This is a genomic window from Nocardia sp. MH4, assembly GCF_019266065.1.
Classification (GTDB): Bacteria; Actinomycetota; Actinomycetes; order Mycobacteriales; family Mycobacteriaceae; genus Nocardia; species Nocardia canadensis.
Genome location: NZ_LPNR01000101.1, coordinates 1 through 57,671 on the forward strand (window position 1 = coordinate 1; position 57,671 = coordinate 57,671).

General features: G+C 65.3%; 51 protein-coding genes and 1 pseudogene (1 of these 52 running past the window's edge). 27 read left to right on the top strand and 25 right to left on the bottom strand.

Features of this window, described 5'->3' with window-relative positions; translation table 11 throughout:
- From ATM97_RS15810 to ATM97_RS15835, 6 genes and pseudogenes are all read right to left on the bottom strand, one after another.
- Positions 1-346, bottom strand: a pseudogene (locus ATM97_RS15810) (MarR family transcriptional regulator); the annotation flags it as partial.
- A gap of 725 nt (positions 347-1,071) precedes the next feature.
- A complete protein-coding gene (locus tag ATM97_RS15815; RefSeq protein ID WP_218718782.1) occupies positions 1,072-2,901 on the bottom strand; it encodes a BTAD domain-containing putative transcriptional regulator in 1,830 nt (609 codons plus the stop codon).
- Between the two features lie 2 nt (positions 2,902-2,903).
- Positions 2,904-3,650 (bottom strand): hypothetical protein, encoded by a 747-nt coding sequence (locus tag ATM97_RS15820; protein ID WP_218718783.1) that lies wholly within the window; start codon positions 3,648-3,650, stop codon positions 2,904-2,906.
- A 90-nt stretch (positions 3,651-3,740) separates the two neighbouring features.
- On the bottom strand, positions 3,741-4,907 hold the full coding sequence (locus ATM97_RS15825) for a lipase family protein (protein ID WP_218718784.1): 1,167 nt from the start codon (positions 4,905-4,907) through the stop codon (positions 3,741-3,743).
- Complete coding sequence (locus ATM97_RS15830; RefSeq protein WP_218718785.1) at positions 4,904-6,148, bottom strand: cutinase family protein; 1,245 nt, start codon at positions 6,146-6,148, stop codon at positions 4,904-4,906. Before ATM97_RS15830 ends, ATM97_RS15825 begins: the two co-directional genes overlap by 4 nt.
- Positions 6,145-6,957: a hypothetical protein gene (locus ATM97_RS15835; RefSeq protein WP_218718786.1), complete on the bottom strand. Its 813-nt coding sequence runs from the start codon at positions 6,955-6,957 to the stop codon at positions 6,145-6,147. Before ATM97_RS15835 ends, ATM97_RS15830 begins: the two co-directional genes overlap by 4 nt.
- A 744-nt stretch (positions 6,958-7,701) precedes the next feature.
- Between ATM97_RS15835 and ATM97_RS15840 the strand changes: the two genes are divergently transcribed.
- From ATM97_RS15840 to cutA, 3 genes are all read left to right on the top strand, one after another.
- A complete protein-coding gene (locus ATM97_RS15840; RefSeq protein ID WP_255587861.1) occupies positions 7,702-8,544 on the top strand; it encodes a helix-turn-helix domain-containing protein in 843 nt (280 codons plus the stop codon).
- A gap of 182 nt (positions 8,545-8,726) precedes the next feature.
- The gene (locus tag ATM97_RS15845) at positions 8,727-9,515 is read left to right on the top strand and encodes a helix-turn-helix domain-containing protein (protein ID WP_218718788.1); all 789 of its coding nucleotides are present in this window, start codon (positions 8,727-8,729) and stop codon (positions 9,513-9,515) included.
- Positions 9,516-9,598: 83 nt separating this feature from the next.
- On the top strand, positions 9,599-9,904 hold the full coding sequence (cutA, locus tag ATM97_RS15850; RefSeq protein ID WP_218718789.1) for a divalent-cation tolerance protein CutA: 306 nt from the start codon (positions 9,599-9,601) through the stop codon (positions 9,902-9,904).
- Here cutA and ATM97_RS15855 read toward each other — a convergent pair.
- Positions 9,885-10,907 carry a hypothetical protein gene (locus ATM97_RS15855; protein WP_218718790.1) on the bottom strand — a complete coding sequence of 341 codons (1,023 nt, stop codon included), beginning with the start codon at positions 10,905-10,907 and terminating at the stop codon, positions 9,885-9,887. The two genes, cutA and ATM97_RS15855, sit on opposite strands and share 20 nt — an antisense overlap.
- Positions 10,908-11,906: 999 nt before the next feature.
- Between ATM97_RS15855 and ATM97_RS15860 the strand changes: the two genes are divergently transcribed.
- The 9 genes from ATM97_RS15860 (at position 11,907) to ATM97_RS15900 (ending at position 21,866) form a co-directional block, all read left to right on the top strand.
- The gene (locus ATM97_RS15860; RefSeq protein ID WP_218718791.1) at positions 11,907-12,386 is read left to right on the top strand and encodes a DNA-directed RNA polymerase subunit beta; all 480 of its coding nucleotides are present in this window, start codon (positions 11,907-11,909) and stop codon (positions 12,384-12,386) included.
- A 530-nt stretch (positions 12,387-12,916) separates the two neighbouring features.
- A complete protein-coding gene (locus ATM97_RS15865; RefSeq protein ID WP_218718792.1) occupies positions 12,917-13,339 on the top strand; it encodes a hypothetical protein in 423 nt (140 codons plus the stop codon).
- Positions 13,340-13,537: 198 nt separating this feature from the next.
- Positions 13,538-14,146, top strand: a complete 609-nt coding sequence (locus ATM97_RS15870; protein ID WP_218718793.1) for a DUF5753 domain-containing protein — start codon at positions 13,538-13,540, stop codon at positions 14,144-14,146.
- 106 nt (positions 14,147-14,252) lie between these two features.
- Positions 14,253-15,047 carry an SAM-dependent methyltransferase gene (locus ATM97_RS15875; RefSeq protein WP_218718794.1) on the top strand — a complete coding sequence of 265 codons (795 nt, stop codon included), beginning with the start codon at positions 14,253-14,255 and terminating at the stop codon, positions 15,045-15,047.
- Positions 15,048-15,355: 308 nt separating this feature from the next.
- A complete protein-coding gene (locus ATM97_RS15880) occupies positions 15,356-16,711 on the top strand; it encodes a hypothetical protein (protein ID WP_218718795.1) in 1,356 nt (451 codons plus the stop codon).
- 9 nt (positions 16,712-16,720) lie between these two features.
- Positions 16,721-17,410, top strand: a complete 690-nt coding sequence (locus ATM97_RS15885) for a bifunctional 2-polyprenyl-6-hydroxyphenol methylase/3-demethylubiquinol 3-O-methyltransferase UbiG (RefSeq protein ID WP_218718796.1) — start codon at positions 16,721-16,723, stop codon at positions 17,408-17,410.
- Positions 17,407-18,330: a glycosyltransferase family 2 protein gene (locus ATM97_RS15890; RefSeq protein ID WP_218718797.1), complete on the top strand. Its 924-nt coding sequence runs from the start codon at positions 17,407-17,409 to the stop codon at positions 18,328-18,330. The genes ATM97_RS15885 and ATM97_RS15890 overlap by 4 nt, the downstream gene beginning before the upstream one ends.
- A gap of 74 nt (positions 18,331-18,404) precedes the next feature.
- Positions 18,405-21,011, top strand: a complete 2,607-nt coding sequence (locus ATM97_RS15895; RefSeq protein ID WP_308248499.1) for a valine--tRNA ligase — start codon at positions 18,405-18,407, stop codon at positions 21,009-21,011.
- 159 nt (positions 21,012-21,170) lie between these two features.
- Complete coding sequence (locus tag ATM97_RS15900; protein WP_218718798.1) at positions 21,171-21,866, top strand: 2'-5' RNA ligase family protein; 696 nt, start codon at positions 21,171-21,173, stop codon at positions 21,864-21,866.
- On the opposite strand, the gene ATM97_RS15905 is transcribed toward ATM97_RS15900, so the two are convergent.
- The 3 genes from ATM97_RS15905 to ATM97_RS15915 all read right to left on the bottom strand — a co-directional run bounded on the left by ATM97_RS15905 (position 21,850) and on the right by ATM97_RS15915 (position 25,372).
- A complete protein-coding gene (locus tag ATM97_RS15905) occupies positions 21,850-23,208 on the bottom strand; it encodes a hypothetical protein (protein ID WP_218718799.1) in 1,359 nt (452 codons plus the stop codon). The genes ATM97_RS15900 and ATM97_RS15905 overlap by 17 nt on opposite strands.
- A gap of 230 nt (positions 23,209-23,438) precedes the next feature.
- Positions 23,439-24,086, bottom strand: a complete 648-nt coding sequence (locus ATM97_RS15910; protein WP_218718800.1) for a GDSL-type esterase/lipase family protein — start codon at positions 24,084-24,086, stop codon at positions 23,439-23,441.
- Positions 24,083-25,372: a hypothetical protein gene (locus ATM97_RS15915; RefSeq protein ID WP_218718801.1), complete on the bottom strand. Its 1,290-nt coding sequence runs from the start codon at positions 25,370-25,372 to the stop codon at positions 24,083-24,085. The genes ATM97_RS15910 and ATM97_RS15915 overlap by 4 nt, the downstream gene beginning before the upstream one ends.
- A 361-nt stretch (positions 25,373-25,733) precedes the next feature.
- On the opposite strand from ATM97_RS15915, the gene ATM97_RS15920 reads away from it, so the two are divergent.
- Positions 25,734-26,378, top strand: coding sequence for an NUDIX hydrolase N-terminal domain-containing protein (locus ATM97_RS15920; protein WP_218718802.1), 645 nt, complete (start codon positions 25,734-25,736; stop codon positions 26,376-26,378).
- Positions 26,379-26,513: 135 nt separating this feature from the next.
- Here ATM97_RS15920 and ATM97_RS15925 read toward each other — a convergent pair whose 3' ends face one another.
- From ATM97_RS15925 to ATM97_RS15935, 3 genes are read right to left on the bottom strand one after another with little or no spacing between them, the layout of a single operon-like run.
- Positions 26,514-27,581 (bottom strand): NAD(P)/FAD-dependent oxidoreductase, encoded by a 1,068-nt coding sequence (locus tag ATM97_RS15925; protein WP_218718803.1) that lies wholly within the window; start codon positions 27,579-27,581, stop codon positions 26,514-26,516.
- A complete protein-coding gene (locus ATM97_RS15930) occupies positions 27,578-28,801 on the bottom strand; it encodes an MFS transporter (protein ID WP_218718804.1) in 1,224 nt (407 codons plus the stop codon). Before ATM97_RS15930 ends, ATM97_RS15925 begins: the two co-directional genes overlap by 4 nt.
- A gap of 9 nt (positions 28,802-28,810) precedes the next feature.
- Positions 28,811-30,181, bottom strand: a complete 1,371-nt coding sequence (locus tag ATM97_RS15935; RefSeq protein WP_218718805.1) for an NAD(P)-binding domain-containing protein — start codon at positions 30,179-30,181, stop codon at positions 28,811-28,813.
- A gap of 100 nt (positions 30,182-30,281) precedes the next feature.
- Here ATM97_RS15935 and ATM97_RS15940 point away from each other — a divergent pair, with 100 nt between their 5' ends.
- Positions 30,282-31,121, top strand: a complete 840-nt coding sequence (locus tag ATM97_RS15940; protein WP_255587862.1) for a GNAT family N-acetyltransferase — start codon at positions 30,282-30,284, stop codon at positions 31,119-31,121.
- A gap of 10 nt (positions 31,122-31,131) precedes the next feature.
- On the opposite strand, the gene ATM97_RS15945 is transcribed toward ATM97_RS15940, so the two are convergent.
- On the bottom strand, positions 31,132-31,959 hold the full coding sequence (locus ATM97_RS15945) for a sulfite exporter TauE/SafE family protein (protein ID WP_308248500.1): 828 nt from the start codon (positions 31,957-31,959) through the stop codon (positions 31,132-31,134).
- Positions 31,960-32,179: 220 nt separating this feature from the next.
- Between ATM97_RS15945 and ATM97_RS15950 the strand changes: the two genes are divergently transcribed.
- From ATM97_RS15950 to ATM97_RS15975, 6 genes are all read left to right on the top strand, one after another.
- Positions 32,180-32,557 (top strand): helix-turn-helix transcriptional regulator, encoded by a 378-nt coding sequence (locus ATM97_RS15950; protein ID WP_218718807.1) that lies wholly within the window; start codon positions 32,180-32,182, stop codon positions 32,555-32,557.
- A complete protein-coding gene (gene arsB / locus ATM97_RS15955; protein WP_218718808.1) occupies positions 32,554-33,657 on the top strand; it encodes an ACR3 family arsenite efflux transporter in 1,104 nt (367 codons plus the stop codon). Before ATM97_RS15950 ends, arsB begins: the two co-directional genes overlap by 4 nt.
- Positions 33,654-34,070, top strand: a complete 417-nt coding sequence (locus ATM97_RS15960; RefSeq protein WP_218718809.1) for a low molecular weight phosphatase family protein — start codon at positions 33,654-33,656, stop codon at positions 34,068-34,070. Before arsB ends, ATM97_RS15960 begins: the two co-directional genes overlap by 4 nt.
- Positions 34,071-34,084: 14 nt before the next feature.
- Entirely contained in the window at positions 34,085-34,753 is a 669-nt protein-coding gene (locus ATM97_RS15965) for an arsenate reductase ArsC (protein WP_218718810.1), read from the top strand.
- Positions 34,754-34,768: 15 nt separating this feature from the next.
- Positions 34,769-35,179, top strand: coding sequence for an arsenate reductase ArsC (locus tag ATM97_RS15970; protein WP_218718811.1), 411 nt, complete (start codon positions 34,769-34,771; stop codon positions 35,177-35,179).
- A 178-nt stretch (positions 35,180-35,357) separates the two neighbouring features.
- On the top strand, positions 35,358-35,879 hold the full coding sequence (locus ATM97_RS15975) for a hypothetical protein (RefSeq protein ID WP_218718812.1): 522 nt from the start codon (positions 35,358-35,360) through the stop codon (positions 35,877-35,879).
- A 124-nt stretch (positions 35,880-36,003) separates the two neighbouring features.
- Here the strand turns inward: ATM97_RS15975 and ATM97_RS15980 are convergent, their stop codons facing one another.
- The 4 genes from ATM97_RS15980 to ATM97_RS15995 all read right to left on the bottom strand — a co-directional run bounded on the left by ATM97_RS15980 (position 36,004) and on the right by ATM97_RS15995 (position 43,888).
- Positions 36,004-37,320: a hypothetical protein gene (locus ATM97_RS15980; RefSeq protein WP_218718813.1), complete on the bottom strand. Its 1,317-nt coding sequence runs from the start codon at positions 37,318-37,320 to the stop codon at positions 36,004-36,006.
- A complete protein-coding gene (locus ATM97_RS15985; protein WP_218718814.1) occupies positions 37,317-39,593 on the bottom strand; it encodes a Piwi domain-containing protein in 2,277 nt (758 codons plus the stop codon). The genes ATM97_RS15980 and ATM97_RS15985 overlap by 4 nt, the downstream gene beginning before the upstream one ends.
- A 525-nt stretch (positions 39,594-40,118) precedes the next feature.
- Positions 40,119-42,218, bottom strand: coding sequence for a heavy metal translocating P-type ATPase (locus ATM97_RS15990; protein ID WP_218718815.1), 2,100 nt, complete (start codon positions 42,216-42,218; stop codon positions 40,119-40,121).
- A 212-nt stretch (positions 42,219-42,430) separates the two neighbouring features.
- A complete protein-coding gene (locus ATM97_RS15995; protein WP_218718816.1) occupies positions 42,431-43,888 on the bottom strand; it encodes an MFS transporter in 1,458 nt (485 codons plus the stop codon).
- Positions 43,889-44,020: 132 nt separating this feature from the next.
- Here ATM97_RS15995 and ATM97_RS16000 point away from each other — a divergent pair, with 132 nt between their 5' ends.
- A complete protein-coding gene (locus ATM97_RS16000) occupies positions 44,021-44,743 on the top strand; it encodes a helix-turn-helix transcriptional regulator (protein WP_308248501.1) in 723 nt (240 codons plus the stop codon).
- A 225-nt stretch (positions 44,744-44,968) separates the two neighbouring features.
- Here ATM97_RS16000 and ATM97_RS34405 read toward each other — a convergent pair whose 3' ends face one another.
- Complete coding sequence (locus ATM97_RS34405; RefSeq protein ID WP_255587863.1) at positions 44,969-45,172, bottom strand: hypothetical protein; 204 nt, start codon at positions 45,170-45,172, stop codon at positions 44,969-44,971.
- A 1,239-nt stretch (positions 45,173-46,411) separates the two neighbouring features.
- On the opposite strand from ATM97_RS34405, the gene ATM97_RS16010 reads away from it, so the two are divergent.
- The 4 genes from ATM97_RS16010 to ATM97_RS16025 all read left to right on the top strand — a co-directional run bounded on the left by ATM97_RS16010 (position 46,412) and on the right by ATM97_RS16025 (position 50,272).
- On the top strand, positions 46,412-46,831 hold the full coding sequence (locus tag ATM97_RS16010) for a hypothetical protein (protein ID WP_218718818.1): 420 nt from the start codon (positions 46,412-46,414) through the stop codon (positions 46,829-46,831).
- 105 nt (positions 46,832-46,936) lie between these two features.
- Positions 46,937-48,052, top strand: a complete 1,116-nt coding sequence (locus ATM97_RS16015) for a PLP-dependent cysteine synthase family protein (RefSeq protein WP_218718819.1) — start codon at positions 46,937-46,939, stop codon at positions 48,050-48,052.
- On the top strand, positions 48,046-49,485 hold the full coding sequence (locus tag ATM97_RS16020; protein WP_374104866.1) for an MDR family MFS transporter: 1,440 nt from the start codon (positions 48,046-48,048) through the stop codon (positions 49,483-49,485). Before ATM97_RS16015 ends, ATM97_RS16020 begins: the two co-directional genes overlap by 7 nt.
- Positions 49,486-49,594: 109 nt before the next feature.
- Positions 49,595-50,272, top strand: a complete 678-nt coding sequence (locus tag ATM97_RS16025) for a YcnI family protein (protein ID WP_218718820.1) — start codon at positions 49,595-49,597, stop codon at positions 50,270-50,272.
- A gap of 82 nt (positions 50,273-50,354) precedes the next feature.
- Here the strand turns inward: ATM97_RS16025 and ATM97_RS16030 are convergent, their stop codons facing one another.
- The 6 genes from ATM97_RS16030 to ATM97_RS16055 all read right to left on the bottom strand — a co-directional run bounded on the left by ATM97_RS16030 (position 50,355) and on the right by ATM97_RS16055 (position 54,784).
- Positions 50,355-50,570 carry a heavy-metal-associated domain-containing protein gene (locus ATM97_RS16030; RefSeq protein WP_218718821.1) on the bottom strand — a complete coding sequence of 72 codons (216 nt, stop codon included), beginning with the start codon at positions 50,568-50,570 and terminating at the stop codon, positions 50,355-50,357.
- A gap of 15 nt (positions 50,571-50,585) precedes the next feature.
- Positions 50,586-51,710 carry a sulfite exporter TauE/SafE family protein gene (locus ATM97_RS16035; RefSeq protein WP_308248503.1) on the bottom strand — a complete coding sequence of 375 codons (1,125 nt, stop codon included), beginning with the start codon at positions 51,708-51,710 and terminating at the stop codon, positions 50,586-50,588.
- Between the two features lie 58 nt (positions 51,711-51,768).
- Positions 51,769-52,239: a hypothetical protein gene (locus tag ATM97_RS16040; RefSeq protein WP_218718822.1), complete on the bottom strand. Its 471-nt coding sequence runs from the start codon at positions 52,237-52,239 to the stop codon at positions 51,769-51,771.
- A gap of 56 nt (positions 52,240-52,295) precedes the next feature.
- Positions 52,296-52,775, bottom strand: a complete 480-nt coding sequence (locus ATM97_RS16045; protein WP_218718823.1) for a DUF2752 domain-containing protein — start codon at positions 52,773-52,775, stop codon at positions 52,296-52,298.
- Positions 52,776-52,868: 93 nt separating this feature from the next.
- Entirely contained in the window at positions 52,869-53,816 is a 948-nt protein-coding gene (locus tag ATM97_RS16050) for a M56 family metallopeptidase (protein ID WP_218718824.1), read from the bottom strand.
- A gap of 392 nt (positions 53,817-54,208) precedes the next feature.
- On the bottom strand, positions 54,209-54,784 hold the full coding sequence (locus ATM97_RS16055) for a M23 family metallopeptidase (protein WP_255587865.1): 576 nt from the start codon (positions 54,782-54,784) through the stop codon (positions 54,209-54,211).
- Between the two features lie 921 nt (positions 54,785-55,705).
- On the opposite strand from ATM97_RS16055, the gene ATM97_RS16060 reads away from it, so the two are divergent.
- The gene (locus ATM97_RS16060; RefSeq protein WP_255587866.1) at positions 55,706-56,761 is read left to right on the top strand and encodes an iron ABC transporter permease; all 1,056 of its coding nucleotides are present in this window, start codon (positions 55,706-55,708) and stop codon (positions 56,759-56,761) included.
- A 26-nt stretch (positions 56,762-56,787) separates the two neighbouring features.
- Positions 56,788-57,671, top strand: partial view of an iron chelate uptake ABC transporter family permease subunit gene (locus ATM97_RS16065; RefSeq protein WP_255587867.1) — the 5' portion only. Its footprint extends 106 nt past the window's final position; only the first 884 of its 990 coding nucleotides appear in the window; its start codon is at positions 56,788-56,790; its stop codon lies beyond the right edge, outside the window.

Here is a 57,671-nt window from a genome sequence, read left to right on the forward strand (position 1 = left end):
GGCGGGCCGGTTTCGGCGCTGTGCTGGCGGCAGGGGCAGGGGCGGGGGCGGGGGGCGTGGCCGGTGCGGGGGCCGGTGCGGCGGCGGTGGCAGTGGTGGCGGTGGCGCGGTAGCGGCGGGGGGTGGCCGAAGTGCGTTCGGCGTGCCCGGCGGCGGTCAACACCTCGAGGGCATTGCCGACCGCCCCGGAGGACCGGGTGAGGCTGGTGGCGATTTCACGCGGTGACATGTCACGGCCCGGGTCGGCGGCCAGCGCACCGGCGACCATGCGCCGCAATTCCCCGTTGGGCAGACGACCGGCGGCCGGTGCAGCGGTAGGGGTGGGGGTGGCGGGTGTGGTGGGCATTGCAACTCCTGAAAGTCAGTTCCGAATTCGTGCGCCTTTTCGGCACAGGTGCGGCGGGGCCGCCATTCGGATTTCTGCGAATTCCCCCGGTGAATTCCGGGAACGATTCGACGCTAGCTCGATCTCGAACGAACTCGCAACCCCAAAAGTACGCGAATTTCCAGGAATTATTCCGGACAACGGCGAGCCCGGCAGTGCAATACGAATATGCAACACACACGGCAATACTCGAGCACAACGACGAGCGGCCGACCAAATGGATGGAAAGGAATAGAAAGATATAAAAAGAATGGGACGAAAGAGGGAGAAGATGAATAGAGAAATAGGACGATAGGAGACAAACCAAAGGCGAGAATGGGCGACGACGGACGGGCGACGCATGTCTATATAGCTTTGTATATAGACAATCCTGGATGCTATCCGCGCGGATATCTGCCAGTCTACCTGCGAATATGCGGGCCGTGGGTGGGGCCATTTGAGCGCCCCACGTATTTCTCCACGTATTTCCCCACGTATTTATCCACGTATTGACCGGAATACATTCACAGAAAGTTTCGGGGAGTGCATTTCCAATGATTCCGAGGCGATCCAAAGTGACAGATCGGGGCGGATACCGTCCACTAAACCCCGATAGCAGAGCGCCGATCGGCGGCGGAATCCCCATCGAAATCGGCCATTTACGGCAATAGACTACCTGCTGCTTCCGCATTTCTGGCATGGATAGGTCATTGATGCCCGTTCGGCCGATCAGGATTCGAGCCAGAATGGCTTCGGTCTTCTCCTCGGCGGAGGGTTTCGAGGAGTTCTCGGGTTTCTCGACTCGGGGTTTCGCCGATCTCGGCGAGTTTGCGGGTCATGAGTGTGTAGGTGCGGGCGAGGGCGGCGTATTCGCCCAGGCGTGCGTGCTGGCGTAAGAGATCGCGCCAGACGGTCTCGTTGTACGGGTCTGTTTCGGCGGTCATCTCGAGCAGGCCGAGGGTGGTGCGGGGGTCGTGGTCGGCCTCATGAGTGGCCAGCCAGTTCAGTGCGTTGTGGGCGTCGCGGCGGGCGGATTCGCGTAGCGGTTCGACCCAGGAGCCGGAGATGTCGAAGGCCAGATCGGTGGTGGCGAGGGCGGTGATGGCCCGGCACGCGGCGCTGCGGTCGGTGTCGCTGCTAGCGCGGCGGCGCGCGTCGACAGCGGCGAGGAAGTCCCAGTAGTCGACACTCACCGCGGGGACCGACAGGCGGCAGTGCCCTCGGTCATCGGTGAGTAACCCGGTGATCTGCCCGCCGGTGGCGGTCGTGATCGAGGCACGCAGCCGCGCGAGAGCGTTGCTGAACGCGGCCGAACGCTCGTGTGATTGCCCGCCCCAGATCAGGTCGATCAGCCGAGATCGGCTCAACCCGTCCGGGTGTAGTGCCAGCAGGGCGACTATCTCGCGGCTGCGCGGTTGGAAGTAGCTCGTGATGTCGGTCTGTTCACCGGTGGAGGGTGCCCGCCAGAGGATTCTCGTTGCCCCGAAGACGAACACCGCGAGGGCGGACGAGTCGAACTCCGGCAGCACGCTGGCCGGGCTGGACTCGGGCCGCGCGCTGGTCGGGCTGGACTCCGGCGCCACTGCGAGGTCGTCCAGGCTCGGCTGGCCGGCATCCTCAGCCTCGGTGGCGAGGACGGGCACCGGAGCGGGTGGTCGTTCGCTGGGCACCTCGGGTTCCACGACCACGGGCTCCGACGCGCGTGGTGTCGGCGGCGGTAGGTCGATGCGGTAGATCGTCGGCCCGGTGTCGTCACGGCGGCGCGGGTGGTCCTGGCGGGCAGCGCGGGGCGGCGCGGAGCGAGTCCGGCGGGTCGCCGCACGCAGCTGCAGTTCCACAGCGGTGGTGATGAGCCGAGCGGGCGGGAGCAGCTGCGAGGACCGCCGCACGCGGCGGCCGGTGAACAGAGCTCGAGCACCGGCGCGGGTCGCGGGCAGAGAACCCACGACCGGGACACCGAGGGAGACGGCGTAGTCGCGGCTGCCGCCGATGAGGACGATGCCTCGGGGGCAGTCGCGGCGGATGAGGGCACGAATGCGCGCGAGGGCAGGCTCGGGGTCGATGTGCTCGGCGCGCAGCACGAACAGGCAGGCGTCAGCGGCAGCGATGACCGGGTGTGGGTCCGAGTCCGGCTCGGGCACACCGCAGTCGGCGAGCACACTCGCCCCGAGACCCCGCCAGTCCGCGTCCGGATCGGTGAGCAGTTCTGCGGCCAGGACGGCGCGCATCGTATAGGGCTCGGGCGGCGCGGCCAGCAACGCCTCACCACCGGGCAGGACCTGCACGTGCTGGCCCAGCAGATCCGGGGTGACGCGCTGGGCGGGGTTGGTTCGGCGGGCCAGGCTCGCCAGCCCGAGATACGGGTCCGCGCCGACCATGTCGGCGAGCTGCCCGCCTGCGGGGTCAGCTTCCACGATCAGCGCGGCCTCCGGGCCGGCCCAGGTGTGGGCGAGCGCGACGGTGGTCGTGGTGGTTCCGGCACGGGGGCTCAGTCCGACGACCGCGATCAGTAATGGCGCCTGCGAGCCCGTTGCCATGGCTATCCCTGCTTCTGGAAGTTGGAGATCAACAGCGCCCGACCGGTGTCGGCGGGGCGGGTGTTGATCAGCTGGAGGTAGTCGACGCGTTTGCGGTCCGGGTGCACTTCGGCGATGTGCACGGTCGCGGTACCCGCCGCGATCGGGGTGATCGATACGCAATGCCGGGTGCCTGGCGGGATACTCGCGATGCCCGCGGCGAGGCCCTCAACGGTGATCCCGGTCTCGGGGGCGAGTACCGCCATCGCCTCGGCGGCGTCGCGGTCGATGTAGTAGGCGGCCTCGAAGGAGGCGATCACCCCGGCCACAGTGGCAGGGTCACCGGCGCGGTCGGTGACCACCTCGCCGGAGAGCCCGGCGCACGGGCCCTGCGGCGCGGGGCTCGAGCTCGGCGGTGCGGCGGTGGAGGCGGCCTGCTGACCGACGTCGCGGTCATCGGTACCCGTCCCCACCAGGACCCCGGCCAATATCGCGATAGTGCCCGCCAGAGCAGCCCAGGCCCCGCGCGGCAACCGATCCCGCAGGCCGGGCCACCCGGGGGAAACCCGGTCGGTGTCGGCGCTGTCGTGAGCGTCAGCGTCGCGCAGCGGGGCCAACCAGTTCTCCTCTCGCGAGGACGACTGATCGGGCTCGTCGAAGGCGGGGCCGGTGCCGTTACCCACGACGTGGACTCCCTGGCCGGTCTGAGGAAGGTCGACCCACACGTGCGCGTCGTCGTCATCGAATGGATTGTGGGGATACCTCGTCATTCATCTCGCCTCGGATCGGTCGATGCTCCGGGGCCTGCCCGTACCCCGGGGGAAGGGGGTCGCGGGGTACGGGCAGGTTCCCCGGAGGGGTCAGGGGCGGCTCGTGTGCTCGGCCACCGAAGAGCTGGTCGGTTGGCGCAGAGGCGGATTGGTGACGTCCACCGTGAGCTTGGCCAGGACATCGGAGATCGCCAGATGCGCGGTGGCGCGGTGGTCGGCGTCGTACTCGCGCCAGTCGACCTGCGCGCCACGCTGCCGATACGCGATCAGAGTCCGCCGACCAGCCTGCACGGGGACAACGATGTCGAGTTCGCCGTGGTAAAGATGCAGCGGCACTTCGCATTTGACGTGGGCGAGGGATTCCAGCGCCAGGACCCGTCGCCACCAGTGGTCGTTCCACGGATCCGGCTGACGGCACCAGTGCGCGAGCGGTTGTGGGAAGCGTTGCAGCAGTTCCAGTCCGGTGAGGTGACGGGCCTCCGCGGCAGCGACGAGACCGTCCTCGTTCAACACGTGACGCAACGGGAGCTGGTCGTAAGCACGGGACAGCCCGATCAGCCCGGCCAGGCCAAGGCCCGCCAAACCCAGACCCTCCAGGCCCGCACCCAGCTCCGCGCCAGTGCCGCCGCTGATCACCGGTGCCATAGCCGCGAGGTCGGACACCACGGCCCCGGCGGCTACACCGCGCAGATCCACCTCGGGTGCGTACCAGGGGTGCAGCTCCCCCGCCGCCGCCACGACCCGCCCGCCATCGGCATAGCCCCACGCCACCACCGGCGCGATGGGAAGGTCGAGGTCGGAGGCCCGGTAGATCGCGCGAGCGAGATCGAGCACGGGCTTGGCACCGGCGGCGCGAGCGGCCAGGAAGGTATGCGGGCCGGTGCCCGCACCGAGTCCTTGCCCGTCAGGGACTGCGACCACCCAGCCTCGCGCGAGCGCTCGGTCGATGCCGGCCAACTCGTACTCGGTCCCGGTGGCCAGCAGTTGCGAGGGCGTGCACACTCCACCCAAGCCGCGAAAAGGCGGGCAATACAACAGGATCGCCATCGACCCCGGTTCGGCGACCGGCTCGGGCAGAAGCACGATCGCCGAGGCCGCGATCGGCTGGGACCGGGAATCAGTACTCACGTAGACGATCTGCCAGGCCCCGGCGGCCCCGGCCAGCTGCGGCACGAACACCGGGCGAAGGCGCACGATGTCACCCGGCCGCGCGCCTTCACGCAGGATGGGTGTCTGGAAGAAGTCGGTGATGGTCATGATTGGCTCCCGGCGAGGTCGTGGGCCAGGGCGGTCAGCCACGCGACCCCGCTGGCGAGCTGCCCGTTCGCGGCGTAGCCGGTGTGGCGGGCAGGAATGTCGCTGTAGCGCAACCACACCGAAGGATCGATGAGGTCGGCGTTGTCGGTGACCAACTGCCCCCACGCGCCCGACAAACTCCCCGCCAGAGACGGCAGGGTCGTCAGCGGGTTCGACGCGACCGTGGCGGTGATCTGCGCCCAGCGCGCCTCGGCGGCGGCCGTCTCACTGGGGCCCGGGGCCGGTGTGCGGGAGTCGGCGGCATCGGTGAGCCGCTCTGCCAGACTCGCCGCGGGCACATACGCCACCGAGCCCGATCCGATCTGGAAGTCGTTGAGCACCACCGTGGTCCAAGCATCACCGAGCGCACCCGACAACAGACCCTGGACCGAGCTGATCGCGGCGATCGGGTCGCGCAGGTCGGCCTGGGCGGCGAGCTGCGCGGCCACCCGCAGCAACGCGGCCCGGTCGGGTGCCGCGCAGCTGAGGTCGCCCTCGACACAGATATCGGCGACCCTGCCCGTCAGCGACCCGAAATCGACCCCAGCGGTCGTAGCGATCCCGCCACCGGAGGCGACAGCCGTGCTCAGCGAGATCTGAGAGACCGCCGCCCCCGCCGTGCCCGGTGCCGGGTCCGGAGTCAGCTGACCGGGACGGCCCGCGATGACCGGCGAGCCCGGAGCGCGATCGGGATCGGAGTACAACGCCACCGCGGCGACTCTCTCAGGCGCCACCGCCCCTCCCCCGCCCCCGACGATCTGGGCGAACCCCGAAGCGACCTGCGCGCCTTGGGAATACCCGACCACCGCCTGCGAGGTCGCCGGGCAATTCGCCGCGACGTCTTCGGAAGCGTCCAAAAGCGCATTGAGGCCGATGTTGGCCGAGACCGTGTAGGGGTTGGTACTGGCACCGGTACCCGGCGCTCCACCGAACGAGGCCGGATAGCCGATGTAGGTGCGTCCCACCAAATTCGGGGTAGCGGCGGCGACCGGTCCGAGAAGATGGCCGAGCATCCCGGAATCGGCGGTCTCGGAAGCACCGGGTGAGGACTCGCTGGTGCCCTGGACACCGAGGATCCACAGCGCCGGGCAACTCTGGCCGACAACCTCGGGCTGCGCGGCGGCTGAGCCCGCGCCCGTCGTGCAGAGGGCACCAGCGACCGTGGCGGCGGCGGTGATGGCGAGCAGGCGTCGACCGTTCATGGTTGCCCGACCCCCGCACCGGCACCGAACCCAGCACCGACCGTGCCACCGACCAACGCCCCCACGGCCGCAGCTGGCACACCGGCGACCAGCGCGCCCGCGACCGCCCCGGCCGCCGCGCCCAACGCGGTACCGGCCACGCCGGAGGTGATCGTGCCGATGACCGGGATCGCCACCACGGTTCCGATTGCGGCCCCGGCGATTCCGCCGATTGTGCCGCCCGCCAGCGCGCCCACGGCCGCCCCGGCCGCTGCGGCCGGGGCACCGGTCACCGTTCCGCCGATCGCGCCACCGGCCCCGGCACCAGCGACCGTGGCCCCGGCCACCCGATCCGAACGCCCGGCCGGGAGACCGACCGAGTCCAAGAACGTCGCGGCCTGAGCTTCCAGGTCGGCGGCGACGGTGTTGATCGTGTCGCCGACCTCGGGTGGCAACCACTCCGGGTCGGCGAACTGCGCCGTCCCGATCCGAATCGTGTCCGGCGGTGCCTCGATCGGCGCGACCGGTTCCACCGGCACCGGAGTGTGCAGCTCGACCACGTAGACCGGCGGTGCGGGCTCGGGTGAGGGAGCCGGACGTGGGGACGGGCCGTTGCGGATCTCGGGTGGCTGCTCGACATACACCGGCGGCTCAGGCTCGACCGGGGCCGGAGGTGGTGCGGGAGCCTGGGTTCCGGGTTGTGCGGGGGCTGTGACGCCGGGCTGGTCAGCGATCGGAGCCAGCGGTGCCATCGCGCTCGCGGGCTGGGCGGCCAGCAGCATCAGCACCGGCACAGCACCGGCGGCCACTATGCGGCCACTCCACAGCATCCGCCCTCCGTAGGGCAGACGACGACTGAGGGCTGGGTGGAAGTCCTGGACCGGACGCGCTTCGGCGACCGGCGACGTATTCCCATTTTTGGGCATGACAAATAACCCTTCGATGAAGGTGGAAAAAGACCAGGGAAAAGGAAAGGGAGAAGACTAGGAATTGCGCGAGTTTGCGACTAATTCCCGTGTCTCCCGGCTGCGGATCGCAGCCGGGAGAGCCGGGCTCTCGATTCTTCTAGTCAGCGAGAACCAGGAGGCCGATCAGAAGAACGGCAGCACCTGCACCGCGATCGCCAGCGCATTCGAGACCAGCGACGCACCAGCACTGAGCACCGACAGAACCGTGTAGAGATCCATGATTTCCCTTTCGGAGGAGGTTGAGGTACCTCACCATCACAGCCCCGAAAACCAGTGCAGCGCTACCCCTTCGACTGGTAAAGGTTTTACCGCCGATCTGGTTACCACCCAGCCGACAGGGGGTGACCTGCACCGATCGTCGAAAGTGGTAAAGAAAGTGTCAGACAGGAAATCTTCCGGGGCTGGACCTCCGCCGAAAGGGCACTAAAAATACCTCGCACGCCGGAGGCGGAGAGTGGTAGCTAATTGTCAGCGAGGTCACAGCGAATGATCGGTGGCCGGACCGGTCAGTTTCTGGTACGAATTAGTCAACTCCGGGGGGAGTTAACCCTTCAACGTAACCGACGGGGAAGGAGAAACGGAAGACTGTAGTAGGAGGGGCTTGACATGAACCGGAGGAACCCACCGACCAACGGCCCGCGGCGAGGCCGAGGCCGCGATCTCGAATCCGAGCTACCTGACCTGGGGCGATGGGTGCGCAGAGTGCGCGAGCACCGCGAACTCTCCCGGCCCGAGGCGGCCGGCCTGCTCAACATCAGCTACGAGCTGCTGCGCAAGATCGAGTACGGCACCACGCCGTGCACTCTGCCGGTGCTCGAGCAGATGATCACCACCTACGGCCTGGATACGGCACAAGCCCGCCACACCCGCGACCTCGCACTGCCTTCCGTGTCCCTGACCCCGGTCGAGGAGCTGCGCACCCATCACAGCGCTCGCGAGCGCCTCACAAAACTGAACGAGCTCGACGAGCGCGGACTCGTCGGCGCCTACATCGACCCCTTGTGGTCGTTGGTCCACGCCAACAAACGATTTCGCTCCGAGCTGCCCGGTATCGACCGCTACGACGACAACGCCGCGTTGTGGTTCTTCCACCCCGGCACCACCACACCCACCGCCGAAACCCTTGTCGTGGACTGGAAAGCCGCCGCCGCCTACCTGGTCGCGTCCCTGCGGGCCGCGTTCGGCATCCACCGCCACAACCCACAAGCACAGGAGCTGTTTCAGAAGCTCTGCGGTTCAGCCACCTTCACCGAGTTGTGGAACACCGAGCTCGAGGTTGCCTACGGCTACCCGACCGACGAACCCCTCCGGCTCCGCGATCCCGACACCGGGAACCTGTACTCCGTCCGGATCCATCTCGGTGCCAGAGTTCGTACACACCTCGATACCCCTGAGCTGCGATTCTTCATCGGCTACCGCGACCCCCGTGACTCACCGACACAGCTCTGACACACCCCGCACAACACAAACCGCCTCACCGAACACGCGGCGGGACAACCGAACACCGACACAGGAGCACGCCATGACCACCTACCCTGCCCACGCCAATCATCGCGACGCCGAACCCGGACCTCGCGCCCCGCGCGAGGTCCGTATCGTGCTCATCCCGCCGCAGATGCGAGGCCACTGACATGATCCGCCCGGACTGGTTCAACCCGCCCCTGCTACCAGGGATGCCCGACTTCCACGACTCGGTGGAATACCTACGCCTCAGCCGCAACCTATCCCGCGAAGCCACCGCCCAACAAGCTGGAATCAGCATTTCTCGCCTCAACCAGCTCATCTGGCAACGCCAGATTCCCGGCACCAAGGTGTTCGACAAACTCGTCCGGTTCCACGGTCTCAGTCCTGCGCAACGGCGACATTGGGAAGACTTGCTGCAACCCTCCCGCCCCCTCGTTTCCACCGACGAACTACGCCGCCGCCTCACCGCCCACCGGGTCCAAGACCACCTCGACGTTCTCGACCAGCATGAGATCCTCGGCGGATACCTCGACCCGCTCCAGACCGTCCTGATGGGCAACGAGGTACTCCACCGGATGATGCCCGGCCTCGACCAGGTCGATCACAACATCATTCGCTGGATGCTCACCCCCGCCGCCCACGACCGCGTCTACGGCTGGCACGGCGAACTACTCGGCCTCGCACGTAACCTGCGCACAGTGCTGGCGCGCTACCGCGACGACCCCCGAGCACAAGAACTGTTCCACACGCTGCGCAAAGACATCGCCTTCCGCAGCGCCTGGGACGGAACCCCGATGCAAGTCACCTACGACTGGCCCCGCACAACACCGATGTACCTGCGCATACCCGGTACCAGCAAACCGCTCGCGTTAAACCTCGAAATCAACGAGTTCGGGGCCTGCTCGGAAGTCCTTGTCGTCCACGGCCTCTACAGCACACCCGCGATCGCGTGCTGAGAAGACCAAACCGCGAGTCATGACAGAAGTTGACGCAGGTCGCTAGCCTCGTTGTCATGACTTCCGAATCTCGTGTGTGGGCGATGACCACGACGCTGCCGACCGAACAGGACGCGCATTCAATCGCGGAAAGCGTCGTCGGAGACCGTCTTGCCGCTGGTGCCGAGATCGTCAAGCAGGACAGCGTGTTCTGGCACCTCGGGAAGGTCGGCACCGGCCCGGAGTGGCGGTTGACCTTCCGCGTCGCCACAGCCGGTCGGGACCGTCTCGCCGAGCGCATCGCGGAGTTGCATCCGTGGAGCGGGCCCGAGATCAGCGCGACCCCGGTGCCATGGACGACCGAGAAGTACGCCCAGTGGGTCGAAAGCCCTACAGTTTCACAGGAATAGGCGCGCGCGCCGCTGTTGCGCGGGCGAGTAGTCCGGGCCCGCCGGTGACGCCCCTCCCGACGCACCGCTGAGCGACCTCGCGAATGCGGATCAACGGCCGTGCAGATGCGACGGTGGTCGCGAGATCCAAAGCGGTGTCGGCGGTGGCAATCGCGGACTCGGGATCTCCCGCGTCCAGGCACGCGTCGGCCAACCACGACAAATACAGAGCTCGGTCGCGAGCCCAGTGCGCCGGGTAGCCGTCGAGGGCTCGCACCAACGGTGGTGTGGCCTTTGCCGGTTCGCGGAGCACCGACCACACCCGGCCGGTCATGATGTCGAGTTCGTTGTGGTCGATCCATGAATACCAGCTCGGTTCCGGGTCCGAACCGGTGTCGGACTGGAGCGCAACCCTGGCCATGTCGAGGGCGCGGGACGCGCCGTCGCGGTCGCCGCTGCGTGCGCGTGACCAGGCTCGCCGCGATTCCAGTAGCGCCACCGCTTTCGGGGGTGCGCTGGCCCCGAGCGCGTCGCAGGCGGCGTCGGCGACGCCGGCAGCACCGCGATCGTTGGTTGCGTAGGCGATGTGCACGAGCGCGTTCGCTTCGAGGGCCCGGTCGCCGGCCTCTCTCGCTGCCTGCTTGCCGTAGACGAAGAGCCGGTGAGCAGCGTCGTTGAAACCGGCGTCGAACGCGGCCCACCCGGCTTGCTGTGCCTGCTGCGATGCCAGCTCCGCCAGTCCGCGAGCGACGGCTGTGCGCGGGGACATGGTCTGGAGGGCGGACTCAGTGCGTGAGAGCTCGGTGACGTAGAGCTGGTAGGTGTCACCGCCGCCGAGGTGGTTGTCCAGCTCGACCAGACGGCCGAACCTGGCCCGCATTTCGGCGATCTCAGTGCCACCGATCTCGCGACTCGTCGAGGCGCCGCTGACGGCGGTCAGTCCTACGAGGGCGAGGAAGTTTCGTCGCTTCGTGGCGTCAGCCCTTTCCGCGTCTTTCTGAGTCCGTTTCGGGTACAGACCCAAATCCGATTCCGACGTGCACCCCAGGATCGCTACGAGAGCATCCCGGGTCGCGCGCCTTGGCCAGGCGATCTCGCCGCACTCTATCCGGCTGATCGCTTGAGCGTCGACGGCCGGGCGAACCCCGACCGCTACCTCGACATGGTCGCAGACCTGTTCGGCCAGCTCGGCCTGAGTGAGACCCCGAGCCAGCCTCTGCTCTCTGAATTGTGTATTCGCGACGACCCCCTCGCGGACGTTATCTGCCTACAGTTCTGCGCTGTCGAGGCCGCCGCAAATCCGAGACGCTGGATGAACACCCACCGTCGGCCCCTGAGATCCGTTCCCTCATCGCGAATCCTAGGGCGCGAGAGCGTTGTTCGTCTCGCAGATCCCTGCGGTTGTTGCCCGGCGGTGGGTGCCGATCCGATCCAATCGTGTTTCCCGGGAGCCTGGTATGTCATCGAGCACCATCGATCTGCGGGCCAGCCACCATGGCGGCTGCTCATCCGGTCCCACCCAATTGAACGGCGAACGCGCGTCGGCCGTTCTGGTCGCTCAGGCAGGCAGTCAGCGGCACCTATGCACCCCGGATCTGGCCGGGAAATACCTCCGGTACGCCACCGGTACGCCACCGCTGTGCGGTTCCTGGCGATGCCGTTAGCAGGCAACGATTGAACACAGAACCCGATCCCGGGGCACCAGAAGCGAAGCCGCTGGCCAGGTGCCCCTTGTTGTCGGTAGCGCCACCAAGGGAGGCCCGCACATGACACATTCCGACGAGCTGAACCCGCAATCCACCGCGGCGAGACATGAGCCGTCATCCAGTGCTAGGGCGAACCCGTCAGCCGACACGCTCACCCTCATCGAGGCCACTCACGCCTTCAGCCCATCGCGTGCCGAGCTTGTCAACGCGCTCGAGGCGATGCGCCAAGCCGGTTTCCTCGCCACCGCGCCCACACAGCCAGCGGTCGACGCCACAGGGCCACACGCCCCGACGACGCCGGTGACCGAGGAGTCCCGATGACACAGACCAGCCCAGCCCCCGCGGCCTACACCGAGACACCCCGATCACGGTGCGAGTTCTACCGCCGCGAGTGCTCATTGCGCACCGTGATCGACCCCGAAACCGGGCGGATCACGATGAAAGCCGGGTTCGTCGGTGCGGTAATGATGCCCACCGAGCTGGCGCAACGGGTCAAAACCTCCCTCGATGTGCGTGGTGTCGCGCCGTTGCCGATCATCGGCCACCCCCGCGCCGGAATGTGGACATTCCTCGTGAGGTCCGACATCCGCCCGATCGGTGACCCCGCCGTCGTGGCCCAGCTCTGGCGAGCGCGGGTGGTCGTGATCCGTGAGGGCGACATCGCGTTGCCCTCACCGGTGCCGGACGCGCTGATGGCTCGCACGTGGATATCTCCGGCCATCAGCAAGTTCCGGCCCTCCGGGGCGGTTGTCCTCGAATGTGTTCGAGCGTGCTTACAGGGCCAGCACTCCCGATGACGCCCGGCGGTGGGTCCCCGCGCCCGGAGGAACCAGATGTCCACCTCACCATCCAGTTCCCCAGTGTGCGCATGGATTTCGCTGCCTGCCTGACTGCCGCCCTCGTTTTCGTACAAGACATCGCCGCCCGCAGACCCTGCACCATCGCCGTCGACTCCGGCCACTGCGCCGGGCTCCCTCGGCTCCCCAACGAACGCTTGTTTTTACTGCCCTGAACTGCGCCAACGCGGCGCAACTCCGACCAACAGAATGACCTTCACGCCCGCCCGAGTGAGGACTGAGACCCCTCGCACCGGCCCGGCCGCGCGAAGGCGGCCCCGGAATCGTTCCCAGGCGATGTCGCGATCTCCGGGGCCACCCAGCCCTTCCGAACTTCCCGAAACAACATCACTCCCAGGAAGCGAACTCGCATGTATGCCACGTTCGAACCCTCTCCACACCAACCGCTTTGGAGCCGTCACCGGTGGACCGCAGCGACGGTGCTGTGCACGTTCACCGCTGTAGCGGCGACAGTGGCAGCGGTCGCCGCAGTGACCTCCCCGCCCGCGCACGCCACGGAGTTCGCGTGCCCCGACGAGCGCAGCGCCGGGTTTGTCACCGGGTTCGGCCCCGGCGGCACCGACAGCGGCCCCAACACCATCCTGGGTTTCCAGGACGCCTACTACGTGACCCGCTCGGCCGAGCAAGCCAAGAGGTTCCTGACCCCGGAATTCGGGAGCGGCGTCATCGGTGAACGCTTGCAAGCCGGGATCGACGCCGTCGCGCCCGACACCCGCCACTGTGTCCGAATGACGTTGTTGGACATCGACATCGATACGGGCTCGGTGCGGTGGCAGGTCGACCTTACCGAGCACGTTCCCGGTGCCGATCCGGCGACGGTGGTCTTCGTCCAGACCGTGATTACCCGCACCCACGAGGGCGTGAGTTTGATCAGCGACATCGCCCCCGCCTGACCCCCGGGGTTTCCACAAACCACCTGAATACCTCGAACCGTCCCAGCGAGCCCCGATCCGGGCCGGTTCGAGGGTGGGGAACACCCCCGGAGGTCGCCCGTCCGGCCTCCGGGGCCACCCCCCAGCCCACCCGAACCACACCGGTGGACCCTCCACCGATCCGACCAACCATCAAAATATGAAGGAAAGGTTAGAACCATGGCGAACACGGCCTGGAACGACGTCACCGACGGCGGGCTGGAGACCTTGCAGCGCAGCCTGATCCCCATCGAGGCCGACACCAAGGACCAGCGCGGCTACAACCCCGACATCATTCCGGGACTGTTGCAGACCCACGACTACGCCCGCGCGATCCTCACCAAGTGCTCGGCCGTGCTGGATCTCGATGACGACAGCGAGGCGACCGCGATCGCGCGTCTGGAACGCCAGACCGTGCTCAACCTGCCCGACCATCAGTTCCACCTGCTCATCGGTGAAGCCGCGCTGCGGCTCACGGTCGGCAGTTCCGAGGTGATGGCCGCCCAGATCCGCATGCTCGGCGACATCCTGACCCTGCGTGACCACGTCAAGATCGGCATCATCCCGCTGAACGCCGAATTCGTGGCCCCGGCGATCAATTTCGTCCTCCACGACGAGACCTCCGCCGACAGCGAAGGAATCTCCGGGCCGATCGAGAACACCGAGACTTCCGAGATCGAGCTGCACACCCGCACTTTCGAGCTGCTCGCCACGACGGCGGTCTATGGCGAGGAGGCCCACGCCATCCTGGCCCGAGCACTGGCCAGTCACACCGAGTCCGGCATCTGAGCCAACCGAGCGGGAGGCCCCGCGACCAACCCGACGCCGCATCCCTCATCACGGCAGCCGAGAGGTTGGGCGGGGATTCGAGGCACCCCTCCGGCGAGGACAGGACATGACAGCCCCCAACCAGACAGTGGACACCAGCCGACCTAACGCCGCCCGCGTGTGCAACGTTCTGCTGGGCGGCAGAGACGGTTACGACCTCGATCGCGTGATCGCCGAGCCTCTTTTGGACAGCCAGTTCACCGTCGCCATGCGCGAAGCACGCCGCTTCGCCCGCCGCGCCGTTGAGCACCTGCGCAACCAGCACCAAGTGACCCAGGTGGTCGAACTCGGCTGCGGATTCCCGGCACCACCGGACATCGGCGAGATCACCGCAGCCGCCAACAGCACCGCCCGCACCCTCTACATCGACAACGATCGTCTCGCCGCTACCCACGCCCGTGCCCTGCTGACCGAACCGAACAGTGTTGTCGCCGAAGTCGACCTCACCGATGTCAGTGCTGTCCTCGCCGAGATCACCGCGGTCATGGACTCCACCGCGCCTTTAGCGGTCTGCCTGTCCGGGACCGCTGAACTCCTCGCCGACGCCCCCGCCGTTCTCCACGAGCTGACCCGCCAGCTCCGACCCGGAACCTGGATCGTGTTCAGCCATATCACCGACGACGTCGCCGGGAACGACATCGGTAGCGCCGTCGCGGCTCTGGGCGACGCGGGCATCGGCTTTCACCCGCGCGACCGCGACACGATCACCGCGATGCTGGCCCCCTACCGGCTCGCCGCTCCCGGATTGATCGCACCACACCGGTGGCGGCCCACCGATACCGAGCACAACACCCTGCGGCCTCTACACCCCGACACCTGGGACCTGGCCGCCTACGCCGCCATCGGCCAACTGCCGCCATAGCACCCAAGCCCTGGCTCCCCACGACCCGACCAGCATCGCGACCTTGCGGGCCCTGTCAGACATCCGCACCGCCGCCGACCACCCATCCAGACAGCGCAACCAACTCAGTCGAGCACGCACCGGTGAACACCGCCGCGACTCGAAGCCCGTCGTCGAATGGCCTTGGTGCACAAGCGATGTCGCCCTAACACCTTTCGTAGACGACACCTTTCGCTGGCACAGCTCCACACACGGAAGCGACGGCCAGCATCTCAGGGGCACGGAACGCGACGAACCGCGATCCGGCACGTGAAATATCGGAGGACTCGATGAGCATTCATCAGCTGGTCGTTATCGGCTACGACGAGATCGTTCGCAACAAGTACATGCCCGTCATCCGGCAGGCGATCGCCGAGGGACACCTCGATTCCTGGTCGCTGATAGACCTCGAATCCGAGCGCGAGGTCATCGAGGCACGGCTTGTCGGTGCGGACCCGCAGCCGCGCACGAAGTTCTTCGTCCAGGCCGACCGAGGCGATCCCGCACTGGCTCTGGAAACAGCGCAGACAGCGCTGCGTTTCCTGCGGTCGCCGGGCCTGCCGATGCTGGCCTACATCGCCACCGAGGTCGGCTCGCACTTGCAATACCTGCGCCGGTGCGTGGCCGAAGGCATCAACTCACTGGTCGAGAAGCCGGTTTTCGCTCCGATGCTCGATGGCACGTTCGAACCCTCCCTGATTTCCACGACCATGGACGAGCTGATCTCCGACGCCGCACGAAGGACCGCGCGGCACTCGGTGATGACTTTGAGCCGCTACCACAGCATCTACAACGACCGGCTCATCGGAGCATTGCGCGAACGGATGCTCGCGTGGAAGGCACCGTTGACCTCGTTTCATCTGCGGGCCGCAGGCGGAGTCTGGAATCTGTCGCACGAGTTCGTAACCCGCGACGACCACCCCTACCGGCACGGATACGGGATGCTGATGCACGGCAGCTACCACTACATCGACCTCGCGGTCCAGGTCCTCTCGCTCAACAAGCTGCTCTTCCGAGGCCGGCCGCTGCGGTTGCAGGTGAGCTCTTTCGGCGCGTTTCCCGCCGACCAAGACCAGCGAGTGTCTGCCCCGGCCACGAAGTTGCTCGGTGGGCACTCGAAATGTGCTGCGCTGGCGCGTGAACCGGGCCGCTACGGCGAAACCGACATCACCTCCACGTTCCGGCTGATCGACGCCGAAACCGAGTCCACGATCACCTTGGGCACGCTGTCTTTCGAGCAGACGACGCCCTCGATTCGGAGCTGGCAGGCGTTCCCTGACGGGGTGTACAACAAGAACGGCCGGACCAGCAGCGTCGATCTGGAAGCGCAGCTGTCGACGCTGTACTCGGTGCACGTGCACTGCTACGACGTGCCTCGCGGGCCCGATGCCGACAAGATCGGCGCGGTCGCAGAGATTCTCACCCGCGCCAATGCCTCGCTGCTCACCGACGATGAGTACGTTTCGCGCGAAACTTTCGACGGCCTCTTCCACAGCGATAGTAACCGCGCCCTGATGCAGAACTGGTTGCGCGGCACCGAAACCCGCAGCCGACTGCAGGACCACTACCTGCCGATGCGTGTCACCGAAGCCCTCGCGCTATCGCTGCGCATCCCCGGCCAAATCGTGGAAGTCGACGGATTCTAGGAGCCCCCCATGTACCTCACACGCTCTCAAAAAGATGTCACCGCCTTCTATCTCGCAGCATTGGCGGGCGAAGCGCCGACAGCGGAGCGACTGTCGGCACCGGTCTCAGACAGGTTCGCCGAATTCCTCAACGCCGTCGATAACAGTGCTCCCCGAACCGCGCTCGACCTCGGATACGGCAGGGGCACCTACACGGTCGCCTTGGCCCGAGCTGGTTTCGATGTCGTGGCCGTCGACCAGGTCCCGGCCCAGATCCTGCGCTCACGGCTGACGGGCCTGGCGAACCTGGCCGACCACATCGACGTGGTTCAACAGCGGATCGAAACCTTCTCCGTCCACAGACAGTTCGGTGTCGTTGTCGCCAAAGATGTTCTGCACTACCTGCGCCAGGATCAGGTCCGCGAGCTCCTGACCCGCTACATCCAGCGCGCCCCCGTCGGCACAGGACATTTCCTCGAGGTGTTCACCGATATCTCCCGCACCGACCGGCATGGACGTCGGGTGTTGATCGAGGACGAGGCCACCTACACCGCCGACACCTTCCGCACCACGATCGAACGCCTCTACACCGGATGGGCCTGCCACATGAGCTTGACCCGACACAGTGAGCGCAACACCGACTCGGAGCACAACTACTTCGAAGCCAACAGGATCACTGTCCACGCACACCGCACCACCGACCACCAGGCCCGCCGATGAGTACCGACCCGCTCGGGCTCACGGTCATCGTGCCCTGCCACAACAGCGGAAACTTCGTCCTGGAGGCAGTCGAATCCGCTGTTGGACAGCCGATGTCGTTTCGCTACGAAGTTCTCGTGGTCGATGACGGCAGCGACGACCCCGACACACTGGCCAGCCTCGATGCCTGCCAGGAGTTGCCGAACGTCCGCGTCATTCGGCGAAGCGACAACCGTGGCGCACAGGGGGCCCGCACCGCCGCGCTCTACTACGCCCGTTACCCCTACGTCCTCCCATTGGATTCAGATGACCGGCTGGCCACTGACCCCGACCTCCTCGCAGCCGGTAGCTACCCCGAACGAGCGGTCCAGCTCCTGGCCTCCTCACCGGACCTTGCTTTCGTCCACACCTACTCGCAGATGTTCGCCGGGTTCGACGGACTGACGATCTCGGCCTATCCCTGCCGCGAGGAACTGCTCGTCCGCAAGCACCACGCGCCGATGTCGATCGTCTACGGGCGCGCCGATGCCCTCGCCGCGGGCGGCTACGACGAGCGGGTCTGTAAGTGGCAGGACTGGGCCTTCGCGATCGATCTGCTCGCCGCCCGCCACCGGCGAGGCAAGCCCAACGAGATCGGCTGCATACCGGGCCCGCTCCACGAGTACCGCGTCCACAATCGGTTCGCTCGCATATCCGCCAGCCAAGTCGATGAACTGGAGTCGGTGCGATACGTGGTCAAGAAGAACCTCGGCTACTTCCAGACGATCCTCGGCAAGGATCGCCCTGCCGACGACATCGCCGCGTTCGTTCACGCTTGCAAGCCCGACCGGTTGACCGACCTTCTCCACATGGCCGCCGTCGACCTCGACCAGGCCCTGGCACTGGCTCAGGGACGCAAAGCCACCCTGGGCAGTGCTGTCGATGTATTGGGGATCCCGTGACCGAGACGAACGCGACGCCACCTCCCACCGGCGGCGGTCAGACAGCCGATGGGCAGGCAATATGCTGGGCGACTGTGACCGATACCCACCACACAGACAGCACTGACCCCACAACCCTGCCGACGACTTTCGTACCGGTAGAACTAGAGGGTGAGCTGTACGTACGGTGGGTAGCCAACGGCTACTTCAAAGCCGATGAGACCAGCGACAAGCCCGCCTACACCGTCGTTATCCCGCCCCCTAACGTCACCGGCCGCCTGCACATGGGCCATGCCTACGAGCACACCCAGATCGACGCGATTACCCGCCGCAAACGTATGCAGGGCTTCGAGACGCTGTGGCAACCCGGTATGGACCACGCGGGCATCGCCACCCAGAACGTGGTCGAACGCGAACTCGCCAAAGAGGGCCTCTCGCGACACGATCTCGGACGTGAGGCGTTTGAGGCGCGTGTGTGGCAGTGGAAGGCCGAGTCCGGTGGCGCCATCTCCGATCAGATGCGTCGCCTCGGCGACGGCGTCGACTGGGACCGCGAGCGGTTCACCATGGACGAGGGGCTCTCGCGCGCTGTCCAGACGATCTTCAAACGCCTCTACGACGACGGCCTCATCTACCGGGCCGAACGCATCATCAACTGGTGCCCGCGCTGCGCGACCGCGATCTCCGATATCGAGGTCGATCACAAGGACCTCGACGGCGAGCTGGTCTCGATCCGATACGGCGAGGGCGATGACCAGATCGTTGTCGCGACCACCCGCGCCGAAACGATGCTCGGTGACACCGCCGTGGCCGTTCACCCCGACGACCCCCGATACAGCCACCTCATCGGTCGCGAGATCGAGCTGCCGCTGACCGGTCGCCGTATCCCTGTGGTTGCCGACGAGCACGTCGATCCCGAATTCGGTTCCGGCGCTGTGAAAGTCACCCCCGCCCACGACCCCAACGACTTCGAGATCGGCCAACGCCACAGTCTGCCCTCGCTCACGGTGATGGACGACCACGCGATCATTACCGCCCCTGGCCCGTTCCAAGGGCTCGATCGTCTCGAAGCTCGCAGCGCCGTCGTCGCCGCATTGCGAGCCGACGGACGCATCGTCGCGGAGAAGCGGCCTTACACCCACGCTGTCGGGCACTGCTCGCGCTGCGGCACCGTGATCGAGCCGCGCCTGTCGATGCAGTGGTGGGTCAAGGTCGCACCACTGGCCAAGGCCGCCGGTGACGCCGTTCGTGACGGCCAGGTGGCCATCCATCCCCCCGAGTTGGCTGGCCGCTACTTCGACTGGGTTGACAACCTGCGCGACTGGAACATCTCCCGCCAGCTGTGGTGGGGCCACCGCATTCCTGTCTGGTACAGCCCCACCGGTGAGGTCAAGTGCGTCGGCGCAGGTGAGACCGCTCCGGAGGGTTGGACGCAAGACCCCGATGTCCTCGACACCTGGTTCTCTTCGGCACTGTGGCCGTTCTCGACCATGGGCTGGCCCGATCAGACTGACGGCCTCGCGAAGTTCTACCCCAACAGCGTGCTATTCACCGGGTATGACCTGCTGTTCTTCTGGATCGCCCGGATGATGATGTTCGGGATCTACGCAACCGGCCAGGCACCATTCGAGACGATCGCCTTGCACGGCATGGTGCGCGACAAGCACGGCAAGAAGATGTCCAAGTCGTTCGGCAACGTGGTCGATCCAATCGAGTGGATGGACTCCTACGGCACCGACGCCCTGCGCTTCGCCCTGGCACGCGCCGCCAACCCCGGCACCGACGCACCGATCGCGGAAGAGTCCGTCGCGGGCAGCCGCAACTTCACAACCAAACTGTGGAACGCGAGCCGATTCGCACTGCTCAACGGTGCAACGACCACCGGGCCTCTGCCGCCGGTTGAGGATCTCTCGGTCACCGACCGTTGGATTCTGTCGCGGCTCAACGCTGTGATCGCCGAAGCCGACGGCTACTACGAGGACTACCAGTTCGCGAAACTATCCGACCTGCTCTACCACTTCGCCTGGGACGAAACCTTCGACTGGTACCTCGAACTGTCCAAAGCCGTATTCGCCCACGGCGGTCCAGCCGCAGATGCGTCGCGTCGGGTCCTCGGGCATGTGCTCGACACCCTGCTGCGGCTGCTGCACCCACTCGTGCCGTTCGTCACCGAGAAGCTGTGGACCACACTCACCGGCGAAGAATCGGTCGTCATCGCCACTTGGCCACACGATTCCGGCCTCCGGGACCCGGCCGCCGAGGCCACGGTGGCTCAGTTGCAGCAACTCGTGACCGAAGTTCGACGCTTCCGCTCCGAGCAGGGTGTACGAACCAGCCAGCGGGTGCCCGCCGAACTCACCCTCACCGACGCATTGGCGGGCCACGAGGCGGCCATCCGGCAACTGCTGCGTCTCGATCCCCCTACGGCTGACTTCCACTCGACCGCGGCACTGCCGATCGGTGACTCACGTGTGAGCCTGGACTTGTCGCAAGCGATCGACGTTGATGCCGAGAAGCGTCGCCTCGAAAAGGATCTCGCCGGCGCGCTCAAGGAAATCGAGGCTGCTGCTAAGAAGCTGAGCAACGACAGCTTCCTCGCCAAAGCTCCCAACGACATCGTCGCCGGTATCCGCACCCGTCACCAGAACGCCGAGCTGGACGCCCAGCGAATCCGCGAGCAACTCGCCGTGCTGCTCGGATAGCCCTTCGACCGACCGCGAGGCCCCTGACACGGCGTGGCCGTACCCTCGTCACAACACGGGACAGCGGGCCTCGCGGCACCCAATCCGACTTTTTTCATACCGGGACCGAGTTTGGTCCGAACAACTTGACCGGCAATCTGGCAACGACGATGGAGAGTCTTGAAACGCGGGCCCTTTCCTCCCGAGCCGCCGACGTCGCTGACCGACGCCGGTGCGATCAGAAGCAATGATTGGTCGGCGTTTTCAGGGCTGACTCATATGGAGGATCATTTCACCGTCAAACCGTGGCCCGACGGGTTCTCGGCGTACTACTGGTATCTGACGTTCGAGGACGCCGAGCTGGTCTCCTTGGCTCAACATTGCCAAAAGAGCTTGAGTTCCTATGGACTGCACCCGGTCCCGCTGTCGTCGCTGCACATGACCCTGTGCCGGGTTGGTGCCGCCGATACGATCAGCGATACCGCCATCGCGGTAGTCGCCTCCAGCGCCGTCGAGGCTCTCGACCGCATCGACAGCTTCGAGATCGAGGTCGGGCCTCTGGCCGGTTCCTCGGGAGCGATCCGATTCTCGGTAACGCCCTGGTCGTCGATCTGGCAGCTCACCACGATTCTGCGTAGTCAATCTGAGAACGTCGCAGCGAGCCCAGCGTCAAAACCTCTCTCCCACTTCCGCCCCCACGTCGGGATCGCCTACAGCAATCGGCGCCAAGAGATCGCGCCCATCATCGAGCGAGTCTCACAGTTACGCAACATGGTTCCCGTCCCGGTCACGGTCAAGCAAGTCAAGCTCGTCCGCCTCTGGCGATCCCAGTATTCCTACCAATGGGACGACATCGCCACTATCGCCCTTCGATAGGGCGAGCACCCTCGGAAACCACGCTCGCCGAAGATGACCACTCCTCGAGCTCGCTCAGATACGTGCCAACGACCCGACGATCGATCGCGTCGACAACGTCGGCGAGTTCGTGGGCACGCTGCCAGACCGAGCGGATCGGCTGGCCGTGCGAGGCTGCCAGCGCTTGCCGTGCCAGCGACATCGCATGTTCGGTGTCAGGGCGCTTCTGCTTGACCAGGGCTGTTGCGACGTCCAGCCGAACGAGGGCTTGACTCCACACCGAGTCCGACGTGTCCACCAACTCGGCCACCAATTGACCGTACTCGAGAGTCTTGCTGTGATCTCCGGCAGACAAATGAGCTGTCGCGGCGTTGGCCATCAGCCGTGGCACGCTGTAAGGCTCGAACGACAATGCGGGCGTCAGCCCATGCGACGTGCCCGTGTTGTCACTGAGGTTCAGCGCCGCCTCGATCGCCGTGTGTACGCCGACGGAATCTCCGAGTTTGCCCAATGCACGGGCCAGGCCGTTGGCGTACAGGCGGATCGCTTGTCCACTCGAACCCGCAACCCGTAACCCTTCTTGCGCAGCATCGACGGCGCGTGTGTAGTCGCCCTGATAGTAGGAGCAGAAGCTCTGCGTCCCTTTGACCCACGCGATCAGCTCCAGGTCTCGCGTGAACTCCGCGAGGCCGAGAGCTTCTTCGCCGTACATCCTTGAGTGCTGGAAACGTCCTAGGTTGACCGCCATATACGCCAGCGCGCCCGACATCTGGCACGCGAACCGATACAGCCGCGCCAGATGCAGCGGTTGCCGACACTGCTCGAGCAAGACGTCAACTTGCCGACGAAGGGCGAGAACTTCTGGTGCGAGAAGTGTCGGTCCTTCTGCTTCGTATCGGATCAGGATGTCCCCGAACGCCACCTCGATCACGTCGAGCACTCCGTCGTCGACACCTTTGGCCCGCAGCAGCCGCATACGTTCGATGATCAGGGACGGTCGTTCGAAGGTGGCGTCTACCTCGCCGCGGGCGGGTCGAGTAGCAGTGGTTGCGGGAGAGCCGCTCCGCGGTGATCGTCGGAATTCCTCCCACTCGCGTTGGCCAGCCGCGACCATCGCTTCGAACCGGGCGCGGTCCTCTTCGCTGGTGTACCGCCGCAGGGTGATGTCGAGGATCTCTTGCACCTTGGACCGGGGTCTGACCGCGCTCAAACCCGCACGCCAATTGTTAACCGTGGTCGTCTCGACACCAAGCAGCGCGGCGAATTCTCGGTTCGATTTACGCATCGCCTCTTGCAGCGCAGCCGCCTCGAAGCCGGTCCATCCCCGCCCTCGTATCATCGCCGCCCCCAACAATTTCAGCATCTGAGCTGGTAGATGAACCCGGTACGCCCACGCTACCCCACCGCTATGCGGTTCCTTGCGCAGTTACGCGCAGTCCACGACGGGAATCAGAACTCGTTGCTGGGCAACCGATCACGCACCTCGACCGGTTGGTGCCCCACACATCGGACACGTCACAAGAGGCGCGGACATGACCGAGTCTCGGGGGACCACCGTGGGTTTCGGATACGGCCTGTCCTTGCCGACTGTTCTCACACTTCGATCTTTTCAGCGATCAGCCGTGAAACCTGTTCGTGTGAGTCACGGCTCAGGTGTACGCCGTCGATTCCAGGACACCCGACCGTAGCCGCGTCGGCGAACAAAACTCCGCGCTTGGAAGCGACGCGACGTATCGCACCGCCGAGTTCGCGTGATTTATGCACGGAGTCATCGTCGTACTCAGAGCTCTGCTCAGAAAACTCCGGCTGACTGGCATCGAGGTGAATCGGACTGACCAGCAATACCGCAGGAACCGCGCCGGTTCGAGTCCACGCCGTGCGCTCGACGTTGTCGATATAGCCCTCGAGCGCGGCGGCAACGGCATCTGGTTCTCGACCGAATTTGGTCTTGAGATCATTGTTTCCCAACATGACCACAACCATGTCCAAGGGCGAGTGGCTGCGCAGACAGGGTTGAAAGTATGTACGACCGTTGCGATCGTCACGATCGGGATCGTCCAAGTCAGTGGTCCGGCCGCCGAGACCTTCCTCGATAACGGCGTATCCGGCACCGAGACGTTGCTGTAGCCGCCCAGTCCAGCGCACGTCGACTGGCCAGCGACCGCGCCGTTCAGCCGGTTGGCCGAAGGTGTTCGAGTCACCGAAGCACAAGACGGTAAAGGCGTCAGGATTAACAATCAAGGTTGGATTCCTACAGGTTGGGTGGAAACTCCGAGGTAGTTGACGACATCGTCGAGCCCATCCAGCCGTTGCCGACTTCGACGGTCCAGCAGCTCATGGGTCAGTGTGTGGGCCAGCGGGATGTGACCAACGAATTCCGGTGCCAGCGCGCAAGCGTCGCGAAGGGTGTCAACGGCTCCCGCATCGTCTCGACTGTGGATCTGGGCTTGGGCAACGTTGATGAGCCTGCGACTTTGGAGGGTAGGCGGAATTCCGGGACCTCCGCTACTGACAGCAGCCGCAAGTTTCAGAGCCTCACGCGGCCGACTAGCCCCCATCTCGTTGATGACACCAAAACTAGCGGCCGAGGTGCGACCGAACACATTGGATACCTCGGGCCTATCGACATAGGCGTCTTCCAGCTGAGTCCCCGCTGCGTCGCATAAGCGGAGGAACCTCTGCGCTTCGCGGTAGTCCCCTGATCGTGAGGCCGCGAAGGCGGCGTAGCAGAGAAGTTCTCCCCAGATGGCGACATGGCGAGGTGTAGCTGTGGACAAACGAGGCTCGATTTCCGCAGCCGCTCGTTCGGCATGGGCGACCGCGTCGTCGTACATGTTGTTCTTAGCCAGGAGCCATGACTGAGATCCTTTGATCGCAGCTCGAGTCAGGTCATCTCCGCTCTCAGCCGCGAACTGATCCGCGCGGAGAAGCGCCAAGGATGCCAAGTCCGCCTGACCTGCGTAACCCAGGAGGTTAGAGGAGGCATGGAGCAACTGGGCAAGCGAAACATGTGCCTGGCACCGCGACTCGCCCCCGGTGTCCTCGATTGCGTTGTACGCGCTTGCCAGGACGCCAGGCAGTATGCGCTGCATTTCGCTGAACCGAGCCGAGAAGAATAAGTCCCAGACGTAGGGAACCGCAGCCGTGAACTCCAACTCGGTGCCAGGTGGGGTGCTCGGAATGGAGCCCATAAGGACTCGCCGCAACTGAAAAATGCCGTCCTCGGGCGAGCCACTGCTCGAGCCATTCAACGCCAGGCCGGTGCCAGGATGGGTTGTCGTGGCTGGCTGTTGCATTCGCGGTCGGTGCCGTCGCCGCCACGCCGCCTCGCCTTCGGCCACTATTTGATCGAACCGCAACCGATCTTCTGGGCTGGCGTGTTGCCGGTAGGTGGTATCGAGGATCGCTTGTGCCTTGGACCGGGGTCTGACCGCGCTCAATCCCGCACGCCAATTGTTGATCGTGGTGGTCTCAACGCCCAGCAGCGCGGCAAACTCTCGGTTCGATCTACGCATCGCCTCTTGCAACGCGGCTGCTTCGAAGCCGGTCCACCCCCGCCCTCGTATCATCGCCGCCCCCAGGGTTTCAGCATCTGAGCTGGTAAATGGACCAGAAAACCCTACGGTACCCCACCGCTATGCGGTTCCACACGCCGTTACTCGCAGCCATGATGGGCATCAGAAATGCTACCGCGCAGACGATTACGCACCTGGCCTAATCGCTCCGCGCCATCGGGCACGGCATCAGGAGGCCACCAAATGAGAAGCTCCGATGATCTCAACCGAGCCCACGACCACCGTGCGTCCTCTGGCCCTGACCTACCGCATGATTCCCTGACCAAAGTCGAACAGCCACCGCGACAACGCCGACCAGACAGAAGGACCCCGAATGGACAGCGCTCAACCGACAGCTGAGGCCCAGATCCGGCAACACGCCATCGCCCTGGCCGCCCTCGCGCACAACGGCCTCGTCTTCGCCACCGACGTCTTCGACCGGCAACGCTACGAACAGGCCAAACAGATCGCCGCGGACCTGCTCGCCCTCATCAGCAACGGCACCGTCGAGGATGTGCAGAAGAACGTGTTCCTCGAAAAGGGGTACATGACACCCAAAGTCGACGTCCGAGGCGGCGTCTTCGATGACAACGGTCGCATCCTGCTCATCCGCGACCGCAGCGACGAAAGATGGACTTTGCCCGGCGGCTGGTGTGATGTCCTGGAACCACCATCGCTCGCAGTCGAACGCGAAGTCGAGGAAGAATCCGGAATCACCGTGCGCGCCAGCAAGCTCGTGGCTCTACACGACCGTGACGTGCAAGGCCACGAGCCCGCCTTCCCCTACCACGTATACAAGCTGTTCTTCCTATGCGAGACCATCTCCCACGGCCAACCAAGCCCCGTAGAGACCATGGAAATCGGCTGGTTCGACATCGACAACCTGCCCGAACTATCGACCACCCGCGTACTCGGCACCCAAATCCGACTCCTCCACGACCACTGGAACAAGCCAGACCTACCGACGATGTTCGACTGACCACCCGTCAACACCGACTGTCGTAGGCGTTGACGCCCAAGTTTCGAGCCGTACTTGGCCGATTCCAAAGTCACTAAGGCTGCCACCCCAAACGATGACAGGCCATCCACTGTGCAGGCAATGCCCGGTGAGGATCTACAGCCCGACCTTGGCTGGTGCCCGGTTGACATGGGCGGCCAGCGCGGTGATGACGAGTTCGGCGTCGCGATGGACCCCGCGCAGGGTGTTGGAGGAGAACGACCGCTGGAACTCCAGGCCGAGGTAGACCAACCCGGGGTGTGTCGTCGAGACCCCGGCGCTGTGGAGGGGGTAGCCGTCGGCGAGTGCGCCGAGTTCGGTGAGGTAGCCGAGGTTGGGTCGGTAGCCGGTGGCGAACAGCACGGTGTCGACCGGTTCGCGGGTGCCGTCGGCCCAGACGACGGTGTCGGTGTCGAAGCTGGTGAACATGGGTCGCCGGTCCATTCGGCCGCTGGTGAGGGCGTGCTGGTAGTCGCCGGTGTCCATGACCAGGGTGCCGCCGACGTAGCGGATGAGCCATTCCGGTGGGAGCTGGTCGAATCCGGTGGAGACGAGCCAGTGGTGGATGTCGTGTCCGTCGCGGTGTTGGGGCAAGAAGTTGATCCGGTTGTGGGTGGCCAGGGTGACGGTGGCGTGGTCGGCGAGTTCGTAGGCGACCTGCACCGCGGAGTTGCCCGCACCGACCACGATGACCCGCTGGCCGGTGTAGTCCTCGGGGCGGCGGTAGTCGGCGGCGTGCAGCAGGTTGCCGCCGAACTGGTCTTGTCCGGGGAACTCGGGCAGGTGTGGGTTACCGAAAGATCCGGTGGCGGCGACGATTCCGGCGGTGTGGAATTGTTGTCCATCAGTGGTGTGGACGACGAACCCTTCCTCGGGATGGGCCTGCACCGTGGTGACAGTGGTGTTGGTGCGGATGTCGGCGTCGAGGGTTTTGGCGTAGCGGCGCAGGTAGTCCACGACTTCGTCGCGGTGGGGGTAGTGGTCGGGGTCGGCGGGAAAGTCCAGGCCCGCAAGGCTGCTGTGCTGGGCGGGTGCGAACAGGGTGAGGCTGTCGTAGTAGTGCGGCCAGGACCCGACAGGATCAGCCCCGGCTTCCAGGACAACCGGGTGGAGATGACGGTCGGTCAGGGCGCGGGCGGCGGCGAGTCCGGATTGGCCAGCGCCGATGACGAGGGCGTCGATCACGAGAGTTTTTCTTTCCGTGAGAGTTTCGGGATGGTAGTCAGCGACAGGGCCGCAGCGGCTGCGGCGGCGATGCCCAGGATCAAGAAGGTGCCCGGATAGCCACCCAGGCCCGAGGCCAGTGCGGTGGCAGCGAACGGCGCCGACGCCACGGTGATGGTCATCGGTGCCGAAAGCAGCCCGGTGAGTTGCCCGTAGTGGGTCGAGCCCCAACGGTCGGTGATCGCGGTGGCTTGGAGCAAGGTGAAGACCCCGCGTGCCATGCCCGACAGCACGGCCGCGACAGTCAGTGCTGCTGCGGTGGTGAAGATTCCGAGCAGCATCGTGGTAGCAGCGATCGCGACCAGAATCACCGCCGTGCGGGTGCGCACACTGGTGCGGGCGGCGAACGCGCTGTAGCCGATCCGGCTCACGACCTGCCCGACACCACCGAGCCCGAGGGCGATCGCGGCAGTGGTGGTGGAGATCCCGCGTTCGGTCATCAACGGCACGAGGGTCACCACGACCGCGAAGGAAGCGAACCCGGTGACACTCAACGCGAAAGCCAGTGTGAGGAACGCTCGGCTGCGCGCGATCGTGCCGGGATCACCAAGATGGATGTGCTCGGTATCAGCGTCTGGTCGGTCGGGCCAGGGAACTCGCAGGCCGAACCAGTGACCGGGAACGGTCACGACCGCGAGAATCACCGCGAGCACCAGATAGGTTGCGCGCCAGTCGAACCGGGTCGCGAGTGCTGCGGTCAACGGCGCGAACACCGTGGACGCGAGTCCGCCGGCGAGTGTCAGCACCGTCAATGCCCTCACTCGGTCGGGCCCATACCAGCGGGTCAGCGCCGCGAATGCCGGTGGATACAGCACCGCACCCATCGAGACTCCGACCAGCGCCCAGCCGAGCAGAAACGTCATCAAGGTCTGGGCGGTAGCCACGATGATCAGTGCCGCGACCGCGAGCACCGAGCCTGCGGTCATCACGGCTCGTGGTCCGTGTCGGTCCAGTCGGCGACCGACGAAGATCCCGGTGAGCGCGGTGAGCAACTGCCCGGCCGAGAACACCGCCGTCAATGCGGTGGCAGACCAGCCGGTGTCGGTGGCGATGGATCCGAGCAGGACCGGGAAGGCGTAGAACAGGATTCCCCAGCTGGTGATCTCGGTGACGCACAAGACGACCAGCACCCGCCGCAACCCGGTCGCGGCGGGTGCCGCTGTTGTCGAAACAACCTGCATCGCAGTGGATCAGCGCACGGGCGAGGAGGTCAGGGGCAGTTCCCGGATCGCGGTCGGCATGCTCAGGGTCAACTCCTGCACCGCAGCCGGAGCCGCGCAGCACCCGCCCGCAGATTCTTCGGCCGGGGCGTCGAACAGGCCCGATCCGCCGCAAACACCGGTATCGGGCAAGGTCAGCTCGACCCGTTCGGCAGCTGCGTGGTCACCAGCGAGAGCTGCGACGATCGAGCGGACCTGCTCGTAGCCGGTCATCGCCAAGAACGTCGGTGCGCGGCCGTAGCTCTTCATCCCGGCCAGGAACACGCCGGGCTCGGGGTGTGACAGTTCTTTGACTCCGTGCGGGTAGACGGTGCCACAGGAGTGGGCGTTCGGGTCGATCAGCGGTGCCAGCTGGGTCGGCGCCTGCAAGGTCGCATCGAGGTCGAGGCGGATCTCCGAGAGCCACGACAGGTCCGGGCGGAACCCGGTCAACACGATGACTTCGTCGACGCCGGTAACCGGGTCACCTTCGGCGGGAATCAGGGTGAGCTGGCCGTTGTCGTGCTGTTCGACGGTCTCGGTGCGGAATCCGGTGACCACGGAGATGTGTCCGGCTTCGACGGCGGCTTGCGCGCGCAGTCCGAGTGCGCCGCGGGCGGGCAGTTCGTCTGCTTGTCCGCCGCCGAAGGTGGATCCGATCGCCCCGCGACGCAGCAGCCAGGTGATGCGAGTGTCGGGGTGCTCGGCAGCCAGGTCGGCGAGCACGATCAGCGCGGTGAGCGCGGAGTGGCCGCTTCCGGCGACGACGACGTGGTGACCGGCGTGGCGGGCGGCGACATCGGGGTCGGTGAGGTCGGGCACGCGGTAGGAGATCTGTTGCACCGCAGCGGTTTCCCCGATCGCGGGCAGCCCGTCGCCGCCGAGCGGGTTCGGTGTGGTCCATGTACCGGAGGTCTCGATAACCGCGCGAGCGGTGATCCGCTCCTCGCGGCCGTCGGCGGTGCGGATGTGCACGGTCAGTGGTTCGGTGTCGCGTCCGGCGTCGACGACGCGGTCGCGGCCACGGCGCGCCACACCGGTCACTTCGGTGTTGAACCGGGCTGCCTCGCCGAGCGCTTCGCCGAGCGGGCGCAGGTAGTTGGCGACCCATTCCGCACCGGTCGGGTAACCCTCGAGGTCGGGTTCGGTCCAGCCCTGCGCGTCGAGCAGGGGGCGTGCAGCGGGAGCGATCAGCTCGGCCCAGCGGGAGAACACTCGCACGTGATGCCACTGCGCGACAGCGGCACCGGCGTGCTCACCGCGTTCGAGCAGCAGGAACGGCAGTTCGCGGCGGGTGAGTTCGGCGGCGGCGGCCAGACCGACCGGGCCAGCTCCGACAATGACAACGGGCAGGGCGTTCATCACGAACCTCTTTCATCGACTTGGATCGATTAACTACGGCCGAGAGTATCGACTGGGGTCGATGAATGCAACCATCGATCTACGTCGATATACTGGCGGCATGCCCCTCGCCCTGCCCCAAGCCCAGGTCCTGCCTACCGGCGAGGCCACCACCTACGCCGAATGGTTCGCCTGCCTGGCCGAACCGGTACGAGTGCGATTGCTGCATGCCGTGGCGACCACTCCGAAAGGCATCACAGTCGGCGCGCTGACCGAGATCCTGGGCACCAGTCAGTCCACGACCTCCCATCACGTCCGCAAGCTCGCCGACGTCGGATTCGTGCGCCTGCACAAGGAGGGCACCGCCACCATCGTCACGGTCAACGAAGCCTGCTGCGCCGGGCTCCCGCACGCCGCCGATGCCGTAATGGGCCTGCTCGCCCCCCGCCCGTGCTGCCCCGCCGACCTTCCCCTGGACGTCACCGTCCGCGCCCTGGAACCCGGCGATTGGGCCGAGGTGCGGCGCATCTACGGCGAGGGCATCGCCACCGGGATCGCGACGTTCGAGACCGAGGTCCCGACCCGCGCGCATCTCGACAAACACTGGCTGCCCGGACACCGTTGGGTCGCCGAGCTCGACGGACAGGTCGTGGGCTGGACCGCCGCGAGCGCGGTGTCGAGCCGTGAGTGCTACGCCGGGGTCGCTGAGACCTCGGTCTATGTCGCGGACTCCCATCGCGGTCGCGGCGTCGGCAAAGCCCTGCTGCACAAGCAGGTCCTCGCCGCCGACGACGACGGCTTGTGGACGTTGCAGACCTCGATCTTCACCGACAACCGCGCCTCACTCGCCCTGCATCACAGCGCCGGGTACCGCACTGTCGGCGTACGCGAACGCATCGCCCAACGAGACGGCCTCTGGCGCGACACGGTCTTGCTCGAACGCCGCTCATCGGTGCGGTAACAGGCACCGCCTATTGGTGCCGCCAGACCTTCACCGCTGAGAGAAGGAGCAGCACGGTCAGGATCGGGATCAGTGCCGCGCTGGGCACAATGCCGAGCAGCAGCCCTCCGACGATGGTCCCGGCGATCGATCCTGCGGCCATGACGAGCACGAATCGGGTGTTGCCACGCAGGATCTGAAAACTCTGGTCGCGGCTGTAGCGGGCGAACGCGACCAGCATCGTCGGCAGCGACACCATCAGCGACAGGCTCCCGGCGACCTTGATGTCCACTCCGAACAACAGCACGATCGTCGGAATCAGCAGCTCCCCACCGGCCACACCCATCAACGCGGCGACAATCCCGATACCGACACCGGCCGCCACCGCAGCGCAGATCCTCGCCACCGTCGGCAACTCCAAGCTGCCGACATGACCGAGATGGCTCACTGCCAGGGCGGCAGCGATCAGCACGAGCAGCAGCGCCAGGACCCGGTACAGGGTTTGCGAGGCCATCCTGGTGGCCCAGCCCGCCCCGAGCCAGGCACCGACGAGGCTGCCCGCGAGCAGGTTGACCGCGATCGTCCAGTGCTGGCTCACCTCGGAATACGGCAGAGCGATCAGCCGCGCCGGGAGTGCGGTGAGGACCACGATCAGGCTCATCGCCTTGTTCAGTATGACCGCGTGCAGAGCCGCGAATCCGAACAGCCCGATCAACAGCGGCAGCCGGAACTCCGCACCGCCGAGCCCGATCAGCCCGCCGAGCACACCGATCACCGCACCGGCGCAGAACACCAGCACCACAGCATCGCGCCGCGCTACCGCGGCAAGTCCCGGTGGGCCTTCGACTGTCTCACTCACAGACTGAGACGCTACGGGCGCACGGCAACCTCACCGCCCGCAGGAGGCGCGGTGCCAGGATCCGTCGATGCCGAATCGAGCGGGATGGGCGGCGTCAGAAACTTCCGATCGATGCCGTCGAGATCTGCCGATAGAACCGGGTAGCCCCTCGCGCGGCAGCGCGGGGAGTTCACCGGCTGTTCGTTTGCCTCGCTGTATCGATATCAGTCAATATAGGCATATGTCGAAGTCGAAGTTGGTGGTGACGCCCGTGCAGGCGTGCTCCGCCGCGCCCCTGGTGCGCGAGCCCCTGACCGAACCCCACGCCACCGAACTCGCGACCGTGTTCAAAGCACTGTCGGATCCGGTCCGGTTGCGCCTGCTGAGCGCCATCGCGTCCCGTGAGAGTCAAGAAGCGTGCGTGTGTGACCTGTCGGTCGGGATCGAGCTGACCCAACCCACGATCTCGCACCACCTCAAAGTGCTACGCGAAGCCGGACTGCTCGACAGCGAACGCCGCGCCTCCTGGGTGTACTACCGAGTCGTCCCCGCAGCCCTGCAACGACTCTCCGAAGTCCTGCTCGTCGAGAGCGGCACCACCCTGGGAGCCAACGCATGAACGCGACAACCACCGACCACCCCGCCGTCGTCGGCAAACTGTCCACCCTCGACCGATTCCTGCCCGTCTGGATCGGCATCGCGATGGCCGCCGGACTACTACTCGGACGCATGATCCCCGGCCTCGGCGACACCTTGTCCGCCGTGGAGATCGACGGCATCTCCCTGCCGATCGCGATCGGGCTGCTGATCATGATGTACCCGGTCCTGGCCAAGGTCCGCTACGACCGCCTCGACTCCGTCACCGGCGACCGCAAACTCCTGATCAGCTCCCTGGTCCTGAACTGGATCCTCGGCCCGGCCCTGATGTTCGCCCTGGCCTGGCTGTTCCTGCCCGACCTGCCCGAATACCGGACCGGGCTGATCATCGTCGGCCTCGCACGCTGCATCGCGATGGTGATCATCTGGAACGACCTGGCCTGCGGCGACCGCGAAGCCGCCGCCGTCCTCGTCGCGCTGAACTCGGTGTTCCAGGTCTTCATGTTCGCCGTGCTCGGCTGGTTCTACCTCGCGGTCCTGCCCGGCTGGCTGGGCCTGGAACAAACCACCATCGACGTCTCCCCCTGGCAGATCGCGAAATCGGTCCTGATCTTCCTCGGCATCCCGCTGCTGGCAGGGTTCTTGACCCGCCGCTTCGGCGAACGCGCCAAGGGCCGCGACTGGTACGAATCGAAGTTCCTGCCCAAGATCGGGCCGTGGGCGCTCTACGGGCTGCTGTTCACCATCGTGATCCTGTTCGCGCTGCAAGGCGACCAGATCACCTCCCATCCCCTCGACGTCGTGCGCATCGCGATCCCGCTGCTGGCCTACTTCGCGATCATGTGGGGCGGCGGCTACGCCATGGGCGCGGCCCTGGGCCTGGGCTATGAACGCACCACCACCCTCGCCTTCACCGCTGCGGGCAACAACTTCGAACTCGCCATCGCCGTAGCCATCGCCACCTACGGGGTCACCTCCGGCCAAGCGCTCGCCGGTGTCGTCGGCCCGCTCATCGAAGTCCCCGTCCTGGTCGGGCTGGTCTATGTCTCCCTCGCGCTACGCAAGCGATTCCGACCCACAACCACTGCAAACGCCGCTACCGAAGGGGTGACGCCGCGGTGAGCACAACACCGTCCGTGCTGTTCGTGTGCGTCAAGAACGGCGGCAAGTCCCAGATGGCCGCCGGTTTGATGCGCGCCGCCGCCGAGGATCGGGTCGAGATCCATTCCGCCGGAACCACACCCGGCACCTCGGTCAACGCCATGTCAGCGCAATCGTTGCTCGAACTCGGGGTCGACATCCGCGCCGAGATCCCGAAACCGATCGATCCCGCGCTTCTTCGCTCGGTCGACCTGGTCGTCACGCTCGGCAGCGAAGCCCACGTCGAACCAGTCGACGGGGTACGAATCATCAACTGGGACACCGACGAACCCTCCGAACGCGGCATCGACGGCATCGAACGCATGCGCCTGGTCCGCGACGACATCGCCGCCCGCGTCGAAACTCTGCTCACCGAACTCACCACACCCGCCTAGCAACGGACACCCACATGAGCGACAGCCCTCTCGCCCCCTTCCACACCCGTCACGACCTGACCATCGACCAGCAACTCGCCCTCAAAACCGCCGCCACCCACCTGCAACGCGAGTTCGACGGCACCTTCGGCATCGAGACCGTCGAACGGTTCCTGTACTCGTCCTATGACCAGTTCGCCGGACGCGCGACCGTGATCAACTACCTGCCGCTGCTGGCCGAACGCTTCGCCCGCCAACGTCTGCACGCACTGGCACGCGTCGAAGGCAAAGCCCACACCGGCACCCCGACCGTGTTGTTCCTGTGCACCCACAACGCCGGACGTTCCCAGATGGCACTCGGGTTCTTCACCCACCTCGCCGGTGACCGGGCCGTGGCCTGGTCCGGCGGTAGCGAACCCGGCGACGAGATCAACCCCGCCGCGATCGCGGCGATGGCTGAGGTCGGCATCGACATCACGACCGAATTCCCCAAGCCGTGGACCGAAGAGATCATCCAGGCCGCCGACGTGGTCATCACCATGGGCTGCGGTGACGCCTGTCCTCTCTACCCCGGACGCCGCTACGAGGAATGGAACCTCGACGACCCCGCCGAACTCGACATCGCTTCGATCCGCCCCATCCGCGACGAGATCGAAACCCGCGTACGCCACCTGCTCGGCGAGCTCGACCTCCCAGCCAACTGAAAGGCATTGCCCCACATGAGCACCAAGCCCAGTGTCTTATTCGTCTGCGTCCACAACGCCGGACGCTCCCAGATGGCCGCCGGATTCCTCACCCACCTCGCCGGCGACTCGATCGAGGTCCGATCCGCGGGCAGTGCACCCGCCGAGACGATCAACCCGTCCGCAGTCGCGGCGATGGCCGAACTCGGCATCGACATCGCCGACCAGACCCCGAAGATCCTGACCTACGACGCCGTGGAAACCTCCGACGTCGTGATCACCATGGGCTGCGGCGACACCTGCCCGTCGTTCCCCGGTGTCAGCTACCGCGATTGGGTCCTGGAAGACCCCGCAGGCAAGGGCGTGGACTCGGTCCGACCGATCCTCGACGAAATCAAAACACGAGTCGAGGCCCTCGTCGCTGAACTGCTGCCCACCCGGGCCTGATCTCAGCCCAGGATCAACCTCCGATTCTCCTGAGCCTGCCCTCGCTGACAAACACGTCAAGCGAGGGCGGCTCGGTGCAGTGCTTTCTCGAGAACGCAGCGAGACTGCTCGCGTGGTAGGTGTGTACGTCGGATACCAGTCGCGAACCTTCGAGCCGCTGTTCTGACAGGATCTCTACATGAAGTCTGCCTTCTCTGCCGAAGTGGCTCAGGCCGTCGGCTATGTGGTCTTGGAGGCCGCTGATGCCGAGGACTCGATCGGTGAGTTGATTGTGTTGCGGTGCGGGATGGACAAGCCGCATATGTCGTGGTGGCAGAGCGGTACTGGCCTTGCCGATGCCCTGGAGAGCATTGGCGATCCGACGCTGCAACCGATCGCGGACGAACTACGCGAACTACTTCCGTTGAGACATCAAGTCGTGCATGGCTTGTGGCTCGAAGGGAAGGGCGGCGCACATCTGACGATGCTTCGCAGCAAGTCGACGAAGAAGAACCCGAAACTGCCAGGCGCGGACGTCGGCGGATGGTCGAACAACCTTCTTGCGGTGCTGGCGGAACGATTCCGGGTTCTCGACCGCATGGCGGACGATGCGATCAGCGATGCAATGGGTCTGCCACGGTCCCCGAACTCCCTTCTACCTCCGCGAAGTGAGCCGGTGGTGCTGCCCGGCAGGACGCCTCGCGGGCAGGGTCCAGCGTAGGACCCACAGAATTCAGGTTTGATCTTGCGCATCGGACACCACCGCCTGGGACCGAACCTGACCTCGCCGAGCCGAATCCAGCGGCAATTTGCCGTATACCAAGACCATTCAGCGTGACGATCGCCTATGCGGTCGAGGATTCATCTGTGGCCGGAGCGGTCGGGTTGCGCCGCCGAGAGGTACGCGGCGCCGCTGGCACATGGCTGGGGCGGCACACGATGACGACGTCGGTAACGTGGGGCAGCTTGAGCAGCGCGTTGCGAGTGGTCCCATGTTCCTGCACGGAAGCGGATTCGTCGTAGATGAACACAGCTAGCTTCGTGTACGGCTTGTTGTCAATGAGGTAGGCGACGTAATCCTCTAGGATTTCCTTCTCGAATGCTTTGAAGTCGGCTGCCCTGCGTGCGTATTTGACCTCGATGAGTAGGCCGAGGGAGGGGATCCCGAAGTCAGCTCGGTAGGTGCTGTGTCCGACTTTGCGCAGGGTTTCCTCATCTACGAGGTCATCGAAAACGGGCCGAAGCATCAGCCAGAGGATGTTCTGAATCTCACGTTCTTCGGTGATCAACCACCGAATAGGGTGGATGAGATTATCTCCATCGTGCCGCCATTGGCGCATGGCATCGCCGAAGCGGCTCAACAGCACACCGACGTGGCTCGTACTCAGAACTAGATCGTCGACGCTCGCGGTGACGATCCGCACCACAGCATTCAAGAGCAGGGCGGCCCGCCCCGCAGATAGCGACTCGGCCTGATTCAACACCAACTCGCTGATCAGGCGCGAGCGCAGTCTGCGCAGCTCGTCAGGGTCTTTCAGAATCTGGCATCCAGGAAGGCCCGCTAGCCAGAGCCAGCCGGCGAGTTCGACCGGGTCGGAGATATTGCGCGCGTCGGGGCTGTTGCCGATCGGTGTGCCGATGATATGACGTGCGTAGTGATGAAATATGCCAAGAAGTGGAGTGGCTGGGCGTAGTCGGGGATCATGAAGCACCTCGGCCAGCCAGGGTCGCGCCTTCGGAACATCCTCCAGGACGGCGTTAACCGCGAGCGCAAGGCCGATGATCTGACCGGGGTCGTTCACAAACGTGACGCCATCGGCCTGGAAAGGATTCTTGCGCATGAGGTTTGGCAAACCCTCCGACAGATACTGCCGACCAGTTTGAGATTCCATCGAGACGAACCCTGTAAGCCCGAAGCCGAGAATGGCCACGCCAGCTGCGTACACGAAGCGGTGACGATTCTCGGCCAACCACTCCGGGGTCATGGGGTTTACGTTCCATACGACGCTGCTATGGCGATCGGCGAGGATGCGATGGGCCAGCAGACCCTCGAGGTTGCCCGGAAGGTTCGCGCGTTGGACGACGCTCTCGAGGTTGGCGATCCGCACCCCGAGAACCTCGCCGGTGATGGCTGTCGAGTCTTGGTCATCCGCAGTAGTCACAAGAACCACCTGCTGGAACGCAGCGCGGTCGCGACGGCGTCGGCGTTCCAATTCCGAACATGACGGAGGTGGCCGAGAAGGTCGGCGATCAGATCGGAGTACAAGATCGTGACCGGCCGACTGGAGGGGTACATGGTGCGCCAAGACATCGAGGTGAACCGGAAAACCTGCCGAGATAGGTACTCCATGTCCTTGAAGGTGGACTGTCGATGAAGTTGCAGCAGCAGGGGTTTGGGTGCGCCATGCAACGCACTCTTCAGGTCTCTTGGCCCGCTGACTGCCAGGAGCATGTCGCTTGTCCCGACAGGAACAGCGACTCCCCGGTTCGGAACGTAGTAGCCTTTGCCTTGTCCTCGGGTCCGCTGGTTCGCGACGCCTGAGCTGGCGCGATCGAACATCACCCACTCGTGTTCTGTGCTGATGTGTACGAAGGCGAACTCAACTTTTGCGTATTGCCGTGTCAGGCTTTCGACAAGCTCTTTGACGGCATTCGCCTCGATGTCTTTCAACGGCTTGAAGACATGGAAAACCAGCCGAAGCTCGTCGCCCCTTTGCCAGGCATTGCGCCTCTTGATGTCATCGATGCACTCGGTTAGCGACCTCAACAGTTCTTGTGGATAGTCGTCGTAGTCCGCCTCGCGAGAAGTGTTCGACAACAGGTAATTGCCGTCGGCGCTGAAAACCGTAGTGATCCCGACGATCCGTTCAGCATCGGAGAGACGACTCGACTTGACATGGGCGCTACCGATACCGATGACCAGCTCCTGCGCGAGAGGTCGTGGAGCTGCGATCACGAACGGAACGCCACCGAGCTTGGCGTAGCAAGCCAAGGCGATGCTGTTTAGCGGATAGGCGAGCTTGCTCAGCCGAGCTGTCTCGATCCTGACGTCCTGAACTGGTACGCCTTGTCCCATGAAGGTCGATTTGGCGACGAGGTAGGGGCTATCGTCGCCGTTTAGATGCACCTGGGCCTCGCTGGTGATGACCAGTGCAAGATCAACTTCGCCCGCGCGGAGCGCGGCCATGCATGCCTCGCGGTATGCACCCGCATCGGTAGCATCGCCGTCGAACGCTTGAATATCCACCTCGTAGCCGCCGAGATGGTACTTGCGGACGAAACCCTGACTGTAGACAGATTCGCCTTGAACTCCGTGCAGAAACTTGGTCACGAAGTTTTCCACGATGCCTTTGTGGGCACGCGGGGTGACAACCGCGATCCGGGGCTTCTTCTTGGCGAAGAACTCAACGTCAAACGGGCCATACTCGTCGAGACCGCGATCGGCCGATCGGTGGGTCTTATCCCCTGACTGGTCGAACTGAAATACTGGCTCGTCGTAGAGCTTCCAGTCGACAGTGCGAGCACGATCATTGCTCGATCCGACCGGTGGTTCCAGCGACACCGACAGGTCACGAGCAATGGACAGCGGTCCTCGCCTCGCAAGGCGGCCTGCGATTTCGATCGTCTTGTCGTAGCGGCCGAACGCCCCCAGCAGATCGAACGTGGCTTGTTCCAGTTCCTTGGTGATCTGAGCACCGTCTGCACCTGCGAGAGTTGTCATCACGGTGGCGAAGGTCTCGCGGCGGCTCTCCAGCCACGCCTCGGCGGCTGGGACACGCCCGATGCCAGGCGCATCACGAAGCACCAGATCGGCGCCATCGATGTGGTTGACAGCACCGACATTCCGCCGGGATGCATAGCGGTCCATCCATGGAGACGTCTCGAACGCGCTGTCTTCAGCGAGGACGTACAGACCCTCGACCGAGAGTCCGCGTTCGATCAACTCCGCGACCGTCAGGTCGATCTCGTACCGAGTCTTCAGACCGATAACAATCCCTGGGCGATTCGAGGGACCAACGGCCCTGCTATCCAGAACCCATTGCGGGAACACATGCAGGCTCCGCAGGTCGTCATGACGTCGACTGCGAACGATTGGTGTGAGCAAGTCCTTGCCCGGCAGCCGCGACACGAAGGTCGGTGGGACGCGCTTGCGTAGTTTGTATCCCCACTCCAGAACCAACCTCAGCATCGCCTCCTGCACCAGGCGCATCGTCAGACGCCGGTACTCGCGAGAAGGAAACGTGGTCATTGTGCCGGGTGAGTCGGCGTCATCAACTAGGGGGATACAGGCGATCCCCCCGCGCGTCCTGGAAACAACATGCGTGTCTTCCAGTTCCGCACGAAGGCTGTTCAGTTGATCATGTGACTCGTACTGGACCAGCCCGCCGTCGAACTTCTCCGCAGAGAATCGCACCGGGACGAAGTTGAACGCCAACAGCGGCGAGCTTGATCGATACATGTCAGTTCCCGTCTCACTCTGTCTCCCCCGGCAACGGAGGGCAACCTGCCTGCGCCCAAACGGGCCTGGAGTTCACTGGCCCGAAGGCGATCATCCCAGCCAGGTATGACACCAAACGAAGCAGCAACTTCGCGCAGGTCCTTGAGGCGACAGCTGTTCGAACCGGCTCAGGTGCCACCATCGGAATCATTGGCAGAACCGACGTCGGAGCCAGAACACCTCTCGGCTCGGTACCCGCAGCTCGTCCACTGGCGGGTCAGTCTTCGCGATTCCCACAGGGAAGGAGACTCGCCGCGAACCGCAGAACGTTGTGAGCCACTTCGATGTGGCCATGGTGGGGCACATCGAAGCTGGGAACGCGGGTGACCTGGGGGTTCGTGCTGGTCAGCTGGTAGTTGAAGCCGCTTTCGCGTTGGCTCGACTGGCAGATGTGCGTTCGGTCGGCAGGAGGTCCTGCGTTGAGGTACGGAGGTGCTCCTCCGACTGCCCGACTCGGATGGATCAGCGCGACGTGATCGCATCCGGATTCAAGTCGAGACGGCGCAGCAGTTGTGCGTTGACAGCGACAACGACCGTGGAGGCGGACATGAGCAGCGCGCCGACCTCCATGGGCAGCGTGATCCCCCAGGGGGCAAGCACCCCGGCAGCGAGGGGAACGGCGATGACGTTATATCCAGCTGCCCAGGTGAGGTTTTGGATCATCTTGCGGTAGGTCGCTTTCGACAACGCGATGACCGAGACCACCGAACGCGGGTCGTCGCTGGCCAAGACGACTCCGGCCGAGGCGATGGCGACGTCGGTGCCCGCGCCGATGGCGATGCCGACGTCGGCGCGAGCAAGGGCTGGGGCGTCGTTGACGCCGTCACCGACCATGGCGACCTTGTGGCCGGCGTCCTGCAGGGCTTGGACTTTGGCGCCCTTGTCTTGTGGCAGGACTCCGGCGAAGACTTCGTCGATGCCGAGCTTCGCGGCCACGGTGCGGGCAACGGGTTCGGCGTCGCCGGTGATCATGGCGACGTGAATACCGCGATCGTGCAACGCTCGGATCGCTCGAGCGGATTCAGGACGGATCTCATCTGCCAAGGCCAGGGCGCCCACGACCTCGCTGTCGCGTACGACGTGCAAAACAGTCGATCCCTGCTCAGCCCATTTCGCGGCTTCTGGTGCGGGGCTGAGGTCGCGCTCGCTGAGCATTGCCGGTCCGCCGACGCTGACCGTTGCCCCACCGACGGTAGCCGTGACACCGATACCGTTGCGGGCGGCGAAGTCGGTGGCCGAGGGCACGTCGAGGCCGCGATTGGACGCGGCGGTGACAATGGCACGGCCCAAGGGGTGTTCACTGTCGCCTTCGGCCGCCGCGGCCAGTGCGATGACCTCGTCTTCGCTGGCTGTCGTCGTGGTAGCGGTCGCGGCCACGACAGCAGGTTCGCCGCGGGTCAGGGTGCCGGTTTTGTCGAACAAGACCGCGTCCACGGTGCGCATCTGTTCGAGAGCGCGGCGGTCGGTGATCAGGATGCCTGCCTTGGCTGCCCGTTCGGTCGCGATGGAGACCACCAGCGGAATCGCCAAACCGAGAGCGTGGGGGCAGGCGATCACCAGCACGGTGATCGTGCGGGTGATCGCGGCTTCGGGTTGACCGAGGATCATCCAGGCCACCGCGGTGATGACCGCGGAGCCGGAGGCAAACCAGAACAGCCAGCCCGCGGCGCGGTCGGCCAGAACCTGAGCGCGCGAGGTGGAGTTCTGAGCTTCGGCGACCAGTCGCTGAATGCCCGCCAAGGCGGTGTCGTCACCGACGGCGGTGATGCGCACCCGCAGTGCGGAATCGGTGGTGACGGTTCCGGCGACGACGTGGTCACCGGGTCCGCGGCGCACTGGCCGGGATTCACCGGTGATCATGGATTCGTCGACGTCGGCGGTGCCGGATTCGACCTCGCCGTCGGCGGGCACCCGTCCTCCAGGCCGGACCACGACCAGGTCGCCGGTCTGCAATCCGCTTGATGCGACGGTGCTGACCGCCCCGTTGTCGTCGACGCGTTCGGCTTCGTCAGGAAGCAGCGCGGCTAGCGATTCCAGCGCGCTCGATGCCTGCCCGAGTGAGCGCATCTCGATCCAATGCCCCAGCAGCATGATCACGATGAGCAGCGCCAGTTCCCACCAGAAGTCCAGCTCGTGAGCCAGCAACCCGAGCGTGGAACCCCAGGACGCGACGAAGGCCACGGTGATCGCCAACGCGATCAGCAACATCATCCCGGGCTGTCGTGAACGGATCTCCGACACCGCACCGGTCAGGAACGGGCGCCCGCCCCACAGGTACATGACCGTGCCGAGTACGGGCGATACCCAAGCCAACGCGCCCGGCACGGTGTAGCCGATCAGGTCGGCGAACATCATGTCCGCGGTCACCACCGGAATCGCGAGGACCAGCATCACCCAGAACAGTCGCCGGAACATCGCGACGTGGTCGCCGTGTCCCGCATGCTCACCGTGGCCAGAGTGCGAATCGTGGCCGGCCGAGCTTGTCTCGAGTTGGTGGCCGGTGTGATCGCTGAGTTCGTGACCGGTGTGATCAGGCTTGTTGTCGTGAGACAGCGGGGGCATGTCACGACCTTCGTGTCCGTGATGCTCGTGGCCGGTGTCAGTCGAGTCTGAGCCGCTGCCGGAGGATGAGGGATCAGTGGACATAGTGGCGACTATATACCCTGGGTGGGTATTTACGCAGGGGTCCACCCGGGTCGAGCGGCATGCCGAGGTCGCTACCTGACTCGCGACGAGAATGGGTCGGTCGTGCCCGGAACGGGCGATACCAGTTTTCACTGGGTCGGCCAGTCGACTGCCGTTCCGATAGACGCCGGACGGTTGCGCAGCATCGTGGCGATCAGCACCGCGGCGAGTACGACCAGGATCGCGGCAACGGTGAGCGCGTAGGCGAACCCTTCGGTCGAGGCCTGCTGGGTGTCTACCGTGCCGGAGAGTGCGTCGCTGTGGCGCGTCGCGAGGGTCACCAAAACCGCCAAACCTACTGCGCCGCCGAGTTGTTGGACCGAGCTCAGCAGAGCGGAGCCGATTCCGGCATTGTCCTCGGTGGTGCCGGTGAGCGCGGTGACCGTCAGGGCGGGCAGGCTCATTCCGCAGCCGAGGCTGGTGACGAGCAACGCCGGAAGCACTCCCCAGGTGTAAGTGTCGGCGCGGTCGATACCGGTCATCAGGAGCAGGCCCGCCGCGCTGATCAGCAACGATGTCACCAATGCCCAGCGGTCACCGAGCCTGTTCACCGCCCGGGACGACAGCCACATCCCCGCCAGAATGCCCGCGCCGAACGGGAGATACGCCAGACCAGCGGTGAACGGCTCGTAGCCGAGGACGGTCTGGATGTGCAACATCAGCAGGAATGCCATCGCGTAGAAGGCCGCAGAGAACAACAACGTTGCACCATTGGCCACGGCCCGAGGCCGAAAGGCCAAGAATGACAAGGGAACCAGCGGCTCGGACGTACGCGTTTCCACGATTACGAAGGCGATCGCCAGCAGCAGTGCTGCAATCATCGCAACTGTGGAACCAACGTCTCCCCAGCTGGTTTCGGACGCCCGCAACAGGCCGTAGACCAGCAGAACCGGCACGGCCGTGATCAATACCGCACCCGGAATGTCTATGCGCGTGCGGCGTTCGCTGCGGCTCTCCGCTACCAACCGGGGAAGCAACACCAGCGCCGCCAAGACCACCGGCACATTGATCAGAAAGACCCACCGCCACGAGGCGAACCCGGTCAGCGCGCCGGAGATCACCAAACCCGACGTGGCACCGAGGGCCGCGGTTCCACCCCAGATTCCGATTGCCTTGGCACGCTCACGCGCACCGGGATAGAGCAGGGTGAGCAACGCCAGCGCGGCCGGGCTCGCCATCGCCGCCCCCGTCCCCTGAACGAATCGGCCTGCCACCAACTGCCACGGTTGCTGCGCGAGCCCGCACAACACACTTGCCACACCGAAAAGTGCGACACCACTGAGGAATACACGCCGGCGGCCGACCAGATCGGCGACCCGCCCGGACAACAACAGAAACCCGCCGAAAGCGAGGATGTACCCGTTCACCACCCATGCCAGACCCGCGGTACCGAATCCGAGGTCATCACGAACGCTGGCCAGCGCGACACTGACCACGTTGTCGTCCAGATTGAGCATGAACTGCACCGAGCAGAGCACGATCAGCACTGCCCGGCGACGGCCGTTGCCCCGGACCGAGGCCGCGTCCGCCGTTGAAGTCGAAGTCATGAAACGAACGGTAGGCACCCGCCGCGACGGCCGCGATACGCCACCAGGCCAGGTAATATCGCGTTGAGGACATAGTCTGGTGACATGCCCGAACCTGCTTTCGAACCCGCTCCCACCGGGGTGGGCGCGATCGTGGTCGGCAGCTTCCCGCTCACGGCGGGACAGTGGACCCACGAGCACTATCACCCACAGCACCAACTGGCCTGGACCCGCAGCGGGGTACTCGGTGTCGCTGTCGGAGAGGCGAATTGGATCCTGCCACCGACCCGCGCGCTGTGGCTGCCCGCAGGAGTCGTTCACAAGACCGGCGCCACCCGTGACGCCGTGCTGTGCAGCCTCTATTTCGAGCCGGACCGCTGCGACCTGGCATGGACCGACCCCACCGCTGTTCGGGTCGATGGACTCTTGGCGCATTTGATCGCCCACCTCGCCCAAGAGGTTCTAGCCGATGATGTACGGCTGCGGGCCGAGGCAGTCGTCCTCGACCTACTGCAACCACTGCCGGTCACACCCATCGACGTGCCACGCCCCACCGATGAGCGAGTACGCGCCGTCACCGACGCCCTTTTGGACAACCCCGCCGATCCACGAAGCATGGAAGCCCACGCCAGGACCGTCGGCGTGAGCCGACGCACCCTGACCCGGCTATTCGTCCAGGACACCGGGATGAGCTTCGACCGCTGGCGCACTCACGCGCGGCTCCAGGTCGCATTGTCACTACTCGCAGACGGTCAGCCCATATCGCGCGTCGCGCACGCCGTCGGATATGGAACGGCCAGTGCGTTCTCCGCGGCCTTCCGACGAACGGTCGGCACTTCTCCGAGGCGATATCTAGGCGACGTTTCCCTCCGGTGAGACGACCACCCCCTTCGACGCTCCGCGGCCTTGCCCCCGACCGGACACCCACGCGGCGATGGTGCCGAGCGCGACGACAACGATGCCCACCACGAGGGCGGCGGACATACCAACGCGGAAGCTGTCGAATACCGTTGCCAGGAACCCGGGTGGTGCGCCGGGTGCTGATCCGAGATCGCCAAGCGAGCGGGCGTCGGTCGAGTCACCCTGTACGGCCATTTCCCCTCACGCGCCGACCTGATCGACGCGGTCTTCACTCGCGCGGTAACCGAGAGCGATCGCATCCTCGACACGGTCGATGTCGACGGCGACCCAAGGGAGGCACTTGGCCGCCTCGTCACGGCATCGTGGAAGATCATCGACCAATTCCGTTCCCTGCTGCTGGCGGCAGAGAACCACATTCCGAGTGAACGAATTCGCGCCGCTCACGAACGTCCCCTGCGACGCGTGCGACATCTCATCGAAAGCGGCCGTGCCGCAGGTGTTTTCCGCGACGACCTACCCGTATCTTGGATGGTCGCGGTGTACCACAGCGTCGTACATGGTGCGGCCACCGAAGTCATCGCGGGCCGACTCACCGACCGAAAAGCGGCCACGCTCATTACGACCACTCTGCTCGCCGCATACGCACCGCAGCCGCCTTCGTAGCACCGAGAAGTGGGCGCCGCAGAGCGCGATGACTAGCCGCGGGCTCAGACCGGTTACCGATCTGAGCCCGCGGGAGTGAGTAGAGCAGACGGCGCCAGCCCTCTCATTCGAGGTGCGGCACAGGAGAGCCGACCATGGCTGACGCCGCGTGCGCTACATCTGACAGCACGAAGGCATCATCGCGCACATCAAGTCACACAGCATTTTGAACGGGTTCATTCGGACCACCTCCTTCCAGATGGGTCGGGTCGAAGCTTCATGCGTCCGCGCCGGGATGGGCGACGAACCAGGGTCGGCACTTAACGCGAACCGATGCAACGCGGGACACAAAGGTCGCTGTCGCGGCGTCCGACATCGGGGCGGTCGTGACCGTGGCCTTGCGCGCTGCCGTTGTCGTGATGGCCGTTTTCGGCACGGTAATTCCCATGCCAGCTGCTGTCACGATTGTCGGAACCGCTGGCGCGGTCGGCGCCTGCCGAAGCGGGCGCGGCGAATGCCTGCCCTGCTGTCAGCAATGTTGCCGCCGCCGCGAGGCACGTAGCCGCGAGTAGCCGTGCAGTCGGCCGAGAGCTTGTCGGCATCGATATGGCGGTGTTCATAGGGCGCCTTTCGCTGGTTCCCAGAAATTTGCTCAGGTTGCGCGATGCGTGCTCGCCCTCCGAGGAAGGACGACCTAGCGTCACAATTTCGTCACCTGCGCATGTCACCGATGTGACGATGCCGAGGTAGACGCGTCCGACACGCGGTGCGTGCGCCTGATCACACAACAGAAACTATTTACGTACCGAGATAGTAGATTGATCGGCGAGGTTGTCAACCAGCCCAGAAGCGGGCCGGTTCCGACATCCCAAAACCTGTTCCAAGCACTGCGATCGGTCGGGAGGTGTGAAGTTGCGCGTTGATCGAACGCCGCCATGGCACAACCCGGCCATGCGACCCACCCAAGCCCCAGCACTCCTGGGCAACCCTGGCGCAGCGACATTGCCATCGTCGTTACATATTCGTTACCCTCGGCCCACAGTGAAACTCTTCGTCCGATTGCGCCGTGGTGGCTGGCTGATCGCGCTGCTGATGGCAGCGCTGCTTGTCGTCCCGGCTGTGGACTGCTCACTGGTGCGCGAACACACTCACTCGGATAACCATCACGCCGTGGATTCAGCTGAAACGTCCGCCTCGGACGCTGGCCTGGCCGAGTTCTTCTTCCCCACAGCCACGACCGCACACTGCGATGTCGACACTGTCCATTGCATCGCGAAGGCGCTTCCTCCAGGCGTCGTCTCGCTGACGCTGGCGGCTATGCTGCTCGCCGCCTTCGCAGCGGTGATGCCGGTTTCGCCGACTCCGCCTGCTGGTGGCGTAGGCGTACGCGGACCACCGGGCCAACCGCCCGGCACGCGTGGCCGCAACATTCTCTCTCTGCACTGCATCGCCCGACGGTGATCGGTCAGCGCCAGGTCGAGTTCTCCTTCTCGGCCGGGGACCGCTGCCCGAACCATCACGGTGCCCGTCTGACGTGGCCACCGATGCAGGAGAGAGACACCCCACATGAACAAAGTCATGCTCGCCAAGCCGATCCAGCACGAGACCGGATTGCTCGGAGTGCCCGAAGCGACCCATCAGCCACGCGGACTCGTCGGTAACACTCCGGTGCTGTGGATAGGCCAGCCGTTGGCATCGGCCGGTCGCGGCTTCTGGGCCAAGCTCGAAGGATTTAACCCTGGCGGAATGAAGGATCGGCCCGCGCTGCACATGGTTCGTTGCGCGGAGGAACGCGGCGACTTGGCACCTGGCGCGCGGATCGTGGAATCGTCCAGCGGCACCCTCGGCCTCGGCCTCGCACTGGCGGGCATGGTGCATCAGCATCCGGTCACCGTAGTAACCGACCCCGGCCTCGAGCCGATCGTCGCGCAAATGCTGGCTGCCTACGGCGCGAAGGTCGACATGGTCGCAGAGCCGCACCCGACCGGCGGCTGGCAACAAGCCCGCCGCGACCGCGTGACTGAACTGCTGGCGCAGGAATCCGATGCTTGGTGCCCCGACCAGTACAGCAACCCCGACAACGTCGACGGCTACGAGTCGTTGGCACTCGAGCTGATCGAGCAGGTCGGCAACGTCGATGTGCTGGTGTGCGCGGTCGGTACCGGCGGCCACTCCGCCGGGGTCGCACGAGTGCTGCGTCGCTTCAACCCGGCGATGAAGCTCATCGGCGTCGACACCATCTCCTCGACGATCTTCGGCCAACCAGCAGGACCACGGTTGATGCGTGGACTGGGGTCGAGCATCTTCCCCGCCAACGTCGACTACGCCGCCTTCGACGAAGTTCACTGGGTCGCACCCGCCGAATCGGTGTGGGCTTGCCGAACTCTGGCCGCGACCCACCACGCCACCGGCGGGTGGAGCGTCGGAGCCGTCGCCCTGGTCGCCGGCTGGACAGCTCGCGTCCAAGAGGCAGGTACCCGCGTCGCAGCCGTGTTCCCGGACGGACCCCACCGCTACTTCGACACCATCTACAACGACGACTACTGCACTGAGCACGGATTGCTCGACGCCGCGCCACCGGTCGAACCCGACACCATCACCCACCCCACCGAACGGGTTGTGCAGCGTTGGACGCGCTGCACAACGGTGTGGAAGCCGTCCGCGGAGGAGCTCGCATCGTGACAGCATTCGCCAAGTTCGCGAGCTTCGATCGACCCGCACAGCTGCTGATGGTCAACCAGTTCGGCATCAACCTGGGTTTTTACATGTTGATGCCGTTTCTCGCCGGTTACCTGGCAGGCCCATTGGGACTCGCCGCGTGGGCGGTCGGGCTTGTCCTGGGCGTTCGCAACTTCTCCCAGCAGGGCATGTTCCTCATCGGCGGGACACTGGCCGATCGACTCGGCTACAAACCGCTGATCGTCGCGGGCTGCCTACTGCGGACCGGCGGGTTCGCGCTGTTGGTCTTCGCTGACTCCCTGCCCGCAGTGTTGATCGCCTCCGCGGCGACCGGCTTCGCCGGTGCGTTGTTCAACCCCGCGGTGCGCGCGTACCTCGCGGCCGACGCCGGTGAACGTCGCGTCGAGGCCTTCGCCGTGTTCAACATGTTCTATCAGGCAGGGATCCTCGCGGGCCCGCTGGTAGGGCTGGCGCTGATGACGGTCGACTTCCGGGTCACCGCGGGCGTCGCCGCGATCGTGTTCGCGGCGCTGACCATCGCCCAGCTGTTCGCACTACCCGCTCGCAAGGGGGAAACCTCGACGGCGAAGACGTCGGTTCTCGATGACTGGCGCACAGTGGTGTCCAATCGCCGGTTCCTGGCGTTCTCGGTGGCCATGATCGGCTCCTATGTTCTGTCGTTCCAGGTCTATCTGGCGCTGCCGTTGCAGGCTGAGTTCATCGCAGGCGCGCAGTCCCAGACGCTGGTCTCGGCACTGTTCGTGGTCTCCGGCGTGGTCGCGGTCGCCGGCCAGCTACGCATCACCGCATGGTTGCGGGCCAGGTGGGGTCCGGGCCGGAGCCTGGTCGCCGGAATGACCGTCCTCGCGGCGTCGTTCATCCCGCTGATCGTGGTGCCGACTCCGAGCAGGTTCGGAACGATCGCCGCCGTCGCAGCCCTGTTGATCACGACGACGCTGCTGGCGATCGGCACCGCCGCGGTGTTCCCCTTCGAGATGGATACCGTCGTCACGCTGTCCGGCGACAGACTCGTCGCCACGCACTACGGGTTCTACAACACCGTCGTCGGCGTCGGCATCCTTCTCGGCAACCTCGCCACTGGTGTCGTCGTAGGCGCCGCCCGCGACGCCGGAATCGACTGGGCGGTCTGGGCGGGGCTCGCCGCCATCGGTGTCATCTCGTCCTACGCGCTGGTCCGATTGGAAAGAGCCGGCGAGCAGCCCGCCGCCTCGGCGGTGTATCGCAGCGGACGCCACCGGCTCCCGGCAGGGCGCCACCGGCGCGAGGAGCGCCCCGCGCCGACTCGGTCCAGCCCGCAGCGGACGAGTCCGCAGAGGCCCAGCCCGTCACGCACGAGTCCACCACCACGCCCCCGCCCGACCATCGGCGATGACCGCCGCCGCAATCCCGCAGGTTCACCAGCGGCCAGGCGGTGAACCGCCGCGGCCACCGAGTCAGGAACGCCACATCCGGAATTGAACGCCGAGGCCCCCCAATCGGGTCCTCGGCCATCCGACATTTCTGACCATGACAAGGACATATGACATGAACACCATTCTGCGGCGGATCGCCCTCACCACCGGTGCCGTCGCGGCCGCGACCGTGCTGGGCGTCGGCGTCGCCTCCGCGCATCTGGCAGTCGAGGCCCCCGGGGCGAAACAAGGTTCCTCCACGGTCCTTTCGTTCCGGATCTCCAACGAATCCGAGCAAGCCTCGACCACCACATTGACCGTCGAGGTGCCCGGTCTCAAGACCGCACGCACCGAGCCGATGCCGGGCTGGGACGCCGTCGTGCAGCGCGATCCGAACAAAATGGCCACCTCGGTGACCTGGACGGCAACACCCGGCGCCGGCGTCGGGCCGGGCCAGTTCCAACGGTTCGTCCTCTACGCAGGTCCCCTGCCCAAGCAGGACACTGTCGCGTTCAAGGCGGTGCAGACCTACAGCGACGGCAAGGTCGTCACGTGGGATCAACCTGCCACCGCTGGTGCGGCAGAGCCGGAGTTCCCGCTGCCCGTCCTCGCTTTGACGGCAGCTGAGCCGGGCGACGGACATTCCCACGGCACCGAACCCGAGAAGCCGCAGGCAGCACCCCACGCCGAAGCCGACACCGAAACCGACTCGGCAGCACGCTGGCTCGGTATCGGTGGACTCGCGCTGGGTGGGCTCGGCGCTGTCGCGGGAGTGGGCGCCCTTGCCCGCACCCGTCGCAATTCTGAGTAGCCGATCTGCCCACGGGCAGGCGTGATATCGGCGCCGGGTTCACTATCGAACCCGGCGCCTTTGCCTTGTCCGGTCGATCGGGCTACTCGACGATCGCCGCTACGTAACCGAGTTCCGCGATGGCCGTGACGATGTCGTCAGGGCTGCTCAGCGCGGGGTCGAGTTCGACGGTGGCACGGCCCTTCTTCATCGACGTCTGGGTGGTGCGAACGCCGGGCAGGTCCTCGAGTGTGTCGTCGACGAGGAGGGCACAGCTACCACAGTGCATGCCCTGGATCTCGAAAGTATGTGTTGCCATGGAATTTCGGGCCTTTCAGGAGATGGTGACGATGCCGGAGTACATACCCATGCCGCAGCTGTAATCCAGGCGGCCGGGCTGCAGAACGCCCAGATCGATGCGAGTTTCGCCGGTCGAAGGCAGCGTCTTCTGGATGTCGAGTTCGGGGATGATCAACGACCGAATACAGCCCTGGGTGCCTTTGGTCTTGATGACGAGGGTGGTCGGAATGCCGGACTTCACTTCGGCGTTGCCGGGGCTGTAGGCGCGATTGCTCGCGGCGATCGTCACGGTCTGCATGCCGTCGGCGATTACCGCGGTACTGGCGTCGGCGGGGGCCGGTTCGACCCCGACTGTCGCAGCCAACCGGCTCGCGGCCAACGGGGAACCGGCCAACTCCAAGCCACCGTTGAGGGTGTAGAGGCCCATGAGCAAGACGACCACACCGGTGGCGAAAGCCAATCGTCCGCGCCAGACGGTGGCGGCTACGCGGGCCGCGTAGCCGAGAACAGCGAACAAGGGGCTGGTACCGAGAACGAACACCGCCATTGTCGCCGCACCCCACCACGGCGATCCCGAAGCCAGGGCGAGAGCTTCCACCGACAGTGTTACTCCGCACGGGATGAGGATCGTCAACATACCGAGCATTGCCGGCGCGACAGCGGACTGTGAGCGGGTCCGCGTGCGAATCAACCGCATCCAGGAGGCAGGCGGTTCGATAACGATGCCACGGAATCCGGGGACTCCCAACTGCGCGAGGCCGAAGACGACGATCAATAGCCCGGCGCCGATCTGTAACCAGGTGCGAGTCCCGACCGACAGTTCGAAGACGCCACCCAGCGCGCCGAGCAAGGCGCCGAACACAGTGTGCGAGAGAAGCTTTCCGGCGAGAAACCCACCCACTGGGGTGAGGTCGTCCCCGATACGGCTACTCCACCGACGCAGCGCGGGCGCCTCCGTAGTGGACGAGGCAGAGGCCGGGGACAAAGCGGTGGCGCCCGCAGCGGCGGCGCGCTGGCGGGTGATCAATCCGGTGAGCAAGCCGCCTTGCACTGCGGCGCAGGAGACACCACCAGCGAACAGGCCGGTGACCAGGACAGGGAAAAGGTTCACGAGAAGTACTCCTGTGGACAATAGAACGAGATCGATGTGGACCGGCACGGGAATGTCGGCCGACGGAGGCCAGGTGCCGCCGGTTGGCGAATCGGGCCAGCGTGCTCTACGTACGCAGGATGCAGAGTTCGTGGAGGCTCGGTTTCCGTATCGGAATCGTGCGTCGCGGTAGCACTCGGCGCCGGTAGAGCACAGGCAGCGGAGTGACGGTTGTGTCCGGCCGCACCGTTAGAAGCGCGCCCAGCAGAGCCAGGAATACCGCGAGGCACGCCATCACCACGTCGACAGTGGTCGGCGAAAGCCCTTCGTACTTCACGTCAACCGCCGGCTCGGAATGGTCGGCGACGATCGCCTCGTGGGTGCCCTCCCCTGTGCGGTGGACGCCGCTCGTCGGCATCGCGGCAGTCGGCGCAGCGGCCGTGGCAGTGGGCCGCGACTGTTCCATCGTCATCGAGCTGGTCGACATCGCGGCGACATGGCAGGGACTGCCTTCGATCATGGCGATCGCGAACAGGGCCGCGAACACCGCGACGAACCGCGCGAATCCGACGCGGCTCAGTGTCGGGGCAGCACTCACCCCGCAGATACTACTAACTAGGTACGTAGAACCGGCAGGCGGCCGGTCAACCGCCCTCAGCCACCCCACCGCGCGATGAGCAGGGGTGCGTTCATCTGCTGATTGATCTGGAGCGCGACCGTCGCGACAAGCAGAACTGGAAGGTAGACACGCCGATCGACGGCAATGTTCACCCATCGTCCGGTGCGCATGCCGATAGCGGCCCGGATCAGCGCTGCCACCGCGATCGCCATCAGTAGCGGCCCAGCGGGGTTGTACCGCAGCGCATCCCAGACCTGCCCATGCAGCAGCAAATACCACGACCTCGTCCCTCCGCAGAACGGGTCCATGATTCCCAGCTGATGCAGCGGGCCGTGCAAGTCCATCGAGGGGATTCCGAACAGCACCAAGACCAGCGCGCCCACCGCCGCGACGAGTGCCGACCAGGTCAACCACCGATGCCCGTCGGACGACTCGACCGATATATGCGCAGGCCGCGCCACCATTGCGCGCGTCGGTCCTGCACCGACGCTTTCGCGTGCATCCGGTTCATCCATGATGCCCCCTCGATCCGACGAACTCATCTACTACATGGGTACACAGACAGTAGTCGATCGCAGAACATTCCGCCCCGACCGAGGCAGAGACCGCTAGCCGGGCTGACACACTCCGAGCCCGATCACAGCGACGAGCGTCGCGATCATGGGACCGGCAAGAACTGTGGCGATGATCAGCGCTGAGACGATGCCGACCATCGAGCGGCCCACTGGGGAGGCGGACGCAAGCCGAGTCACACGATCAGCGAGTCCGACTTCGGTCGCACCGAGCGTGCTTGCACCGTTCGAGTCGGCCAGGGTGAGCAACGCCTCGCGAACGGTTTCCCGACCATGCGAGGCGGCGGCAACATCGTCGGCCGACATTTCGACGAGACGGGCAACCTGAGCCGCCCCGACAGTGAACAGATCGATCCGCGGGAACGCCCCGGCCAAAGCGCGCGTAACAGCAAGGAGAAGGTGGTGCTTGCCTGCGAGGTGAGCACGCTCGTGTGCCAATACGGCCGCGAGGTGCGCTTCGTCGAGTGCGGCGACAATTCCCTGAGTGAGGACAATCGTGTGCGGATCCCCCGCAACCGAGTACGCGGCGGGCTCTGGATGATCGATGACAACGGCATCGTGACCAGCATGCGGTCGCCCGACGATCCTGGCGGCGCGCGCGTGCCCATGGGTCACCGAACGTGCCCGCACCAGTGCACGGCCCACTCCCCCTATCAACACGACCCCTGCGGCAACGCCGCACGTCACCAGGACCAGCAGGCCCATCTGGACAGCTGTTCCATATTCGCCGATCGCCGCGTCGTGGAGCTGATCAAAGCATCGACTCAGGTTGAGATGCTGGTCGGCGAGCATGTCGCGGACGACATCCGCGATAACGAAGCCGATCGCGGCCACCCAAGCCAGCACGACCGACCCGATCGCGCTGAGCCACGCGATCAAGCTCAGGCGCGGGCCGACACCGCAGCGCGTCGACCGAATCAGGGTCGGCGGAGCGAGAACCATGACGACCAGGCTGTAGACGAGCAGGCAGATAGCGACGCTCATCGTCGGTCACACTTCGACGCCACCGGCAGGGTCGGCAACGACTGCACTGCTGGCACGAGGGGACTCCTTGCGGATCGAGATCCGAGGTCAGCGACGGATCAGAGAGGCGACTTCATTGTATCGACCCCTCGCCGAGTACCTCCGGCACAGACAGGGTCGAGCCCCTTTCCTCCATAACCGGCAATGTTGCGTCAACCGGCAACACCATCTACTGTCTACTAACGTAGACAGTAGATGCTTGCGTCAGCAGGACGAGCTGGCGCGAGACGCTCCCTCCTGGGGCGTCGACTGCGGCGGAGATGGCACGATCCCCTCATCTCGTGCGTTCGCCGCGATCACCTGAAGTGGGGCGAGAGATTGTGGCGATCCGGCCCCACTTCAGGACAATCCCGTCAGTCAGAACCCCAATGCTGTTCCATCACAATGCCTTTGCTGGCCATCCAGGGCAGTGGGTCGATCTTGACACCGTCCTGATCCCAGATTTCCAGATGCAAGTGCGGGCCGGTGGAAATGCCGCGGTTGCCGACCGAAGCGATCACATCGCCGGCGTTCACTCGCTGACCTTCCTGGACATAGATGTCATTGATATGGCCGTACACGGCGGTTGTTCCGTCGTCCTGCCCGACACGAATCCACTGACCGAATCCCGATGCCGGACCGGCTTCGAGCACCGTCCCGCCGAGAGCGGACCGAATGGGCGTTCCCAGCGCATCCGCGATGTCTACACCGGAATGGAATTGACCCCATCGCGCACCGAATACAGAACTGATGTCACCAGCCAACGGCAACGCCGCTGGTGGCGCGACCGCTTGTGACGGAGCGGGAATCACCTGCTGCTGCAGATCCTCGATGAACTGTTCTGCCTGAGCGAGCGGACCAACGACTTCCACTGGCAGTCCAGCTAATCCGAACGGCGCGGCAGCAGGTTCGACGCCATGGGCGACATCCGGAGCCAACGGCGCGGCCATCGCGACTTGCGTCGACGTACTGAGTAGGGCTCCGGCAGCCGCCGCGACACCGACGGCCACCTTGATTCGGCCATCCGGCGCAGGTTCGGCGCGATGCCGACCCGACCGCCTGGAGTCGGCGAGTAGATGTTGAACGGACAGGGAACCAGAAGTCTTTCGGTGATGTGACAAGGCTCGTCCTCGGGTCGATCGGCGAAAGGCGCCTCGACCAGGTCGTTGCCGACTTATCGACAGCGACTTTCGGCGCGCGGCGTGATAAGAACTGTACCGATCCGTGACCGCCCCGCAACCATTACGTCAGCACCGCAGACCGAACCCTTCGACTCAGGTAGATAGGCAACTCACCTGCGGATATCTACTATTTTATGCAGTAATGGATGCGTTCACCCAACGAGCGCGTCACTGAATTTTGTTGCTATGCAAGGCATTTCAACATTCAGTGATCTGCGTCACTTTTTGGATTGAACATCACTACTGTCTAGATGCATAGTTTGGGCTCACCGCCAGCCGGGCGGGGACAGTCCGTCTTGCCGCTGCCGTCGGCGGTCCAACCATGTCCGGCCCGAATCGCCAGTACCCCCCGCGGCTCGGGCGGTCGACCTCGCTCGAGTTCGTCGCAGTAGATCTACCATCCGGCTTAGTACGTAGCCGAATACGAACACAAGCTTCCCCGCCCCGGGCGGATGAACTTACATGTGGATGACACTGGTCACGTTTAGCCAACCATCCGATGGATCACAAACGCTATAGAGTCACACCACGCATCAACTTTGCGACTTGCAGGGCATCCGAACAAATGGGCGACCACCTGCGCTTCACTCGTCGACCGGACCATCCTGCCGACCATGTAAAACGCCATCGACGCAGATTGCCCGATCGATCGTCGCGACTCCCGAGCAACGCGGGCGCAGGTCGAACCCGTTGACAAACTTAGGTACTGCTTACCTAAGCTCTCGGCCCATGACAGTGATAGGCACATCGCATCGCTCCCCGATGCGGCACCCGATCGTGGTGCTCGCATTCGGGGTTGCGGCATTGGCGCTGTGTGCGGGGTTGAGCCTGGCGCTCGGCTCTCGCGACATCTCGGCGCCCGCGGTGATCGATGCGCTGCTCAGCCGGGTTCATGGTCGCGACGCGGCGGTGATCACGGGAATGCGGGTGCCGCGGACTCTCGTCGGGATGGCAGTGGGCGCGGCACTCGGGTTGGCCGGCGCGATAGTGCAGGGAGTCACCCGCAATTCACTGGCCGCGCCGACCACTCTGGGTATCAACGCCGGGGCCGCGCTCGCTGTGGTGACCGCTATCTACGCGCTGGGTCTTTCTCAGCCCGGCCAGTATGTGTGGTTCGCCTTCGCCGGTGCCGCCGCTGCCGCGCTGTTCACCCTCACCCTGGGCAGGCGGGCAGGCGGGGTCGACCCGATTCGGCTGGTCCTCGGCGGCATTGTCGTGCAACTGGTCTTGGCGTCCTGGACCTCCGCGGTACTGCTGTTCAGCGAGCGCACCCTAGACGAGGCTCGCTTCTGGCTGGTCGGATCGATTGCGGGACGAGACCTCTCGATTCTGATTCCGCTCCTTCCCGCTTTCGTCCTCGGTGCGATGATCGGCCTCGCGATCGCCGCCACACTGAATACGCTGGCACTCGGAGACGAAGCCGCGGCAGCGCTCGGTGTGCCGGTCGGGCGGATCAGGGCCGCCGGCATGGTGGCCGTGGTGCTGCTGGCCGGATCGGCCGTCGCGGTCGCCGGGCCCATCGCGTTCATCGGCCTCGCCGCACCGCACCTGGTCCGGTTGGTGCTGGGCAGCGACCATCGTGTGCTCATCCCTGGTTGTCTCATCGCCGGGCCACTGCTCCTGCTGGCAGCCGACGTTGTCGGCAGGCTCATCGCACCCCCGACCGAAGTAGAGGTCGGCATTGTGACTGCCTTCGTCGGTGCTCCGCTGCTCGCGGTCCTCGCAAGCCGGAGGCAGATCCGATGATCGCCCGAACTTCCTTGTCTCGCTGGATGATTCCAATCGTCGCGACGACGTTTCTGCTCGCGCTGGCCGCCTTGGCCATCGCCGCGCTCACCGCGGGCGAAGTGTCGATGAGCGCGGCGACCGCTCTGGCGGCCGCGTTGGGTTTCGGCGATCGTGGCGACGTCTTCGTGGTGCAGGAGTTCCGTGCGCCGCGGTTGGTCGCGGGCGTCATCGCGGGCGCGGGCCTGGCCGCAGCGGGCGCAGTGCTGCAACGGCTGTTCCGTAATCCGCTCGCTTCGCCCGATGTGATCGGCGTGACCGGCGGTGCTTCGTTCGGCGCCGTGATCGTGCTCGCGGCCGGGGCGAGCCAATCGGCGATTCCGTTGGCCGCGCTCGCGGGTGGGATGTTCGCCGCGCTCGCGCTCGGCGCGATCGGCTGGAAGTCGCAGTTGTCGACGGCCCGGCTGGTACTGGTCGGGCTGGCGATTCAAGCCGGGCTGGCTGCCGCCGTGAACCTTGTCATCGTCCGGTTCCCCAAGGAGCTGGCCGGGTCAGCGATGCGCTGGACCGCGGGCTCCCTCTATGGCCGGACCTGGCCGGAAGTGAGCGGAGCGGCGATCGGTTGCGTGCTCGTGATGGTGCTGCTGTACGCGCAGTACCGGACCCTGGCGGTGCTCGACCTCGGCGACGACTCGGCGGGTGCGCTCGGGATCGGCGTGGATTCCGCGCGGCTGCGATTGCTGATCACCGCGGTGGCGATGGCGGCGCTCGCAGTCGCGATCTCGGGTCCCATCGTGTTCGTCGCCCTGGCGGTGCCGCAGATCGTGCAGCTGCTGTGCGGGCCACCGACGCCCGCGACCCTCGCCGTCACCGCACTCGCCGGGGCAAGTCTGCTGGTCGCCGCGGACTTCACCGCCCAACATCTGCTACC

Bases quoted from the DNA above. Each gene is read 5' to 3' on its own strand.
- ATM97_RS15990 (WP_218718815.1), bottom strand. From the start codon at position 42,218: ATGCCCCCGCTGTCTCACGACAACAAGCCTGATCACACCGGTCACGAA.
- ATM97_RS15880 (WP_218718795.1), top strand. From the start codon at position 15,356: ATGAGCATTCATCAGCTGGTCGTTATCGGCTACGACGAGATCGTTCGC.
- ATM97_RS16050 (WP_218718824.1), bottom strand. From the start codon at position 53,816: ATGAGCGTCGCTATCTGCCTGCTCGTCTACAGCCTGGTCGTCATGGTT.
- ATM97_RS15965 (WP_218718810.1), top strand. From the start codon at position 34,085: ATGAGCGACAGCCCTCTCGCCCCCTTCCACACCCGTCACGACCTGACC.
- ATM97_RS15950 (WP_218718807.1), top strand. From the start codon at position 32,180: ATGTCGAAGTCGAAGTTGGTGGTGACGCCCGTGCAGGCGTGCTCCGCC.
- ATM97_RS15830 (WP_218718785.1), bottom strand. From the start codon at position 6,148: ATGAACGGTCGACGCCTGCTCGCCATCACCGCCGCCGCCACGGTCGCT.
- ATM97_RS15920 (WP_218718802.1), top strand. From the start codon at position 25,734: ATGGACAGCGCTCAACCGACAGCTGAGGCCCAGATCCGGCAACACGCC.
- ATM97_RS16015 (WP_218718819.1), top strand. From the start codon at position 46,937: ATGAACAAAGTCATGCTCGCCAAGCCGATCCAGCACGAGACCGGATTG.
- ATM97_RS15930 (WP_218718804.1), bottom strand. From the start codon at position 28,801: ATGCAGGTTGTTTCGACAACAGCGGCACCCGCCGCGACCGGGTTGCGG.
- ATM97_RS15975 (WP_218718812.1), top strand. From the start codon at position 35,358: ATGAAGTCTGCCTTCTCTGCCGAAGTGGCTCAGGCCGTCGGCTATGTG.
- ATM97_RS15995 (WP_218718816.1), bottom strand. From the start codon at position 43,888: ATGACTTCGACTTCAACGGCGGACGCGGCCTCGGTCCGGGGCAACGGC.
- ATM97_RS15840 (WP_255587861.1), top strand. From the start codon at position 7,702: ATGAACCGGAGGAACCCACCGACCAACGGCCCGCGGCGAGGCCGAGGC.
- ATM97_RS15940 (WP_255587862.1), top strand. From the start codon at position 30,282: ATGCCCCTCGCCCTGCCCCAAGCCCAGGTCCTGCCTACCGGCGAGGCC.
- ATM97_RS15815 (WP_218718782.1), bottom strand. From the start codon at position 2,901: ATGGCAACGGGCTCGCAGGCGCCATTACTGATCGCGGTCGTCGGACTG.
- arsB (WP_218718808.1), top strand. From the start codon at position 32,554: ATGAACGCGACAACCACCGACCACCCCGCCGTCGTCGGCAAACTGTCC.
- ATM97_RS15875 (WP_218718794.1), top strand. From the start codon at position 14,253: ATGACAGCCCCCAACCAGACAGTGGACACCAGCCGACCTAACGCCGCC.
- ATM97_RS15935 (WP_218718805.1), bottom strand. From the start codon at position 30,181: ATGAACGCCCTGCCCGTTGTCATTGTCGGAGCTGGCCCGGTCGGTCTG.
- ATM97_RS15890 (WP_218718797.1), top strand. From the start codon at position 17,407: ATGAGTACCGACCCGCTCGGGCTCACGGTCATCGTGCCCTGCCACAAC.
- ATM97_RS16030 (WP_218718821.1), bottom strand. From the start codon at position 50,570: ATGGCAACACATACTTTCGAGATCCAGGGCATGCACTGTGGTAGCTGT.
- ATM97_RS15825 (WP_218718784.1), bottom strand. From the start codon at position 4,907: ATGACCATCACCGACTTCTTCCAGACACCCATCCTGCGTGAAGGCGCG.
- cutA (WP_218718789.1), top strand. From the start codon at position 9,599: ATGACCACGACGCTGCCGACCGAACAGGACGCGCATTCAATCGCGGAA.
- ATM97_RS15885 (WP_218718796.1), top strand. From the start codon at position 16,721: ATGTACCTCACACGCTCTCAAAAAGATGTCACCGCCTTCTATCTCGCA.
- ATM97_RS15820 (WP_218718783.1), bottom strand. From the start codon at position 3,650: ATGACGAGGTATCCCCACAATCCATTCGATGACGACGACGCGCACGTG.
- ATM97_RS16055 (WP_255587865.1), bottom strand. From the start codon at position 54,784: ATGGCCGCGCCGTTGGCTCCGGATGTCGCCCATGGCGTCGAACCTGCT.
- ATM97_RS16045 (WP_218718823.1), bottom strand. From the start codon at position 52,775: ATGGATGAACCGGATGCACGCGAAAGCGTCGGTGCAGGACCGACGCGC.
- ATM97_RS15870 (WP_218718793.1), top strand. From the start codon at position 13,538: ATGGCGAACACGGCCTGGAACGACGTCACCGACGGCGGGCTGGAGACC.
- ATM97_RS15970 (WP_218718811.1), top strand. From the start codon at position 34,769: ATGAGCACCAAGCCCAGTGTCTTATTCGTCTGCGTCCACAACGCCGGA.
- ATM97_RS15845 (WP_218718788.1), top strand. From the start codon at position 8,727: ATGATCCGCCCGGACTGGTTCAACCCGCCCCTGCTACCAGGGATGCCC.
- ATM97_RS15835 (WP_218718786.1), bottom strand. From the start codon at position 6,957: ATGCTGTGGAGTGGCCGCATAGTGGCCGCCGGTGCTGTGCCGGTGCTG.
- ATM97_RS15905 (WP_218718799.1), bottom strand. From the start codon at position 23,208: ATGCTGAAATTGTTGGGGGCGGCGATGATACGAGGGCGGGGATGGACC.
- ATM97_RS16025 (WP_218718820.1), top strand. From the start codon at position 49,595: ATGAACACCATTCTGCGGCGGATCGCCCTCACCACCGGTGCCGTCGCG.
- ATM97_RS15860 (WP_218718791.1), top strand. From the start codon at position 11,907: ATGACACAGACCAGCCCAGCCCCCGCGGCCTACACCGAGACACCCCGA.